Here is a 55,153-nt window from a genome sequence, read left to right on the forward strand (position 1 = left end):
GGACGCATGACGGGCGCAAGTTCCGGATACTGACCATCATCGATGAGGCCAGCAGGGAATGCCTGGCACTGGTCGTCGCGCGCCAGCTTCGACACGAAGACGTGCTGGCAGCGCTTGCCGACCTGTTCATCGCGAGGGGTCCGCCCGCGCATATCAGATCAGATAACGGCAGCGAGTTCATCGCTACCGCGGTTCAGAAATGGCTCGGGCAGGTTGGCGTGAAGACGCTGTACATCGTGCCGGGTTCGCCGTGGGAGAATGGCTACAACGAGAGCTTCAACGGCTCGCTGCGCGATGAGCTGCTCAACGGCGAGATCTTCTACAGCCTCGCTGAAGCAAGGGTACTGATCGAGGCGTGGCGCCGTCACTACAACACCGTCCGGCCGCACAGCAGCCTGGGCTATCGGCCGCCCGCACCACAAGCGGCGACACCGCCATTGCCGGCCTCCGGTTCCGCTTCGCTCCACCTACGACCGGCAATGGCGGCGGAGACGACAATGCACTAACTAATAACCCGGACCACCCGATGGGGGCTGCTCAGTCTCGAACGAAGCTATTCTTGAGGTATCGGCGAAGGATACGCTTTGGCTTCGAGACTTGCCAAGCGCGGATGCTGCACCAAAGGAACCGAGCGTATGACGATAACCATATATGGGATTCCGGCCTGCGACACGATGAAGAAGGCGCGCACCTGGCTCGACACGAACGGAATCGGCTACACCTTCCACGACTATAAGAAGGCCGGGATCGACCGCGCGACGCTGGAACAATGGGTCGAAGCACTCGGCTGGGAGGCGCTGCTCAATCGCAGCGGCACGACGTTCCGCAAGCTGCCCGATGCCGACAAGGTCGATCTCGACGCACCCCGCGCGATCGATCTAATGCTGGCCCAGCCGTCGATGATCCGCCGCCCGGTGCTGGTCGGCGACGGCTGGATCGAAACCGGGTTCAAGCCCGAACGCTATGCGGAGCGATTCGCCATCGCCGGGTAAGTGCGTTAACCATCACGCACAGGCATCATTGCGATGCCGTATCGAATCGCGGGTGGAGAGGATCAGCATGGCACCGACGTTCGTCCGGACTCCGCCGCCATGGTTCCGCATCGTCGCCATCCTGTTCCTGCTGTGGGGCGCAGCCGGCGTCTTCGCCTTCTACAGCCAGGTCACGATGGGACCTGCCGCCCTTGCCGCGATGGGCGAGGTTGACCGCCGCTTCTATGCCGCGCTGCCGCGCTGGTTCAACTGGATCTACGGCATCGCCACCTGGGGCGGGCTGCTCGGCAGCGTCGCGTTGTTGATCGGCCGGCGCTGGGCCGCGGGGCTTTATGCTGCATCGCTGCTCGCGGTCGCGATCCAGTTCGGCTGGGTCTTTACGGCGACCGACCTGATCGCGGCGAAGGGCGCGGCGGCGACGGTGCCGTTCCCGCTGGTGATCTTCGCCATCGCGCTATGGCAATTGGCCGTGGCCCGGCACGGCACGGCGCGCGGGTGGCTTCGCTGATCGCTTCGGGCTAGACCGCGCGGATGTCCACGACCTTCACCATCGACACCGCCACCAGCCGCGCGACGCCCACCCCGGCGCCGATGAAGCGGCTGACCATCCCCGCCATCCGCGCCGCCAAGGGCAAGACCCCGCTGGTGATGCTGACCGCCTATACCGTGCGCATGGCGCAGCTAATGGACGCGCAGTGCGACATGCTGCTGGTCGGCGACAGCCTGGGGCAGGTGATCTACGGCCTGCCATCGACTGTGCCCGTTACGCTCGACATGATGGCGGCGCACGGGAGCGCGGTGGTGCGCGGTTCCTATCATTCGCTGGTCGTCATCGACCTGCCGTTCGGCAGCTATGAGGCCAGCCCGCAACAAGCGTTCGAAAGCGCGGCGATGCTGCTCAAGGCGACCGGTGCCGCGGCGGTGAAGCTGGAGGGCGGCACGGCGATGGCGGAAACCGTCGCCTTCCTGTCGCAGCGGGGCATTCCCGTGATGGGCCATGTCGGCCTGACGCCGCAGGCGGTGAACCAGCTTGGCGGCTATGGCGCGCGCGGGCGCAGCGCAGCGGAGGCGGAAAAGATCGTCGCCGATGCGGTCGCGGTCGCCGAAGCCGGCGCCTTCGCCGTGGTGATCGAGGGCGTGGTCGAACCGATCGCGGTGGAGATCACCCGGCGCATCGCCTGTCCCACGATCGGCATCGGCGCGTCGGCCGCGTGCGACGGACAGGTGCTGGTGGCCGAGGACATGCTCGGCCTGTTCGAACGCACCCCGCGCTTCGTGAAGACGTTCGACGACATGGCCGGCCATATCGCGAAGGCGGTCACGACTTATGCCGACGAGGTGCGCACGCGGACCTTCCCCGGCCCAGCGCAACTCTACGCGCCGAAGGATTGAGACGAACCCCCAACCGCCACGTCACCCCGGACTTGATCCGGGGTCCCGCTTCTTCTTCTACCGTAGCAAGAAAGCGGGACCCCGGATCAAGTCCGGGGTGACGGAACGGGAACGTTGTTCATCCCCCGCACAGCCGCGCTTCCCCATGGTCCCGTGCCGGTAACCACCCCTACGACCAATCGCTTTCGTTTCCCTTGGGCGTCGGCTAAAGGAGCGCGCTTGATCTATCCCCTGGAGCTGTTCCCTTGGCGTTGACCCCGCAGAACAACGAAGCCTTCATCCGCGAAGTCGATGAAGAGCTGCGCCGTGAGCAGATGTCGAACATCGGCAAGCGCTACGGCCTGTGGATCATCGGCGCGGTCCTCCTCGCGCTCGTTGCGTTCGGCGGCTGGACCTGGTGGCAGCATCGCCAGAACACGCTGGCCGGCGAACAGGGCGAACAGCTCGCCACCGCGCTCGACGATATCGAACAGGGCCGCGTCGCGCAGGCGAACGCGATCGTCGGCAAGCTGACGACCTCCGACAAGGACGCCGTGCGCGCCACCGCCCTGCTGACCCAGGCCGACATGCTGCTGTCGAAGAACGATACCAAGGGCGCGGCCGCCGCCTTCGGCAAGGTCGCCGCCGACGAGACGCTGGCCCAGCCGTTCCGCGACATGGCGCTCGTCCGCCAGACCGCGGTCGAATATGATTCGTTGCAGCCGCAGCAGGTCATCGACCGGCTGCGCGGCCTCGCCGACAAGGGCAGCCCGTGGCTCGGCAGCGCGGGGGAGATGGTGGCCGTCGCCTATCTCCGCCAGAACAAGCTCAAGCAGGCCGGACAGACCTTTGCCCTGATCGCGCAGACCGATGGCGTGCCCGAAAGCCTGCGTGCGCGTGCCGTGCAGATGGCCGGGTCGCTCGGCGTCGATGCCGCGCCCGCCGCTCCCGCCGCCGCCGCGCAATAACCCCCTTCGATACCGGAACCCTTTCCCCATGAAGACGCATCTGAAACTCTCGGCAGCGGTTGCGGCGTTGGCGCTGCTGGGCGGTTGCGGCGCACTCAAGGGCAAGGGCCCGGCGCGCACGCCCGTCGTCGGACAGCGCGTGCCGATCCTCGCGTCCGAAAACCTCGCCACGGTCGATCCGGCGCTGGCGAACCTGCAGGTCGTGCTGCCGCTCGCCGAAACCAATGCCGACTGGTCGCAGCCCGGCGGCAACGCCTCGAAATCGATGAGTCATGTCGCATTGGGCGACACGTTGCGCCAGGTGTGGAGCGCGCGGATCGAGGGCGGCAATACCCGCACTCGGCTGGCCGCATCGCCGGTGGTCGTCGGTGGTCGCCTGTACGTGATCGACGTCGAAGGCGTGGTCACCGCGATGGATGCCGCGACCGGCGCGACCGTATGGACCGCGCGGACCGTACCCGGCGACGACAATCCGCGTGCCCGCTTCGGCGGCGGCGTGTCGGTGGAGGGTGAGCGTGCCTTCGCCACCGATGGTCTGGGCGATGTCGTCGCGTTCAACACCGCCGACGGCAAGGAAGTGTGGCGCGCCAAGCCCGGCGGCCCCTTACGCGGTGCCCCCTCGCTCGCCAACGGGCAGGTCTATGTCGTCAGCCAGGACAACCAGCTGTTCGCGCTGGACCAGAGCGACGGCAAGGTGGTGTGGACTCAGTCGGGCAGCATCGAATCGCAGGGCGTGTTCGGCGTCGCTGCGCCCGCTTCGGCCCAGGGCACGGTCGTCGCCGGCTTCTCGTCGGGCGAGCTGAACGCCTATCGCTACGAAAATGGCCGGTCGGTCTGGGGCGACAGCCTGTCGCGCACCTCCGCCTCGACCTCGGTGTCGGCGCTGGCCGATATCGACGCCGAACCGGTGATCGACAATGGTCGCGTCTATGCGGTCGGGCAGGGCGGTCGCATGGTCGCGCTCGAACTCGTGTCGGGCCAGCGGCTGTGGGAACAGAATCTCGCCGGCATCTCGACGCCGTGGGTCGCGGGCGAATGGATCTTCGTCGTGACCGACGACGCGCGCCTGCTGTGCATCTCGCGCGGCAGCGGCAAGCTGCGCTGGGTCCAGCAGCTGCCCGGCTTCCGCAACGAAAAGAAGCGCAAGAACCCGATCAGCTGGGTCGGCCCGATCCTGGCGGGCAACCGCCTGATCCTCGCCAATTCGGAAGGGCAGCTGGTATCGGCCTCGGTCGCCGACGGCTCGATCACATCGACGCAGGAAACCCGGTCGAAGGCGGGGTATAACCTGTCGCCGATCGTGGCGAACGGTATGCTGTACCTGCTCGACGATGCCGGGCAGCTTACCGCCTGGAAGTAACACCAACCACTCGTCATCCCCGCGCAGGCGGGGATCCATAGACGCAGCGCTCCTGATGGAAACGCTGCGTCGGCGTTTATGGGTTCCCGCCTGCGCGGGAACGACGAGAGGAGCCAACACCCTCGACCCGGCCTCCCTTACCCCCTACACTCGGCGGCAACCCCGCACCCCAGGAATCCCCATGCCCTTACCCGTCGTCGCCATCATCGGCCGTCCCAATGTCGGCAAGTCGACGCTGTTCAACCGCCTCGTCGGCAAGCGGCTGGCGCTGGTCGATGACCAGCCGGGCGTGACCCGCGACCGGCGGGAAGGGGAGGCGACCTTGCTCGGCCTCGACTTCACCATTGTCGACACCGCCGGGTTCGAGGATGAAGACGCCGCAACCCTGCCGGGGCGGATGCGGATGCAGACCCAGGCGGCGGTCGAGATGGCCGATGTCGCGCTGTTCATGATCGACGCCCGCGCCGGCATCACGCCGCTGGACGAGGAAATCGCCCGCTGGCTGCGCTCGTCGGGCGGCACCGTCGTGCTGGTCGCGAACAAGGCGGAGGGCCGCGCGGGCGAGAACGGCGTGCTCGAATCGCTGGCGCTGGGCTTTGGCGATCCGGTGCAGCTCTCGGCCGAACATGGTGAGGGCGTCGCCGACCTGTTCGAGGCGCTGCGCCCCTATATCGAGCGCGAGGACGAGCCGGAGCCGGAGGAAGAAGGCGAGTTCGACCCCGAAACCGCCGTCCTGAAGCTCGCCATCGTCGGCCGCCCCAACGCGGGCAAGTCGACGCTGATCAACCGTTTCCTTGGGCAGGACCGGCTCATCACCGGTCCCGAAGCGGGGATCACCCGCGATTCGATCGCGGTCGACTGGAACTGGACCGCCCCCGACGGTCGTGTCCGCCCCGTCCGGCTGATCGACACCGCCGGCATGCGCAAGAAGGCGCGGGTGCAGGAAAAGCTCGAAAAGCTCTCGGTCGCCGACGCGCTCCACGCGATCGACTTTGCCGAGGTCGTCGTGCTGCTTCTCGACGGCACGCGGGGCCTCGAACTGCAGGACATCAAGATCGCCGATCGCGTGCTGCAAGAGGGCCGCGCGCTGGTAATCGCGCTCAACAAATGGGACATCGCCGAACACGCATCGTCGCTGTTCAATGGCGTGAAGGGCGCGCTCGACGAAGGGCTGGCGCAGGCCAAGGGCGTGCCGCTGCTGACCGTATCGGCCGCCACCGGCAAGGGGCTGGACGTGCTGATGCAGGCGGCGTTCGAAACCCGCGAAGCCTGGGGCCGCCGCGTGTCGACGGGACAGCTTAACCGCTGGTTCGACCGCGCGCTGGAGGCCAACCCGCCGCCCGCGCCCGGCGGCAAGCGCATCAAGATGCGCTACATCACGCAGAACAAGACGCGTCCGCCCAGCTTCGTACTGTTCGGCACCCGCGTCGACCAGCTGCCCGAAAGCTACAAGCGTTATCTCATTAACGGCTTGCGCAAGGAATTCGGCTTCGGCGCAGTCCCCGTCCGCCTGAACCTCCGCGCCCCGAAAAACCCCTTCGACCACGCAAAGTGACCCGCATCGACGCCCGCGGCATGCGCTGCCCCTGGCCCGCCATCCGGCTGGCCCGGGCGCTGCGCGACGGGGCGCAGATGGTGGAGATCGCAGCCGACGACCCCCGCGCGGCCGGTGAATTGGCAAGTGCGGCAACGGCGGTCGGTGCGCGGCTGGACGTGGTGGGCGAGGGTGTGTTCCGGGTGGCGCGGTGATGACGGAGGACGCTTCCTACCAGCCCACGTCCGGCTTCCTGATCGACGTGTTGAACGAAGCGGTTCCACTATCCGGCAGCGAGTTTGGCGAGCACAATCTGCGGCGGGTCATCGACTATCTGACGGATGCAGAGGCGGTGAACCGGGATTGGGCCGCATTCATTTTGGGCAATGCCGACCTCGATACCCCGGCGATCCGCGATGCGCTGCTGGCGGCCGCTACGACGGATTGCTCGCCGCGCGTCAGGGCCGAGGCGTTGCGTGGGCTCGCCCAAATCGCTCCGGCGAAGGCGCTACCGCACGTCCGCCAGGCCTTGTCCGCCGAGATGGCTCTCGTCAACGTCTTCGAAGCGGCGGAAATCATCGCCGATCCGTCGCTGGTCGATGCACTACGACCATGGTCCGATCCGTCGGACGACCCGTACCTAGATGGACTGGTGGCGGCCGCGATTGCCGCATGTGAGCAAGGAAAGGGAACCTGACCCAAACGTCATCCCAGCGAAGGCTGGGATCTCCCCATTATAGCACGGCAGCAAGAGCCGCTTGAGGCCCCAGCCTTCGCTGGGGCGACGCATCTGGCTGGGTGACGCGGCGCACAGTCGCCACCCATCTCGCCTTTCCTACAACCGTCCGGACATGCCATGCTCCGCCTGGTTCTTTTACATCGCCGGAACATCGCGCCTCGCACATGGCGCAAACCGCACGACGCACCAACCATACACGAGTGTGAACTTAGTGAACTTTGGACCGCCTTACGGCTTCGCTTCCCAGGGTTTATCCCGCAAATTCAAATGGGTAATCCCCCGTGCCTTCAACCTTGGCCCCAGGAAGCGGTAGAAGAACCAGTCTTTCGCCGCGAACGGCGTGGCGTGGTACAGGAGCCGCTCGCCCAGCGTCCAGCGTACCCGCCGGCGGTCCGACCGGCGTGGCGAAGGTTTCGCCCAGAAATTATAGGGATAGACGACGCGGCCAAGCTTTGCGACCCGCTGCATGATCTCATGATCCAGCAGCACATAAGGCCAGAGTTTCTCCGAGAAACCGCCCGCCTGTACCAGCGCCGCCGTGCGGAACGCCTGTCCGTAACCACCGGTATGCGTCTGTTTCGACAGCAGTTTCGTCACGACCCCGGCATAGAGCGCCCGCCGCAGCCTTTGCCCTGATGCATCGACGCCCAGCGCCATCACCGCCACCGTTCGCGGATCGGCATCGAACGTGCGTTCCGCCTCGGCCAGGTAATGCGGCGGGTAATAGGTATCCGCATCGCCGAACGCGCAGAATTCGGTGGTGAGTTCGGCCATCGCCGTTTCCAGCGCATGGATCTTGCCCGGCCGCGCCTCCGACAGGTGCACGACCTCGATCCCCGGCGCGGTGAAGGCGCGGGCGATCGCGTCCGACCCGTCGGTCGATCCGTTGTCGACCAGCACCAGCCGGAACGGCACGCTCTGCGGCGCCAGTGCCGCCAGCGTGGCGGGCAGGAAGTCCGCCTCGTTGTAATAGGCGATCACGAACGTCCAGCGGCTCATGCGGCCAACTCCATCAATCGGCGACAGGCGGCTTCCGACGACCGGCGCCCGTGCGTCGCGACGACATGGGCGCGCGCCGCCGCCCCCATCGCCGCCAGCGCCGCCGGATCGGCGAGCAACGCGTCGACCTTGTCGCGATAGTCGTTATCCTTGACCAGCAGCCCGCAGCTGGGCGGGATCACGTCCGCCCCGATCCGGTCGTCGAACGCCGCGACCGACAGGCCGCACGCCATCGCTTCGGGGATCGCGCGCGGGAAATAGTCGCGCCGCCCGGCATGAAAGAACAGCCGCGCCTGTGCCAGCATCGCCGGCACCTCGCCGTTCGGCACATGGCCCAGCCAGTGCACCTGCGGAAAGCGCCGCTGCAACGCCGCCGCCTGCGGCCCGTCGCCGATCACCGCGACCCGGTGGCGGTCGCCCAGCGCCGCGATCTCGTCGAACTTCTTGTAGGGCGTCAGGCGGCTGGTCGCGATCACGTCGAACCGTTTGTCCGCCACCAGCGGTGCGAAGCGGTCGGTATCGATCGTCTTGGGCAGCCGCTGCATCCGCGCCTCCGGAATCGCCCTTCGCCAGAAGCGCCAGCCCGGCCGGGTCAGCTGCGCCTCCTGCACCGCCGACTCCGGAAACAGGAACGCGGCATGCGGCACGATCCGGCTCCACCAGTCGCCACCGATGATGACCGCGAAGCGCCGCCGGTCGGGCCGCAGCACCCGGTCGAACAGGTCGAACCCGGCGCCGCCATTGCTGCCGATCAGCACGAACAGCGTCGTTGGATCGATCCGCGCGGCGGCGACCATCGCGTCGCTGCGCTGGTCGCGGGTCCGGGCGTCGGGGTTGGACGGCGCGAACAGGCGGATGGGGTAGGGGGCGATGCCCGGCAGCGCGGACACGGTGTCCAGCGGCTCACGCGCCAGTCCCCACAGCTCGGTCTCGACGCCGAGTTCGGTCAGGATCCCGGGCATCCGCCGGTCGCGATTGTCCCAGCGCAGCCATTCACCCACATCGGCGACGCCGTGATGGGTGGGATAAGTCAGGACGAAGACGATCCGCATTCCCGCCCGGCTACCAGCGCGAAGCCGGTCGCGCCACCCGATTGTCGAGGTGCCCGACTGCGGCTAAGGCGCTGGCGATGAACTGGTCCGACGACGGCGCGCGGGTAAGCTGCGTGATGGTGACCGCGAACCGTGCCGCGCTGGCGCGGCGCGCGGTCGACTGTTTTCTGCGGCAACGCTGGGCGAACCGCGAACTGGTCGTCGTCGACGATGGCGATCAGGATTATACGCCGCTCTTCGCCGATATCCCTGCCGACCGGCTGATCTACGACCGGGTGACGAAGACGCCCGACACGACGCTGGGTCGGTTGCGCAACCGCACGCTGGACCTCGCGCGGGGCTCGATCGTCGCGCAATGGGACGATGACGACTGGTATCATCCCGACCGGCTGGTGCGGCAGGTCGCGGTGCTGGACGGCGGCAAGGACGCCTGCGTCCTGCGCGGCACGCTGATGCATCTCGATGCGCCCGAATGGTTCGACCATCCTTATGTCGGCACGCTGGAGCCGGGCGTACCGGGCAGCATCGTCCACCGCGCCGATCCGACCGCCCGCTACCCCGAAAAGCGGCGCGGCGAGGATACCGATTTCCTGCACCACTGGCCCATCGAGCACATCGGCATACTCGACGCGCCGGGCCTGTTCGTCCGCGCCTTCCACGGCGGCAACACGTGGGAGCGGACCCATTTCGAACGCCGGGTGCGCAACACGCCTGCCGCCGCGATCGAATATGCCCTGCGCCGCGTGCTGCCGGGCGGGGTATGGCGCCATTCGCGCTTCCGCCTCGATCCCGACACGCGCGCCGCGTTCGAGGCGTTCGTCGCCGATTCGCGCACCGCCGGGGTGTTCGCTTGACCCTGTCGGAACGTGCACAGCGGCTGCACGACTGGTCGCAGACGCCCACCGCCGCGTTGGTGGGCAAGGTCTTCCGCGCCCTGTTCTTCGTCGGCGTGCTGCTGTGGCTGGTGCTGAAGGTCCGCGCGATCGGCTGGGCCAGCGTCGCCGCCGCGCTCCCGCGCACGCCATGGTTCTACATCCTGTTCGTCGTGATGTTCATGGCATTGCCGGTGTCGGAGGTGTGGATCTTCCGCCTGCTGCTCGGCCGACCCTTGCCCGGCAGCCTGTCGGTCTTCGTGCGCAAGCGGGTCTTCAACTCGGCGTTCGTCGGCTATTCGGGCGAGGTCTATCTGTTCGTCTGGGCGCGGCAGCGGCTGGGGATCGCGTCGAAGACGCTGCTGCTGGCGATCAAGGACAATGCGATCCTCTCGGCGCTCGCCTCCGCCGCGATCACCTCGATCCTGCTGGTCATCTTCATGGGGACGGGCCGGGCGAAATGGATCGCCGACTGGCTCCATTCGGCAGGCGGCATGCTACTGGCCGCCCTGCTGGTCGCGGGGTTCCTGACGCCGCTGCTCCTGCGCCTGCGCAGCCAGATATTGTCGGTCAGCTGGCGGGTCGCCGCCGCCGTGCTCGGCATCCATGTCGCGCGCATCCTGGCCGTCGTGCTGTTGCAGGCGACGCAATGGGCGGTGGTGCTGCCCGCCGAACCCTGGGGCGTGTGGGTCACGTTCCTGACGGTACAGATGGTCATCAGCCGCCTGCCGATCGTGCCCAATCGCGACCTGCTGTTCCTGTCGGCCGCGCTGGAGATGAGCCATATCGTCGATGGCCCGCGCGCGGCGATGGCCGGGCTGCTGCTCGCCGGCGGCGCGCTGACGCAGGGAAGCAACCTGCTGTTCTTTCTGCTGACCAGTTTCCAGCGGCGCCGCGGCACGCTGCCCGTTGCCGAGGTCGATCCGCGGCTGGAGGCCGACATCGCCACGCCGGCGGTACCGCCGGCGGGCGAATAGGGGATCAGGCCGACGCAGACGCCCGCTGGCAGATGAAGCTCGACAGTTCCTGCCGCAGCGGCAGGCCGGTCGTCGGGCGCAGCGGCCCGTCATGCGCGACATTGGTTTCGACATGGGCCCGCGTGTCGGCCACGCCGACGACATGGAACAGGTCGCGCTCGCAATCCAGCTCGGTGCGGGCATAGACGAAGCGGTCGCCGCGCTGCTGGCGCAGGATCGCGATGATCGTGCCGGCGGCGGTGCGGCGCTGGCGCAGCACTTCGTAGCGCGACTGCGGGTCCGACGGGGTCGGGATCTCGACGCCTTCCAGTGGATAGCGTTCGATGCCGTTGCCCGCCACTTCCGTCTCGACCAGGTGGCGCAGGTCGACCGTGTTGTTCATCGTCGCCTGCGCTTCCGGCACGGACGAATTGCCACAGCCGGCCAGCAGCGCCCCGCCCAGCAGGGCGGCAGTCAATCGGATCATACGCAAAACCCTTGTTCCCGGAGAAAAACAGTCTCAGGAAATGTTGCTACGCAGCAATGTTCGAAGCGGAACGCTCAGCGCGAACGCAGCGCGCCCAGTGCCGTCATGAACGCGACGGCTCCCATGGCAAGGACGACGCCTCCGATATCTTCCCAGCCGAGCGCCAGCAGGCGGTCGAACCGGTCGGAATGCGGAAGGATCGCGCGGAAGGTTTCGAATGGAATAGTCATGGCGCGATGCAACATAAGCACTGAAAGCATCGTGAAAACCGCCAATTAGCCGAAATGGTCCGAGGACATCATATGTTACACGACCGCAAGCCAATGGTGCCGTTCGGGCAATGGAACTGACTTGCACGGCCCCCGCCCACGCCATACACCGTCATTCCGTTTATCGATAATGGGTGGGGTTTCATGTTCCGTACCGTTGCTGCCGTATTGCTCGCTTCCACTGCGCTCGCCGGGACGGCGCAGGCGCAGGCGCCCGCCCGTGCCGCGCCCCCGGTCAAGGCCGCGCCGCTGTCGGCGCTGGTCGCCCCGGTCAACATTCCCTACGAAAAGTTCACGCTGCCCAACGGCCTGACCGTCATCACCCATACCGATCGCAAGGCGCCGATCGTCGCGGTGTCGGTATGGTATGACGTGGGGTCGAAGCATGAGCCGGAGGGGAAGACCGGCTTCGCGCACCTGTTCGAACATCTGATGTTCAACGGGTCGGAAAATGCGCCGGGCGACTTCTTCGACCCGTTGCGCTCGATCGGTGCGACCGACCTGAACGGCACTACCAGCTACGACCGCACCAACTATTTCGAAACCGTGCCGAAGGCGGCGATCGACCGCGCGCTGTTCCTCGAATCGGACCGCATGGGCTATCTGCTCGGCGCGGTGACGCAGGGCGTGCTCGATGAACAGCGCGGCGTCGTGCAGAACGAAAAACGCCAGGGTGACAACCAGCCTTACGGCCTCGTCCGTTACAAGATGACCGAGGGCATCTTCCCGGTCGGCCATCCCTATCGCCATTCGGTGATCGGTTCGATGGCCGATCTCGACGCCGCCAGCCTCGAGGACGTGAAGAACTGGTTCCGCGGCCATTACGGCCCGAACAACGCGGTGCTGGTGCTGGCCGGCGACATCGACGCGAAGGAAGCGCGCCCGCTGGTCGAGAAATATTTCGGCAAGATCGCGCGTGGGCCGGAATCGGTCCTGCCGAAGATCGAGGTGCCGACCCTCGCCGCGCCGGTGCGCGAGGTGATGAAGGACAATGTCGCCGCGACGATGATCATGAAGGTCTGGCCGGTGCCGGGCCTGAACGATCCCGACGCCCCGGCGCTGGACGTCGCGATGAGCGCGTTCGGCGGCCTCGCCTCGTCGCGGCTCGACAATGAACTGGTGAAGAAGGAAAAGCTGGCGGTGCAGGTGTCCGCCGGCGTCCAGTCGCTGGCACAGGCCGGCATGCTGATCGTCCGTGCGATCGTGAAGCCGGGCGTCGATGAAAAGCTGGTCGAGGCGAAGCTGGACCAGATGATCGCCGATTATCTGCGCACCGGTCCGAGTGCCGACGAAGTGGCGCGCGTCGCCACGACGCAGGTGTCGAGCACCATCGGCGGGCTGGAATCGGTCGGCGGCTTCGGCGGCAAGGCGGTGACGCTGGCGTCGGGCGAGCTGTATTCGAACGATCCGGGCTTCTATAAAAAGGAGCTGAACGCGCTGGCGACGATGACGCCGGAGCGTGCCCGCGCCGCCGCGCAGAAGTGGATGTCGCGCCCGGCCTATACGCTGATCGTCGAGAAGGGCGAGCGCGAGGGCTATGAAGAGGCGAAGGCGGTCGCCGCCGCACCCGCCACCCCGGCCGCGCCCGAAACGCCGTTCAAGGGCACGCGCGGGGCGATGCCGGGCGTCGCCGACACCGGCACTGCGCTGCAATTCCCGAAGGTCACGCGCAGCCGCCTGTCGAACGGCATGGAGCTGGTCTATGCCCAGCGGACCGCCGTGCCGGTGACGCAGGTGTCGATGGTGTTCGATGCCGGCACCGCCGCCGATGTGGCCGGCAAGCTCGGCACCGCCGGCATGACGCTGTCGCTGATCGACGAAGGCACCATCACCCGCAATTCGATCGCGATGGCCGAGGCGAAGGAAAAGCTCGGCATGCAGATGAGCGGCGGCAATTCGGCCGATCAGACGACGATCGGCTTCGAAGCGCCCAGCGCCAATCTGAACAGCGCGACGATGCTGTTCGCCGACGTGCTGCGCAACCCGGCGTTCGACGCGAGCGAGCTGGAGCGCGTGCGCGGGCAGGTGCTGGCGCAGATCGGGCAGCAGCGCACCAACCCGCAGGGGCTGGCCGACATGACGCTGCCGCCGCTGCTCTACGGCGCGGACAGCCCCTATGCGAAGCTCGCGGCGGGCGTCGGCGATCCGGCGGCGGTCATGGCGATGAAGCGCGAGGATCTGGTGGCATGGCGCAATGCGTGGCTGCGTCCGGACAAGGCGAAGGTGTTCGTCGTTTCCGACCGTCCGCTGGCCGAGGTGCAGGCGGCACTCAACGCCTCGTTCGCCAACTGGCAGGCGACCGGTGCGGCGGGAACGAAGACCTTTCCGGCCCAGCGCGCCACCACGAGCCCCAAGATCGTGCTGGTCGACCGGCCGAACTCGCCGCAGTCGCTGATCGTCGCGGGTCAGATGACGCCGGTGCAGGCCAAGTCGGACACGCTGGCGGCGACCACCGCCAACACCGTGCTCGGCTCGGGCTTCCTCAGCCGCATCAACATGGACCTGCGCGAGGCGAAGCACTGGTCCTACGGCGCGCGCGGCGGGTTCCAGCTGATGCAGAACGCCGTGCCCTATGTCATCAACGCACCGGTGCAGGCGGACAAGACCGGCCCGGCGATCGCGTCGCTGCGCGAACAGATCAACGGCTTCCTTGGGACCAACGGCGTGACCCCGGTCGAATTCCGCCGCTCGATCGATGGCGAGACGCGGCAGCTGGCCGGCACCTACGAAACGTCGGGCGCGGTGCTGGGCGCGATGCGGGCCAACGACTTCCTCGGCCGCCCGGACGATTACCAGGCGACCCTGCCGCAAAAATATCGGGCGCTGACCACGGCCCAGCTTGACGCTGCGGCACGCGCGGCAATCGACCCCAATCGCTTCGTCTATGTGGTGGTCGGCGATGCGAAGGTCGTCCGTCCGCAGCTTGACGGGCTGGGCCTGCCGGTGGAGGTGGTGTCGGCAACGCCGCCGTCCGCCCCGGTCGCGGCGAAGTAAGGAGAGCGAACATGGCGAATGTCGATGGCAGCTGGAACACGATCACCAAGTCGCCGATGGGCGACCAGCAGGCGACGCTGACCGTCAAGAGCGACGGCGGCACCTTCACCGGCAGCTATTCCGGCGCGATGGGGTCGACCGAGATCACCGACGGCAAGGTCGATGGCGACAAGCTGTCGTGGAAGGTCGCGATCGTCGTGCCGATGCCGATGACGCTCGACTGCGAAGCGACCGTCGATGGCGACACGATTTCCGGCACGGTCGGGGCGGGCGCGTTCGGCAGCTTCCCGATGGCGGGCAACCGCGTCGGCTGAACGTCGGTGACGTGACAGAAACGGCCCGTCCGCAGGCGATGCGGGCGGGCCGTTTTGCATGTAGGAGCTGGGCTCTCCTCGCGCGAACCGTATCCCCGCGCAGGCGGGGATCCAGGGTAACGGAGCGCGACGATTGCGGCTCTGGACTCCCGCCTGCGCGGGGGTACGCGAAGCGGCGCGGACGCAGGCGACGGCCGTGTCCCTGGACCCCGCCTGCGCGGGGGTACGCGGTCTGCGAGGTTGGTCCTGACCTCAACCCCACCGTCACCCCGGATCAAGTCCGGGGTGACGGTAGCTCCCGAACCTACTCCGCCGGCTCCGCCTCGATCTCCGGCAACCCGGCCGTCCTGGGCTTCTCCCCCGGCTCGGGCGCATAACCGGTCAGCAACCGCGCGCCCCGGCCATAGGTGAACCACGACCACGCCCAGTGGACGTACACCGACACCCGGCTGCGAAAGTCCACCAGCAGCATCAGGTGGACCAGCGACCAGGCCAGCCAAGCGATAAAGCCCTTGAGCTTCAGCCCGGCAATCTCCGCCACCGCCCGCGACCGGCCGATCACCGCCATCGTGCCATAGTCGCGATAGCGGAACCGCTCCGGCGCCGACCGCCCGGCGACGCGCGCAGCGATCAGCTTGCCGACGAACTTCCCCTGCTGCTTGGCGACCGGCGCCAGGCCGGGCAGGGGGCCGTCGCCGGCATCGAAGCTCGCCACGTCGCCGATCGCGAAGATCGTCGGATGCCCCGGTATCGAACAATCGGGCATCACCTTCACCGCGCCGTTCTTCGCCGCATCCGCCGCCAGCCACTTGGCCGCCGGTCGCGCTTCGGTCCCTGCCGCCCATAGCACGGCGGCGGCATCGATCCGCTGGTCGCCGACGTTCAGCCCGCGTTCGTCGATCGCTTTCACCGCCTCGCCGGTCCGTACCTCGACGCCGAGCGACTCGAGCATCTCGCGCGCCGACTGCGACAGCGGCGGATCGAACGCGGTCAGGATGCGGTCGCCCATCTCGCACAACACGACCCGCGCCCGGCGCGGATCGATCGACGCGAAGTCGCGCGCCAGCGTCGTGCGCGCCAGCTCGGCGATCGTCCCGGCCAGCTCCACCCCGGTCGGCCCACCGCCGACCACCGCGAAGGTCAGCAGCCGCTGCCGCTCCGCCGGATCGTCGCATTGCTCTGCGCGCTCGAACGCACTCAGCAACGCCGCACGGATCGCCAGCGCATCGTCGATCGATTTCAGCACATAGGCATGCTCGCGCCACTGGTCGTTGCCGAAGAAGCTGTACGCCGCGCCGGTCGCCAGGATCAGGTAATCGAACGGCAACCGCCGCCCATCGGCCAGGCAAAGCTCGCGCGCAGCGGCATCGACCCCGCTCGCCTCCGCCATCAATATCCGCGTATTCCTGTTGCGACGCAGCAGCGCGCGATTGGCGGTGGCGATGTCCGCCGGGGACAGCGCGGCGCCCGCCACCTGATACAGCAAGGGCTGGAACAGGTGATGGTTGGTGCGGTCGATCAGCACGATGTCGGCGTCCGCCGTGCGTAGCGCCTGGGCCGCGGCGATGCCGCCGAAACCGGCGCCGACAATGATGATCCGGGGTCGCATACGCTGTTCGTCCTCCGATTCGCGTGTGGATCGTCCTTCCCAACCCATCGCGGCGCCAATCGTTGCGACCGGGCTGCCCCGCCGCCGCGCGACCCTTGCCACATTGTCACCATGGTCCGGGCGGGTCCGCCATGGTTCGTTCATGTAGGCGACAGATACCGTTGCCTTGGGGCAACAGTATCCGATTTCGTGACGCACATGTTGCAATGCGATGCAACACTTCCCCGGTTTTCGGGTTCAGAGGGGCCACGGATAAACCGGCGCGCGTTCGATGCCGGGACCGTAAACGCTGATGAGGTTTTGTATGCGTAAGCTTTTCACCGTCGCCGCAGCCGCGGCTGCCTTCGTCGCAGCCCCCGCCTTCGCGCAGGACATGTCGACCACGTCGCAGGACACGACGACCACCGAACCGGCCCCCGCCGTGACCGCGCCCGACGGCACCAGCGGCATCGGCTTCGAACCCTATGTCGCGATCATGGGCGGCTGGGAACAGTTCGATTCGGAGCGCACCGACGCCGGCATCCCGCTGGTCCCGCGCAACGACAAGCTGAACGGCGCGCTGGTTGAAGGCATTGTCGGCTTCAACGTGCCGCTGGGCCCGGTGTTCGTCGGTGCCGAAGGCAGCGTCTCGAAGGGCGTGTCGGGCGACATCGATTGGGATTACGGCGCAGCCGGCCGCTTCGGCGTCCGCGCGGGTGACTCTGGCCTGATCTACGGCAAGGTCGGCTATCGCTGGGTCAATTTCGACCGGTTCGGCAATGACAGCCGCGACTATCACGAAATGACCTATGGCGCCGGTTTCGAAGTCGGCCCGAAGGACATCGGCCTCGGCGGCATCACCGGCAACTCGGGCGTGCGCCTGCGTGGTGAAGTGTCGACCTTCGGTTCGGCCCACAGCTTCCGTCCGATGCTGGGTCTGACGACCCACTTCTAAGCATCGTGCCAGTTCGGGCGGGTCCGGCGTATCGGGACCCGCCCCGGTAAATGCGTATCGCGAAAGGCTCCGGGCGGGTTCGTCCGGGGCCTTTTGTTTTGGGCGGTTGCAACAATGATCCCCGCGGAGGCGGGGAAGCTTCTAGTACCCCATACAGAATGGGGCTATCCGCGCGTAAGGCGCGGAAAGACTGTCGTAACGGAAGCGCCGCCGGCTAGCCCTCCTGCGCTCTTAGCCGTTCCAACTTCTACCGAAGTTGCCGGGCTGGATTCTGCTGGCGTGTGCCTGGATTTCGTTAGGAAATCTGAAGTCCACCACCGATGCAAATCGATCAACGCACGCACAGTACGGTAGCGTCGTCGGGCGTTCCTATTGGTGTGGAAAGGGCCACAATCCAGCATGGCTCGACAATATGCGGCCGCAGCACGCTTGTCCGCCACTACCATATAAAACGTTACAAAAAAACGATTGTCGCCAGCGTGCTGGGGTAAACGACTGCGATGGATGCACTGGTTTGAAGGGATCAACAAGGGGGGCAGGGCGAAGGGGCTGGTCGAGATGCTAGGCACCTGATGGCGAAAGGCGGAAAGGCGCGTCGTCTACGGTAAGGGCATTGGTATGCACGAAAAGGCCGCCGGGCGTGAACCCGACGGCCTTTTCCCGTAGGACCGCTGTGCCGCGGTTATTCCTCGACCGTCACCCGCCCGTTGCGGACGATCATGCCGCGCTCGGCCATTTCCTTGCGGAAGTCATGCTTGGCGTCGGCGATTTCGCGGCGATATTCCGCCCAGGCGTCTTCGCGATCGGCGGCATCATCGGCGCGGGCCAGATCCTTGCGCAACTCGCGCTTCGCCTCCGAAATGTCGGTCTTGTAATCCAGATAATAGGGGTTGTAGTCCGAATAGACCGGGACCGTCCGGCGATCCTTAGCCAGCGAAGGCGTCGCGATGACCGCAGTAGCGGCGGCGGCGATCAACAAAGTCGTGCGGTTCATGGGGGTTCTCCCTTTTCCTGAACTTGCCGACGTACAACCCGTATTTGGTGAACGCGGTTCCTTCATCTGGCGTTCACCTTGGGCGCGCGGGGCCAGTACCCTTGCGAACTGATGTCGTGCTTCCGATGTTGTTCGCCATGGCGGGACGGGTAAAACGCAAGGCGGGACTGGCGGCGGCGGAGGCGCTTGCCGCCCGCACCGAAGCGCCGCTCGCCTGCGCACTCTGCGACCGACCGATCGGTAGCCAGGTCGAATGGCACCATCGCGTGCCCAAAAGCGAAGGCGGGCGCGAGACGGTGCCGGTCCACCCGATCTGCCACCGCACCATCCACGCCAGCGCCACCAACGCCGAACTCGCCGGCCCGCTCGCCGACATCGACGCGCTGCGGGCCGTCCCGGCGGTCGCGAAATTCGTGAAATGGGTCGCTGACAAACCCGCCGACTTCCGCGTGCCGGTCCGGCGGCGGCGGTAGGGAGCATTGTATCGGCCGAAGTTCGGGACTTACAGCTACTAGCGTTCGTCATCCCCGCGCAGGCGGGGATCCATATACGCAACGTTTGCGCCTCTAGCATGACCGCCGGCGGCTATGGATTCCCGCCTACGCGGGAATGACGGAGAGGGGGGCAGCACCTGCGGCTTCCCCCTGTCCTACACGTCCGCCCTTTGCCATCGTGCTGCCGGGTCGTCGCGACCCCGGCTCTTTGACAGGTAGAACCGCACCACGCGCAAATAGCGTACGAGTGTGAACTTAGTGAACTTTGGACGGCGGATACGGGCAGGGCGCATGCCGTCGAATGGCTCTGGGGAGCCCCGTCAGGGCACCGTGACGCCAAGGATCATGCGACAGCGCAAACAGCGTGGCGAGTGTGAACTTAGTGAACTTTGGGCGGCCGGCATGGGCAAAGCCCATGCCGTCGGACGGCGCTTTCGGCGCCGCCGGCCGGCCGCGCCTTGAGGCTCGGGGCAGCGTTCGCTGCCCCTTGCCCGGCGCGGCCCCGGCGCAGCTTACTCTGCCGCCACGCCCCCGAACATATCACCCATGCCGGTCGCTTCCTCATTCGCCGGCGCCGCGACCTTGGCCTTCTGGCGCTTGTCGAAGCCGTCCCAGACCTCGTTCCAATTGCCGCGCGTCGCCGCCTTCGAATACTCCGTCGCGCGCTGTTCGAAGAAGTTGGCGTGCTCGACACCGTTCAGCAGCGGTGCCAGCCACGGCAGGGGGTGTTCGTCGATCAGGTAGATCGGCTTCATGCCCAGCTGCCCCAGCCGCCAGTCGGCGATGTAGCGGATGTACTTCTTGATCTCCTTCGCGGTCATCCCGTGGACCGGCCCCATTTCAAAGGCGAGATCGATGAAATTATCCTCCAGCCGCACCGTCGTCTGGCACATGTCGGCAATGTCGTCGCGCACCGCACGCGTCATGCAGTCGCGTTCCTTGCAGAAGGCGTGGAACAGCTTGATGATGCCCTCGCAGTGCAGGCTCTCGTCGCGGACCGACCACGACACGATCTGCCCCATGCCCTTCATCTTGTTGAAGCGCGGGAAGTTCATCAGCATCGCGAACGACGCGAACAGCTGCAATCCTTCGGTAAAGCCGCCGAACATCGCCAGCGTCTTGGCAATGTCCTCGTCGGTATCGACCCCGAAATTCTGCAGATAGTCGTGCTTGTCCTTCATCTCGCTATATTCGAGGAAGGCGCCATATTCGCTCTCGGGCATGCCGATCGTGTCGAGCAGATGGCTGTACGCCGCGATGTGCACCGTCTCCATGTTGGAGAAGGCGGCGAGCATCATCTTGATCTCGGTCGGCTTGAAGATGCGGCCATATTTTTCGTGGTAGCAGTCCTGCACCTCGACGTCCGCCTGGGTGAAGAAGCGGAAGATCTGGGTCAGCAAGTTGCGCTCGTGCGGGGTCAGCTTCTGCGCCCAGTCGCGGCAATCCTCGCCCAGCGGCACCTCTTCGGGCATCCAGTGGATCTGCTGCTGGCGCTTCCAGAAATCGAACGCCCAGGGGTATTCGAACGGCTTGTACTGCTTGCGGGCTTCGGTGAGCGACATGGGGTTACTCCGGGGAAACTTGGGTTTGTCTTGAAATTCTGTGGTGCTCCCGCGCAGGCGGGAGCCTAGGGTCGCGAACGTCGTCGCTTGCGGCTCTGGACCCCCGCCTCCGCGGGGGTACGGTCGGGTCGGTTCATGGCGCGCTGCTCCACGACCATTGCGCGATGCCGAAGATCGTCAGGATGATGCCGAGCGCCAGCGCCATCATCCCCGTCATGCCATGGGCATAGCGGCTCTGCTGTGTCGCGCGCGACTTCAAACGCAACAGCAGCCACAGCCCGACCCCGCCCGATACCAGCGCGACCGACAACATGATGAGGACGTTCGCGGTCATGCGACCAACGGCGCGGACGTGCGTTTCACCGCCGCCCCCAACGGAGGAATATCATGGCCGATCTCAGCAACATCAAGGAACATGCCGAAGTCATCGGCGCCGACGGCGTCCATGTCGGCACGGTCGACCGCGTCGAAGGCGACCGGATCAAGCTGACCAAGAAGGACAGCGGTGCCGAGGTCGAAGGCGCCGAACCGAGCCATGCCGGCCACCACCATTATATCGACGGCGGCCTCGTCGCCGAGGTCGAGGGCGACACCGTCCGCCTGTCCGCCAACGCCGATGTCGCGGTGACCTTCGAAACCGAAGAGGACGGCAGCGCGATCTGATGCCGTGCGGCGCGCGGCCTGGCTGCGCGCCGCCACCCGTTCCGCCGGATGCCGACCGAACGCTCCGCATCCGGCGGCAACGCCGGGCGTCACGCCCCCAGCAGCCATGCCATCAACGCGCCGCCGATGCCGGCGATGCCGCCGAACCAGAGCGCATTCGTCTTGAACGGGCGATGCGCGCCGAACGGTTCGTTGATCGGGTCCTTGCCCCCGCTCGCCAGTATCTTGCGACGACGCGCCTCGAACGCCTCGACCTGCTTTGGCTGCGCGTACATCCATGCCAATACCGGGCCAAGGATTACGGCGAACACAAAGAACAGCAGGATCGGCATCGGTAGCTCCTCTTGGTCGATCGTGGTTCGGAAGGTCGGTGGCATCCTGTACCGCCACGCCGTCAGACGGGGCGGCTGTGCCGCCCCGCTGTCCGCCGTGGCGAGTGTTCGATTTGCTCACGCAAATCGAAGCCGCCCGCTTATTGACAGGCCAGGCACTCGTCATAATCCGTGCTCTCGCCCAGATCGAACTTGGCCAGCTCCGACGTATTGTCCGCCTCGACCCCGCCGGCGAACCCCGCGCGCTGCACCGACTTCGACCGCAGGTAATAGAGCGATTTGATGCCCAGCTCCCACGCACGATAGTGGAGCATCAGCAGGTCCCACTTCTCGACATCGGCGGGGATGAACAGGTTCAGCGACTGCGCCTGATCGATGAACGGTGCACGGTCGCCTGCCAGCTCGAGCAGCCAGCGCTGGTCGATCTCGAAGCTGGTCTTGTACGTGTCCTTCTCTTCTTGGCTGAGGAAGTCGAGATGCTGGACCGATCCGCCGCGCTCGAGGATCGAGTTCCACACCGCGTCGCTGTTCTTCGACTTCGCGATCAGCAGCTTTTCGAGATAGGGGTTCTTGACCGACCACGAACCCGACAGCGTCTTGTGGGTATAGATGTTGGCGGGGATCGGTTCGATGCACGCGCTCGTCCCGCCGCAGATGATGCTGATCGACGCGGTCGGCGCGATCGCCATCTTGCAGCTGAACCGCTCCATCACGCCCATGTCGGCCGCGTCGGGGCAGGGGCCACGCTCGTTGGCGAGGTGCATCGACGCCTCGTTCACCTGCGCATTGACGTGGCGGAAGATCTTCAGATTCCACGCCTTCGCCATCGCCCCTTCGAACGGCAGCCCGCGCGCCTGCAGGAACGAGTGGAAGCCCATCACGCCCAGCCCGACCGACCGCTCGCGGCTCGCCGAATAGCGCGCGCGGGCCATTTCGTCGGGCGCACGCTCGATATAGTCGGTCAGGACGTTATCGAGGAAGCGCATCACGTCCTCGATGAAGCGCTTGTCGCCGTTCCATTCGTCCCAGGTTTCGAGGTTCAGCGACGACAGGCAGCACACCGCGGTGCGGTCGTTGCCGAGGTGATCCTTGCCGGTCGGCAGCGTGATCTCGCTGCACAGGTTCGACGTGGAGACCTTCAGGCCCAGATCGCGGTGGTGCTTCGGCATCGTGTTGTTCACATGGTCGCTGAACACGATGTACGGCTCGCCGGTCGCCAGGCGGGTCTCGACCAGCTTCTGGAACAGCGAACGCGCATCGACCTTGCCACGGACCGACCCGTCCTTGGGGCTTTTCAGCTCCCATTCGGCACCGTCGCGCACCGCTTCCATGAACGCGTCGGGGATCAGCACGCCATGGTGCAGGTTCAGCGCCTTGCGGTTGAAGTCGCCGCTGGGCTTACGGATTTCGAGGAACTCCTCGATCTCCGGATGGCTGATGTCGAGATAGCAGGCCGCCGACCCACGCCGTAGCGACCCCTGCGAAATGGCGAGCGTCAGCGAATCCATCACGCGGACGAACGGGATGATGCCGCTGGTCTTGCCGTTCAGCCCGACCGGCTCACCGATGCCACGCACGCTGCCCCAATAGGTGCCGATGCCGCCGCCGCGCGACGCCAGCCACACATTCTCGTTCCACGTCTCGACAATGCCTTCCAGGCTGTCGGGGACCGAGTTCAGATAGCAGCTGATCGGCAGGCCGCGCCCGGTGCCGCCGTTCGACAGGACCGGCGTGGCGGGCATGAACCAAAGCTTCGAGATATAGTCGTACAGCCGCTGGGCATGCTCGGCATCATCGGCATAGGCCGACGCCACGCGCACGAACAGGTCCTGGTACGATTCGCCGGGCAGCAGGTAGCGGTCCTTCAGCGTATCCTTGCCGAAATCGGTCAGCAGCGCGTCGCGCGAATGATCGACCTCGACCGCGTGGAGCAGCGCGTCGACCGTGCGGCTGTTGCGCTCGGGGGCCGGGGCGGCGGGTGCCGGATCGGCGAATTGCAGTTCGTTCATCTGGGCGTCCTGACTATCCTGAAAGGTCATCGTCCCGCTTTCCTGTGTTCGGCCGGGGCGTCATGTCGCCCCCAAAAATCGGCTTGTCGCTGGTCCGAACGGCACCCGGCAACGCGAAAGTAGCGTCACCGGCTCCGGTCGACTGAATACCATGTGTAGCGGTTGTCCCGCCATGGGCACTACTAATTGTAGGAAATTGGCGGACGCGCAAGCGGCTAAATTTTTACGGTCGGCGCGGAACCGGGGCTTGGCCGAACGCCGTCATGCCGCGACGCGCGGACCTCTGCCGCTTCCCCGAAATGCAAGTGGCAAATGGGGCATGCACGCTATTTTTTCGATGCGACATGGCGTGCAAAGCCGGACCGCTGGTGATGCCGGGGATGACGCCGTGCCACGAGTCGGCTGGACGCTCCGGGCCATGTCACCGAAGAGGGCGCGGCGCCATCAGCCACCGGCGGGTCCGCTCCCCCAAGCGGTGCGGTCAACCAGGCAAGCGGAGCCGTCTCGCCACGCGCGCCTGCCAAGCCAGCAGCAGCGGCACGACGATCAGCTCGATGCACAGCCCGACCGCATGGCCCGTCGATGGCGGGCCAAGGATGACGAGCGACCAGAGCCGTGCCAGCCCACCCAGCACGACCATCATCCCCAACAGCCGGAACCGTGCCGTCTTGCGCTCGATGCCGGGCACGCAGCTGGCGAAGGCGATCCCCATGCCGAGGAACAGGCCGGACAGGTATCGGAAATGGCTATCCAGATCGGTGGCGGGTGCCGGTTGCAGCCATGCGGCACCAAGCAGGATGCCGGTCAGCGACGCGCCGAACGGCACGATGCATACCAGCGCGACCGCCGCCTGCAACAGCGTGCGCTCACGCGCCGGCGTCACGTCCGCTCGCGCTCCAGCAGTTCGGCGCGCACCCGGATCGCATGGACCGACAGGCGCACTTCGAACAGGAACCACACCAGTCCGCCGATCAGCAGCACCATCGACAGGACGAAACTGATCGCCACCGCCTTGCCGAGGCCGAGGTCGAGCAGTTCGGCGATGAACAGCATCGCGACCACGGTACAGTTGGCGACCGCCGACAGCACGACCAGGAACACCGCATTGTTGATGATGCGGATCCGCCGGTCGAGCAGGCGCAGTTCGAACACGTGGCGGGCATGTTCGGGGCCGGTCGAGCTAGGATGCAGCTTTTCGAGGTCGCGCGCCCGGTCGACGATCCGCGCCAGGCGCCCGACCATGACGTTCAGGATCGCGCCGATCCCGGCGAGCAGGAAGACCGGCGCGATGGCGGTCTGGATCGTCTTGGCGACGGTCGACAGGACGGGTTCGAATTCCACCGGGGCGGTATGCCTCGCCCCTCCGATGGCGGCAAGGCCGCGAGATCCGCACTATGGTCCAAAATGCGCGCAGGTTACGGCTACCGGATCGTAAGAGGTTCGTGGCATTGCCCTTTCCATGCTGTTGCCCGCCACCGCCAATGCCCCGAACACCCGCGTCGCCGACGGTATCGCCGAAGCGGTCGACACGGTCGCCGCCCAGGCCGCCGAAACCCACCGCTTCCTGCGCCGGCAATGGTATGTCGCGGCAGTCGAAAGCTATGGCGGCGATGCCCGCACGCTGGTGGTCGAACGCGACGGCCGCCCGGTCATCGCGCTGCCGCTGGTCGGGCTGGGCCCGAAGCCGGTCGGACTGGGACAGGTTCCGGGCTGCTACTGGCCGTTTCGCAGCGGCCCGGTCGCGGCCGATGCGGACGCCGCCGACTTCGCCGCGCTGCTGGACGGGGCACGGCGGGCGACGCGCGGCTTCCGGCTCGGCCCGGTCTATGACGACGATCCCCTGCTCGCCGGATTGCAGGATGCCGCCGCGGCGAAGGGCTGGCGCGCCCTGCCGCGCTTCATCGCCGACAGCTATCTGCTCGACATGGCGGCACAGCAGGCGGACGGTGCGTGGCCACGCAATTCGACGCTGCGCAAGAACCGGTTCAACGAAAAGCATCTGGCGTCGCACGGCACGCCGGACTGGTCCTTCATCTCCGGCGCGGACTGGACGCTCGACGCCTTCGATGCCCTCGCCGCCGTCGAAGATGCGAGCTGGATCGCGACGCGCACCGATGGCCGGGATGCGAAGTTCACCACCGGTGGGCATGGCCGGTTCTGGCGGCGGCTGGTCGCCGATCCGGTCTTGGCCGACATGCTCTGGGCGGCGCTGCTGCGCATCGACGGCGAACCCGTGGCATTCTCGTTCGACCTCAATGCCGGCACGCTGAAATATGCGATCGCCAACAGCTATGACACCCGCGTCGCCAAGCACTCGCCCGGACGGCTGCTCTATTACCGCAACCTCGTCCGCGCGCTGGCCGACGGCATCACCCGGGTGGACTGGGGCGCGGGCGACAGCGGGTACAAGCGGACCATCGGTGCCGATCGCGGCCCGGCGATCCGCGACTGGCTCTTCCTGCCCCCCGGCCTGCCGGCACTGCTCGGGCGGCTGTTCGCCCGGCGCTGGGCGGGCAGCGGGCACCGGACAGTCGCCGATGCGGAGGGCGAGGGCGACGGTTGACGCCGCCGTCCGTCCGGCATCGCATGGGGCCGCTCCGCATCGACCCCCGCTGCGATCCTGAGTAGCATTGCGCATGACCGGCGAATCAGGACCATCCGACGCCATCACGCCCCGGCCGCACGCCGGGGCGGTCCCCGCCGTTCGACCGCTCCATGCGCTGCGGATGGTTCCGCGCATCCTCGGCTATGGCCTGCTGATCTACTTCCTCGCGGTCGTGATGCTGTGCGGCGGGCAATGGTTCGGCGGCACCGAACTGATGTGGGTGGCGAATCCGATCGCGGTCGCGATATTGATCCGCTATTCCCGGCGGCATTGGCCTTTGCTGCTGGCCGTCACCGGCGTGGCGCTGGTGACTGCCAATGCGTGCCATTATTCCGACACGGCCTCGATCATGGGCTATGGCGCGATCGACCTGATCGGTATCACCGCCGTCGCATCGGCGATACGCGTGGCCCATCCCGATCCGCGCCTGTTGCGCGGTTATGTCACCATCGTCCTGATCGCGCTGGCCGGCGCGGTCCTGGTCACAGCGCTGTTCGTGCATTTCCGGCTGCTCCTGTCCGGCGCCGTCGAGACCCGCGACGTGATCCGCTGGTTCGCGGCCAATGCCATGGGGCTGATCGTGCTGCTGCCCGCGCTCAAGGCGACGCGACAGGGGCTGTCGGAGGAGATCGGCATCCTGTCGTTGCCGATCGTGCTGGTAATGGCGGTCACCATCGGGCTCGCCGGGCTGTTGTTCACCGTCAACACCTATCCGGTGCTGTTCCTGCTGCTGCCCTGTGGTGTGTTCGCGGCGCTGCTGTATCGCTTTGCCGGCGCGGCGGCATCGACCATCGCGATCAGCAGTATCGCGATCGTCTGCACGTTGCAGGGGGTCGGGCCGATCGCCCGGCTGCTGGTGCCCGCACCGGACCGCATCCTCTATCTTCAGCTCTTCATCGCCGCGTTTACCCTGACCGCCTTTCCCGTCGCCGCGCTGGTGTACGAACAATGGCTCGCGCTCACCGAAATCCGCGAGAATGAACGGCATCTGCGGCTGCTGGCCGATCATTCGACCGACCTGATCATCCGCCTGGGGCCGGATGGCCTGCGCCGTTACGCGTCGTCGGGGTCGCAACAGCTGCTCGGCTACCCGCCCGATCAACTGCTGGGGCAGAGCCCGTTCCAGCTGATCCACCCGGACGACCGCGACCGGGTGCAGCGGGCGCTGGAGGGACTGAAACCGGCCGGGCCCAGCGTCGTCGTCCGCTATCGCATGCTGCATCGCGACGGCCATTATCTGTGGCTGGAAGGCGCGTTCCGGATGGTCGGCGACGATCCCGCGCGTGCCGAGGTGATCGGCTCGATCCGCGACATTGCCGAGCGCCGCGCGGCCGAGGGCGGGGCCGTCACCTCGTTCGATGAGCTGGAGGAACAGCAGCGCTTGCTCGCGATGGCGGAAAGTGCCGCCGGGATCGGCCATTGGCGGCTGAACCTCGCCGACTGGCGCCTGTTCTGGTCGCCCGAGGTCTTTCGCATCCACGGGCTGGACGGGCCGCCGGAGCCCGGCATCGCCAGCGCGATCCACCATTATCATCCCGACGACCGGGTGAAGGTACGCAGCCGCATCGGCATGGCGATCGGGCAGGGCGGTTCGTTCGAATTCGATGCCCGCATCGTCCGGGCGGACGGGGAGATTCGCTGGGTCCGGTCGCGTGGCCAAGCCGAAACCGCGCCGGGTGCGGGGATCGTCGGGCTGTTCGGCGTGTTCCAGGACATTACCGAACATGTCGCGGCGATCACCGACCTGCGCGCCGCGCGCGAGGAGGCGGAGCGGGCGCTGGCCGCGAAGGAAACCTTCACCGCTACGATCAGCCATGAAATCCGGACGCCGCTGACCTCGATCCTCGCCGCGGTCCAGCTGCTGCGCGACACGCCGGATCGCACCGAACGGATGCGGCATCTCGATTCGCTGGAAACCGCCGGACGCTCGCTGTCGGCGATCGTCGACGACGTGCTGACCTTCTCCAAGCTGGAGGGCGGGCATGGCAGTCCGGAGGCGATCGCCTTCGAACCCCGTCAGCTGTTGCAGACCGTCGCCGAACTCTTCGCGGCCGAAGCGCGCCGACATGCCCTCTCGATCGAGCTGGACGCTGCCCCCGGCCGGGTGATCGGCGATCCGGCGCGATTGCAGCGGGTGTTGACCAATCTGGTCGGCAATGCCGTGAAGTTCACGCGCACCGGAACGATCGCCATTTCCGCCACGCGCGAGGGCGGGGACCGCTGGCGGTTCCAGGTCACCGATACCGGGGTCGGCATCCGCGGCGACCGCCTCGACGCGATCTTCGAACCGTTCGTACAGGCCGATGCGTCGACGACGCGCAGCTATGGCGGCACCGGGCTCGGCCTCAGCATCAGCCGGATGCTGGTCGAATCGATGCAGGGCGCGATTCAGGTCGCCAGCGCGCCGGGCGCCGGATCACGCTTCTGGTTCGACATTCCGCTGCCCCCGGCAACGGCGACGACGGACGATGCGGACCGCGCGTCGATCGACGGCGGCGCGTCGTCGGTGCCGGCGGCCACCAATGCGATGACGGTGCTGGTCGTCGAGGACAATGACATCAACCGCTATCTGCTGGCCGAAATCGTCCGGCGACTGGGGCACCATGTCGTCTCGGTCGAAAACGGCGCGCGCGCGGTCGAATATGTCACCGCGCCGGTCGGCAATCCGGTGGACCTGGTGCTGATGGACGTGCAGATGCCGGTAATGGACGGGCTGGCCGCGACGCGTGCGATGCGGGCATGGGGCGGGGCGGGGGCCACCGTCCCGATCCATGCGATCACCGCCGACCTGTCGACCGAACGCCGCGCCGACATTGCGCAGGCGGGCATGAACGGCGTGCTGACCAAGCCGGTCGACATGGCGCAGCTCAGCACCTTGCTCAATCACCGGGCCGCCGCGCCCGGCCGACCGTCGGCCGGGACACCCGATGCCCGCCCGATCGATCCGCAGCGTATCCGCGCGCTGACCGACGTGCTGGGCGCGGAACAGCGCAACACGTTGCTGTCGTTGCTGATCGAGGATGCCCGCCGCGTACCGGACCGGTTGCGCACGTTGCTCGCCCATGGCCGCAACAACCTTGCCCGGCGGGAGGCGCATGCCTTTCAGGGGGCAGCGGCCAGCATGGGGGCGGCGCCGCTGATCGCCGCGCTGGCGGAGATCGAGAAGATCGACGACGATGCTACGGTCGATCCGCGGCTGATGGAACGGATCGACGATTGCGCGCGCGACGTGATCAACGCCGCCCGCGCCGCCATGGAGGAGGCGGCCTGAACGGATCAGTTCTCCGCGTCGAACGCCTGTAGCGCCAGTACCGCCTGCGTCCGGTTGCTGACGCCCAGTTTGCGAAAGATCGCCGACAGGTGCGATTTCACCGTCGGTTCGGCCAGTTGCAGGTCATAGGCGATCTGCTTGTTCTGATGCCCGTTCACGATCGCGCGGAGCACGCGAAGCTGCGCGATCGAAAGGGTGCCGACACGTTCGGCCAGGTCGACGCGGTGGTCGCTGAGCGACGTCTCCGCAATGCCCTCCGGCAGCCAGCTCTGCCCGTCCAGCAACGCGCGGATCGCGCCGACCATCTGGTCGATCGACGAGGATTTCGGAATGAAACCCTTCGCACCCAGCGCCTGTGCCTGGGCGACGACGGCCGGCTCCTCGCGACCGGAAACGATGGCGATGGTCGCCGCCGGCCGGATCGCGCGCAACACCGCCAGACCGGCGAACCCCTGTACGTCGGGCAGCATCAGGTCGAGCAGGATCAGGTCGTAATCGGTCCGCCGAACCTGTTCCTCGGCTTCCGCCAGGGTCGTCACGCAGTCCTTGGTGATCCCCGGATCGACCGCCCGCGCCGCCATTCCCAACGCCGTCGCGCACATCGGATGATCGTCTGCGACCAGAATATGCGGCATTTACAATCCCTTGTCCGGGTGCTGGTCGACCAGCGATGGGCGTGACCCTACACTATTGCAACAGCCCCTAACAACGGCTTGCCGTAACGGCCGTACGCCGAATGCATTAGTTCGCAACCGGACGTCCTGCAAAATCTTCACGAAGTACCTGTTCGATCGGGCGATCGATGCCCCGCGTCAGTGCTGCCGGGACGGTCACCGCAAATCCCCGATCGACCAATCCGTCGATCGCCCAGCGCACGCAATAGTCCGCCGCAACGCCGACGACGATCGCCTGCCCGACGCCTTGGTCGCGCAGATCGGCGAAGAATGTGTCGCGCGGGACGGGAGGCAGTTCGTTCCTCGGATCGTGCAGCATCAGCCCGTCTTCGGCCCACATGTCGAACACGCCCTTTTCCAGCGTCCGGCAGGGGATCGTCGCCGGCACCGCCAGCGGGTCGAGCAGGTTGCGCCACCCCGGTGTGCCCTTGACGCAGTGGATCGGGAACAGCTTCGCTTCCGGACTGTCGGGATAGGTTTCCGCATAATGCGTGTCGAAGGTGAAGATGATCGCCGCCGTATCCGCTTCGGTTCGTTGCGCAAGCCATCGGGCCAGCGGTGCGACGATCGCCTCTGCGCCGGGGACGGGCAGGGCGCCATCGGGCAGCATGAAATCGGCCTGGGTATCGACCACGATGATCAGATCACGCATCGGAACGGTCCTCCTGCCGCTTTACATATTCGCTAATCGGATATATGTAAAGCGGATGGAAGACGCGGGGTTCCTCGATCGCTATGATCCGGCGGACTATGATCGGCCATCGGTAGCGGTCGACTGCGTTGCGCTCGGGATGATCGACGGCACGTTGGGCGTCCTGCTGGCCCGGCGGGATCGTCCGCCCTTCGCCGGCGACTGGGCGCTTCCCGGGGGTTTCGTCGGCATCGACGAATCGCTGGAGGCGGCGGCCGGGCGGGTGCTGCACGACAAGGCCGGCTTGTCCGGCGGTTCGCCCGAACAGGTCCATTGCTTCGGCGCGGTCGATCGCGATCCCCGGATGCGGATCATCAGCATCGCCTACCGTGTCCTGCTCGATCCCGCGCGGATGGCGGCAGTGCGGCTTCGCGACGATCAATGCTGGGCGCCGCTCGATCCGGCGGGGCGGCGGGACGTGCGGCTGGCGTTCGACCATGATCGCATCGTCGCGCTGACGCTGGATCGGTTGCGGGCCACGATCGACGACGCCGCCTTTGCCCTGCTGCCCGAACGCTTCACCCTGCGCGAGTTGCAGGCGGTCCACGAAGCGGTGCTCGGCCGCCCCCTCAACAAGCCCGCCTTCCGCCGCCGCATGCTGGAACGCGGCGTGCTCCACCCGACCGGAACGTTCGAAACGGGACGGGCCTTCCGCCCCGCCGAGTTGTATATCCACATCCCAAAAGGCCCCCCATGGTAATGACCGACATCGCGACCCGGGTATGGAACCATGGCTGGCGGCTCGACCCGGTCGTGCGCAGCCTGCTCGACACCGATTTCTACAAGCTGCTGATGGTGCAGATGATCCGCGAGGTGCATCCGGACGTCCGCGCGACCTTTGCCGTGATCAATCGCAGCAAGTCGGTGCGGTTGGCCGAGGTCATCGACGAAGGCGAACTCCGCGCGCAGCTGGACCATGCCCGTACGGTCGGTTTTTCCAAGCAGGAACTGATCTGGCTGGCGGGTAACAGCTTCTACGGCGTCGAGCGGATGTTCGCGCCGGGTTTCATCGACTGGCTCAGCCGGTTTCGGCTGCCCGACTATGAGCTGTCGGTGCGCGATGGCCAGTATGAACTGCATTTCGACGGTCCCTGGGCCGAAACGTCGCTGTGGGAGATTCCGGCGCTTGCCATCCTGAACGAACTCCGCGCGCGGGCGGCGCTGCGCGACCATGGCCGGTTCGCGCTGGACGTGACCTATGCCCGGGCGAAGGCGCGATTGTGGGACAAGGTCGAGCGGCTGCGCACGCTGCCCGATCTGGTCCTGTCGGACTTCGGCACCCGCCGGCGCCACGGCTTCCTGTGGCAGCGCTGGTGCGTCGAGGCGTTGCAGGAGGGGCTGGGCAGCCGGTTCGTCGGCACCTCCAACGTGCTGCTGGCGATGCAGGCGGGGGTCGAGGCGATCGGCACCAATGCGCACGAACTGCCGATGGTGGAGGCGGCGCTGTCCGACGACGATGCGGGGATCGCCGCCGCGCCCTACCGTGTGCTGGAGGAATGGCGACGGCATTATGGCGGCAACCTGCTGATCGCCTTGCCCGATGCGTTCGGGACGACCGCGTTCCTGCGCAACGCGCCACACTGGCTGGCGGACTGGACCGGCTTCCGCCCCGACAGCATGCCACCGATCGAGGGGGGCGAACAGATATTGCGCTGGTGGCAGGAACAGGGCGTCGATCCCCGGTCCAAGCTGCTGATCTTTTCCGACGGGATGGACGTCGACAGCATCCTGAAGACCTATCAACATTTTCACGGACGCGTGCGCATGAGCTTCGGCTGGGGCACCAACCTCACCAACGATTTCCGCGGCTGCGACCCGTTGGGGGGCGAGGGGCTGGAGCCGATCTCGCTGGTATGCAAGGTCATCAGCGCCAATGGGCGTCCGGCGGTCAAGCTGTCGGACAATCCGGCCAAGGCGACCGGCGATCCGTCAGATATCGCCCGTTACCTCCGCATCTTTGGCGAGGGCGGCCGGGTGGCGAGCCCCGTCGCGGTATAGCGGGGGGAACGTCCCGCGCGTCCCGGGCATTGAGGGAACGAGGAGAGCGACGATGCCCGATCCCAAGACCCCGACCGATGGCGATGCCAACCTGTCGGTCGATCACCAGCGCGACGGCGACGCCCGCCGCCCGAGCGACACGCTGGACCGCGAGCAACCGCACACGCCCGCCGAAGACGACCCGCCGCGCAAGTCGGCGCTGACCTGAGCGGCGTCAGACCCGGACGTAGCGGAAATACCAGACTTCGTGGCCCTGCCGCCGGGCTTTGCGTTCGTAGCGGGTTTCCGGCCAGTCGGCGGGGCGGGTCAGGAAGTCGGCGGCGGTTTGTGCCTGCCACACGAAGTCGCGGCGCTGGTCCATGATCATCATCGCCCAGCGGCAATAGGTCGGGTCGTCGGTGCCGAGGCGGAACTCGCCGCCCGGCCGCAGCTTGCGTGCGATCAGGTCCATGGGCCCATGGTTCATCATGCGGCGCTTGGCATGGCGCGCCTTGGGCCAGGGATCGGGGTGGAGCAGATAGACGCGCTCGAGGCTGCCATCCGGGAAGCGTTCGATCACCTCCAGCGCGTCGCCCATGTGCAGGCGGACATTGGCGAGTTCGTCGTCGCGGATATGGTTCAGCGCGCCGACCACTCCGTTCAGGAACGGTTCGCAGCCGACAAAGCCGTGATGCGGGCGGGCACCGGCCTGTCCGGCGAGATGTTCGCCCGCGCCGAAGCCGATCTCCACCTCGACCGGGCGGTCGTCGCCGAACAGCACATGCGAATCGAGCGGTCCGGTATCGGGGACGGAGACCTGCGGCAGCAGTTCCTCGACCAGCGCGGCCTGGCCCTGGCGCAGCTTGTGGCCCTGACGACGGCCATAGAGGCGGCGAATGGTGGTGGGATCGTTCATCGCGGCGCTCCTACCCGCCCGGGCGGCGTGTCGACAAGGAGCTTCCGCGCGGGCCGGGGGTTGGAGGGCCATGGGCAAGAAGAAGAAAGCCAAGCGCGGGGCGAAGCAACTGGTCGATGCCGATATCGACCTCGGCCATGGCGTGGCCGCCGAGCTGCGGCATCATCCGGTGGTCAAGGTCGCCGGCACGCTGAGCGAGGTGGCCGACCAGCCGCCGATGGTCGCGATCAACCTGACCACCATCGCCGCCGGGCTGATCGCGCAGGACGCCCGGCTGACGCGGACGGGCATACGGATGCTGATGGCGCATGGGCTGGCGACGCTGGCCAAATCGGCGATCAAGCATAATGTCGACCGGGCGCGACCCAAATTGTTCGCCAGTCGCGAGGCACATCGGCCGAAGCCCGGCGACCATGACGAAGGCCCGCACAATTCCTTTCCGTCCGGCCATACCGCCGGGGCGGTCGCGGTGGCGCGGGCGGTGGCGCGGGAATATCCGCAGGCGGCGGTGCCGGTCCATGCCGCCGCTGCAACCATCGCCGCGATCCAGGTGCCGCGGGGCACGCATTTCCCGATCGATGTGGTGGCCGGGGCGGTCATCGGCTGGGCGGCGGAGGCGATCGTCGCGCGGGTGATGCCGGAGGCTGGAAGTTGACGAAGGTTGCGGGGCGTCGAATTTTTGTCAGCCTATATTTTGTTTTCTTACAGTGGGTTGGTCGTAACTTTCTGCGCCGAAGTTGGCACTTCGCTCCCGGCGTGACGCGAGAAGCGGGACCCCGGATCAAGTCCGGGGTGACGTAGGGGAGCCGACGATGTCAAAGGGCATCGGCGAGCATGGCAGCGCCGTCCGGTGTAGGAAAGCGCTTCGCCCTATTTGAACACGTCGGGGTTCACCGCGACGTCGCGCTTCTTGCCCCAGGTCGTCGTCCTCGCAAGGAAGGGCCGGTCGAGCACGCCGATCAGCGTTTCGGGCGAAGGCAGGCCGGTCATCGGCGTGTGGGTCGCGACCGATCCGGGTTCATAGCCGGCGACCGACCATTGGCGGACCTGCTTGCCCTCCGCCTGTCCCAGTTCGCGCGCGATCACATCGGGTTGGACCGCAATGCCGCGTCCGCTGTCGCTGATCGCGAGCAGATAGCCCTCCGGTTCGGCATTTTCGCGATAGGCCGCGCCGAACGGGGCGGGGGCCGGATCGCGGCACCAGAGCGGCGCTGTGGCGGGCGGCGTGCCCTTGCCGTCCGCCGCCGCCGCGATCAGGCCGCCGGTGAGCGCGGCGGATTGAATCGCCTTGGGATCGGTCACCGCGGTTGCGGCGGCATCGAAGACGAGCGGGGTGGCGCACGCCGCGACGGGCGCGGCGGCGGGCGCGGCGGGGATCGTCCGCGGCCATGCGAGCGCGCCGAGGATCGCCGGGATGCGCGCCGCGACCGCCGCACCGTCCATCTTGCTGGAACTGTAGCGCACCTTCACCAGCCATTCGCCGACCGGCAGGATGGCAAGCGCGGTGCCGCGATAGGGCGGCTTGTTCAACGTCCAGCCGGCCATCAGGCCGCTGGCGGTCGACTGGCCCGGCGGCGTGAAGGCGGTGGGCACGACCGGCGCGACGTTGCCGAACAATTCGCGGCGCTGTTCGACCGAGGCGCGGGCGCGGTCGAACCACACCGGCACGCTGCCGGTGAGCGAGCGATAGACATAGACGGTAATCATGTCCTCGCCATTTTCATATTTGGCGAACACGTCGAGTTCCTGATCGCCGAATTGCCGGACGCCGACGCGGGCGATGCCGTCCAGCTGGGCGGGGGTCGTGATGCCGCTATGCTTGAAGCGATAGGGCTTGCCCGGCTTCGCGCTGATCGCCGTGCCGCTTTGTTGCGCGGCGACCGGTGTCGCGACCATCATCCCCGCTGCCAGCGCAGCCATCCATATCCGCATGTCATCCCCTCTTGAGCGGCCGTTCGTCGGGCCGTCTGTCGTGGGCGAACCTTTCCTACTTTTGGGTGGGATGTCGAGGCGGTTGTGGCGTTGGAGCGGCTTTCGCGCCGGCGCGCGCGGGGATGGAGAAGCGGGACCCCGGGTCAAGCCCGGGGTGACGGGTAGGTGGTTGCGAACTAGGCGGCGGGCTTCGGTGCTCGTCCCGCCTTGGTGGCGGGTGAGGGGATGAGCACGGCCGGAGCGCCGGGCTTGAGCGCAAACATGCGATTACCGCTGAGTGGCGTGATGACGAACAGCCGCCGTTGATACGCCTCCACGACGAAGCTGTGCGCTTCGTTGGGGAGCGGCGCGGTGAGGGTGGATACGACGCCACCGACGACGCGCTGCTTCGCGGAGGGCGGGGGCAGCGTCATGCAGCCCTTTGAGAAGGCATAGGGCGCGCCGGCACGGCCGTCGGGTGCGACATCGACGCGGTAATGGCCGCCGATCGGCATGTCGTCGGCCTTGGTCTGGGCGGACAGGAAATAGACTGCGGTCACGTCGCTGGCGGTGGCGGGTGGAACGACCACGGTGTTGAAGGCCGGGCCGCAGGGGCGCAGGGCGGCGGCGCCCATCGCCTTGGCCGCGCTGTCGCGGGCGGCGATCAGGCTGAGCTGCGACGGGGACAGGGCCGCCGCGTCGGCCGGGACGAGCTTCGCATCGGCGAGCTTTCCGCCGACCAGGCGCGCGGTGTAGAGCGCGCGGGGCGGTTGCGACCGGTCGTGGAAGGTCAGGATCGGTGCGGTCGCCGGCCCCTCGACGATCCAGCCGCCGAGCTTCTGCCGCCAGTCGGGCAGGCGCCGTTGCACATCGTCGGTGCCGAGCCATGCGACCCGATCATAGGCGGCGAGCAGGCGGCCGCGTTCGGTAGTGCGGTCCAGCGCCGCGCGTTCCTCCGCCGACAGGGTTTGGGCGGGCGCGGTCTGCGCCACGGCCGGCGCGGCCAGGATCATCGCCAAGAGTGCCGTCGCGGTTCGCATCCTGTCCTCCCATGCGGCGGTCATGAAAAAGGGAGGCCCGCCGTCGCCGGCGAACCTCCCCCTTTTTTCGAACCGTGTCGACCGGAAATCAGGCGGCGAGCGCGGCCTTCAGGTCGTCGACCAGATCGGTTTTTTCCCACGGGAACAGGTCGCCTTCGGGCTTGCGGCCGAAATGGCCGTAAGCGGCGGTCGGGCGATAGATCGGCTTGTTGAGGCCGAGATGCGTGCGGATGCCGCGCGGGGTCAGGCCGCCCAGCTTCTCGATGCCGGCGATCGCGGTTTCGATCGCGTCGTCGGCGACGGTGCCGGTGCCGTGCGTGTCGACATAGAGCGACAGCGGCTTCGACACGCCGATCGCATAGGCGAGCTGGATCGTGCAGCGCTTGGCGAGGCCGGCGGCGACGATGTTCTTCGCGAGGTAGCGGGTGATGTAGGCCGCCGAACGGTCGACCTTGGTCGGGTCCTTGCCGCTGAACGCGCCGCCGCCGTGCGGGGCGGCGCCGCCATAGGTGTCGACGATGATCTTGCGGCCGGTCAGGCCCGCATCACCGTCCGGGCCGCCGATTTCGAAGCTGCCGGTCGGGTTGATGTGGTATTCGGTCGCGTCCGACAGCAGGTCGGCGGGCAGCACGTCGGCGACGACCGACTTCACGTAATTGTGCAGCTCGGCTTCCTTGTCGCCATTGTCGTAGCCGGCGGCATGCTGGGTCGAGACGACGATCGCGGTCGCGGCGACCGGCTTGCCGTTTTCGAAGCGCAGCGTGACCTGGCTCTTGGCATCGGGTTCGAGGAACGGCGCGGCGCCCGAATGGCGGTCGGCGGCCATCTTCGCCAGAATCTTGTGGCTGTAATCCAGCGTCGCCGGCATGAGGTCGGGCGTTTCGTCGCAGGCGAAGCCGAACATGATGCCCTGGTCGCCGGCGCCCTCGTCCTTGTTGCCCGATGCGTCGACGCCCTGCGCGATATCCGCCGACTGCGCATGCAGGTTGTTTTCGAAGCGGAAGGTTTCCCAGTGGAAGCCCGACTGTTCATAGCCGATCTTCTTCACGGTTTCGCGCACGGTGCGCTCGATCTCGGCTTCGGCACCCTCGGCCCACTGGTCGTTTTCGAACACGCCCTTGCAGCGGATTTCGCCGGCGAGGACGACGAGCTGGGTCGTGGTCAGCGTTTCGCAGGCGATGCGCGCTTCGGGGTCCTTCGACAGGAACAGGTCGACGATCGAGTCGGAAATCTGGTCCGCGACCTTGTCGGGATGGCCTTCGGAAACCGATTCCGAGGTGAAGAGATAATTGGAACGCATGGACTTCCTCTAGGCTAGAGGGAAAGCGCGCGGCCGTTGCCATGCCGCATATAAAGCTTTCCTTATGTCGGTGCCCTAGCGCGCGCGGCGGCGGATGGCAATCGCGAGGCCGCACAGCAAAACTATCGCCAGCAGCGCCATCCAGTTGCCGACCCGTGCGAACAGCGTGGGGGCGCGGGGGGCGGGCAGCGGCACTTCGATCGCGTCGGCGCGGCCCGCCGGGATGGTCGCGACCAGCGCGCCGCTGGCGTCGATCACCGCCGAGATGCCGGTGGGGGTGGCGCGCAGGATCGGCAGCCCTTCCTCGGTCGCGCGCAGGCGGGCTTGGGCGAGGTGCTGTGGCGGGCCCCAGGTGCCGAACCAGGCGTCGTTCGACGGATTGAACAGGAAGGCGGGACGATGGGCGCGGTCGACGACTTGGCCTGAAAAGATGATCTCGTAGCAGATCTGCATGCCGACCTGGCCGAAGCCGGGCAGGGTGAGGGTGGCGGGGCCGGGGCCGGGGGCGAAGTCGATGTCGCCCATGACGAGGCGCGAGAGCCCCAGCGGCTGCAGGATCGAGCGCATGGGGAGATACTCGCCGCCCGGCACCAGATGCGCCTTGTCGTAGCGACCGGCGATTCGGGTGTCGGGGGTGAGGGCGAACACCGAATTGCCCGCGCCGGTCAGCTGGCCGCGCGGGCCGAAGTTCAGTGCGGTACCGCCGACCAGCGCGACGTCGCGCGGGCCGAGGATGCTGGCGATGCGGGCGCGCAGCAGGGCGGGGGGCGCTTCGTACCATTCGGGCGGGTAGCCGTCCTCGAGATAATAGTTCACCGTGCCTTCGGGCCAGACGATCAGGCGCGGGGCGCGGCCGGGGGTGCCGGAGAGCTCGATCTGCCTTTCGAGCAGGCGCTGGTCGTAGCCGGGGCTGCGGACCGCTTCCTGCGGGAAGTTCGGCTGGACGACGCGGACGCGCGGGGCATCGGGGGTGGCGGCGATCCGGGCGGGGGTATCGCCCCGCCACAGGAACCAGCCCATCAGCAGCGCGAATACCGCCAGCACGCCGGTACGTCGGACGCGTGTCGGGGCGAGCAGGATCGTACCGCTGAGCAACACGGTCAGGCCCGACAGGGTGTAGGTACCGGTGATCGTCGCCAGCCCCCGCAGCGGGGTCGGGACCCAGATCACGCCGATCGGGTTCCACGCATAGCCGGTGAAGACGATGGCGCGCGCATATTCGGTCGCGATCCATGCCGCTGCGGCGATGGCGACATAGGCGAGGTCGGGGCGCCCGCTGCGCCGGCCCAGCTTCCACGCGATGCCGCCCGCCAGCATCGGGTAGATGGCGAGGTAGAGCGCGAGGCCGACGACCGCGACATAGCCGAGGGCCGGCGGCATCCGGTCCTGGAAGTCGAAGGCGTGCTGGATCCAGTTGTTGCCGATGGTGAAATGGGCGACGCCGAACAGCCAGGAGCGCCACAGCGCCGCCTTCAGCGTCGGCGCCTGATGGACGACCCACAGCCACAGCGCCAGCGCGGCGAGCGTGACCGGCCACCATTGGAGCGGCGCGAAACCAAGGGCCGAGGTCAGGCCGGCGAGCAGGGCGAGGAGAGCGGGCACGCGGGTGCATATCCGGCTTGCGGGGGGTGGGTGCAAGGGGGCGGTTCCATCGTGTTCCGTTTGGTTCGAGCCTGTCGAGAATGGGGTGCCCGGAACGCGGTGTTCTCGACGGACGCTTCTCGACAGGCTCGAAGCTGCTCGAACCGAACGGGATCGGGGTGGGGGCGGCAGAACTCAGCCTCGTTCGGTTCGAGCCTGTTGGGACCGGACTGCCCCGAACGGGGCGTTCTCGACAGACGCTTCTCGACAGGCTCGAAGCTGCTCGAACCGAACGGGATCGGGATGGGGGGCGCCAGAACTCAGCCTCGTTCAGTTCGAGCCTGTTGGGACCGGACTTCCCCGAGCGCGGCGTTCTCGATGGACGCTTCTCGACAGGCTCGAAGCTGCTCGAACCGAACGGGATCGGGGTGGGGGGGCGCCAGAACTCAGCCCCGTTCGGTTCGAGCTTGTCGAGAACCACGCGCCATCGGCGGGCTTAGCTGCTATCCCGAGCCCATGACTGCCTATGCCTGGCTCGCCATCGCGATCGTCGCCGAAGTGATCGCCACCTCGACCATGCGTGCGACGCAGGGGTTTACCCGGATCGGGCCGTCGCTGGTGACGGTCGCGGGCTATGCGGTGGCGTTCTACTGCCTGTCGCTGGCGCTCCGGACCATGCCGACGGGGATCGCCTATGCGATCTGGTCGGGGGTCGGGATCGTGCTGGTCGCGGGCATCGCCTGGGGCTGGCAGGGGCAGCGGCTGGACGTCCCGGCGATGCTCGGCATGGCGCTCATCATCGCGGGCGTGATCGTGATGAACCTGTTTTCCAAGAGCGTCGCGCACTAAATAAGGCGCGAAGAGGAGTTTCCATGAACCAACCGGTCGAAGTCGATATCCCCCACAAACTGGGTCGTGCGGGCGTGCGGCAGCGGATCGATGGCGGCATCGACAAGCTGGCGAACATGATCCCCGGCGGCGTGATGCACGACAAGCGCTGGGACGGCGACACGCTGCACTTCACGGTCAGCGGGATGGGGCAGACGGTCAAGGCACGTTGCGAGATGCACGACGCCCATGTCCATGCGGTGCTCGACCTGCCGCCGATGCTGGCCATGTTCGCGAACAAGATCAAGGAGAAGCTGGGCCGCGACGGGCCGGCGTTGTTGAAGTAGGTCCCTAACGCCACCGACGTCACCCCAGCCTGCGCTGGGGTGACGCCTGGGGAGAAGGGCGGCGTGCGGATCAGCGCGTCGCCAGCGGCTGGCTGACCCGCCAGATCACGTTGCCGACATCGTCGGCGACCAGCATCGCGCCGGTGCGGTCGGCGATGACGCCCACCGGGCGGCCGAACGCCTGCTTGCCATCGGCCGAGAGGAAGCCGGTGAGCAGATCGACCGGCTTCGCATCCTTCGCGGGGAAACCGCCATCGGCGGCGAAGGGCACGTACACGACCTTGTAGCCCGAGGGAGGCACGCGGTTCCACGATCCGTGCAGGCCGATCGCCGCGCCATTGGCGAAACGGTCGCCCAATCGCATGTCACCGGTAAAGGCGAGGCCGAGCGGCGCGACATGGGCGCCGAGCGCATAGTCGGGGCGGGCGACATACTGGCGCAGGTCGGGGCGCTGCGGCTGGACGCGGTCGTCGATATAACCGCCCCAATAATGCCACGGCCAACCATAGTTGCCGCCGAACTCCACCTTGGTCAGGTAATCGGGCGGCATGTCGGAGCCGAGCATGTCGCGTTCGTTGACGACCGCCCACAAATCCTTCGTCCGCGGTTCGAACGCCATGCCGTTCGCGTTGCGCAAGCCGGTGGCGTAGATGCGAAAGCTCTTCTTTTCCGGATCGACCTGCCAGATGGCGGCGCGGTTCTTTTCGATCTCCAGCCCGTTTTCGGCGATGTTGGAGGCCGAGCCGACGCTGACGTACAGCGACTCGCCATCGGGATCGGCGACGACGTTGCGCGCCCAGTGATTGCCGCCGCCGGGCAGGTCGACGATTTTTTCCGCATCCGCGGTGATCCGGGTCTGCCCGACGCGGAAGGGATAGCGGACCAGCGCGTCGGTGTTGGCGACGTACAGCCAGTCGCCGACCACCGCCATGCCGAAGGGCGAGTTCAGCCCGCTGAGCAATGTCGAGCGCCCCTCCGCCACGCCGTCGCCATTCGCGTCACGCAGCAGGGTGATGCGGTTGGCGGACGGGGCGCCGGCGCCGGCCTGTTTCATGAACAGGCGCATGAAGAAGCCGGTGATGCCGCCGCCCTCGCGCGGGGGGCTGTTGGTTTCGGCGACCAGCACATCGCCATTGGCGAGGCGGTAGAGCCAGCGCGGATGGTCGAGGCCCTTGGCGAACGCCTGGACCTGCAGGCCCGCCGGGGCGGTCGGGGTCTGGCCGTCCTGCCACCCGGTCGGTTCGGCGACGCGGACGGTGGGGATCGTCTGCTTGCGGACCTGCGACAGCTGCGGCACGCGGCCGGCGACGGCGTTTTCGCTCAGCTGTGCCCGGTCGGGGCGGGTGAGATAGAAGACCAGCCCGGCGACAAGGACCAGCAGGACGATTCCGAAACGGACGGCATGTTTGCGCATGGAGCGTGGATACAAGCGCGCCCCCGCGCGGCAAAGCGAAAAGGGCCGCCGATGCCAAGGGAGCAGCATCGGCGGCCCGTCGGATGCAGTAGGGAGGGCGCGACCATCGTCAGCGCCGCGTCCCGCGGCTCCATCCGATTCGTTATGCGGGGGATGTCCCCGCCTTAGGCCATGGTTTCAGCTGTAACCAGTGGCTTGTTACGTCAGGAACCGTACCCAAAGAATACGACCGTATCATGGCACCGGAACGCGTAGTTTCGCGCGATGTGATCGATTGCGGCGATCAGGCCGAAAGCGCCCGCGTCGTTGGCCCCGACGGCGAAAAAGCGGACCCCGGGTCAAGCCCGGGGTGACGGAAGGGGGGAAGGTCGGCGCAGGATGCGCGGCGGGCTATTCCTCGACCGCCGGCAACGGGGGGTGGAGGCGCAGGCGCAGGACGCGGCGGGTGTCGGCGGCGATGATCTCGATCCGCCATCCCGAGGGATGGTCGAGGCAGGTGCCCTGTTTCGGCACTTCGCCGGCGAGCACGAAGGCGAGGCCGCCCAGCGTCTCGACATCTTCCTCGACCTCGCCCAGGCGCGGGTCGATCAGTTCGGCGGCGTCTTCCAGCTCCGCCCGCGCATCGGCCTCCCACGCACCGCCGTCCAGCGGCACGAACAGGTCGGTCGGCGCCTCGTCATGCTCGTCCTCGATCGCGCCGACGATCTCCTCGACCAGATCCTCGATCGTGATGAGGCCGTCCGTGCCCGAATATTCGTCGAGCACGATGGCGAGATGGGTGCGGCTGGCCTGCATCTGCGCCAGCAGGTCGAGCGTGCCCATCGACTGCGGCACATAGAGCGGCTGCCGCAGCAGGCTGATCGCGGTCGGGGGAGGCTCCTCGCCCTTGGCAAGGATCGCGAACACGTCCTTTACGTGCACCATGCCGACGATGGTATCGAGCTTTTCGCGATAGACTGGCAGGCGGCTGTGTCCCGCTTCGGCGAACAGCTTCACGACATCGGCGAAGGGCGTGTTCTCCTCCAGCGCGACGATATCGGCGCGCGGCACGCCCATGTCGCCGGCATCGCGTTCGCCGAAATGCAGGATGTTGCGCAGCATCTTGCGCTCGATCGGCGACAGGTCGCCCGCGACCGGTGCATCGTTTTCGTCCTCATGCGCCGCGATCACTTCCTCGATCCGTTCGCGCAGCGTCTCGCTGGCGTCGGTGCCGAAGATCAGCGAGCGCAGCCCCCGCCATATGCCCCCTTCGGAGCTGCTACTGTCGCCGGGCGCGGTGCTGGTCGAAACGTCGGCCATGATGGTCGTGTCAGTCCTCTGTAACGGGATAGGGGTCGTGCAGGCCGAGTTCGGCGAGCGTGGAACGCTCGATCGCCTCCATGGCTTCCGCCTCGGCATCATTTTGATGGTCATGGCCTAGCAAATGCAGGCAGCCATGGACAATCAGATGCGTGGCATGATCGGCGACGGAAATGCCGCGTTCCTCCGCTTCGCCCACGCAGACGCCGTGGGCGAGCACGATATCGCCCAGCAGCACCTCGCCATCGTCGCTGTTCTGCGTGACGGTCGACAGCAGGTCGGGCTGGATCATCGGAAAGGACAGGACGTTGGTCGGCTTGTCCTTTTGCCGGTACTGCCGGTTGAGCGTGTGGACCTCGTCATCCGACGTCAGGCGGACCGCGATCTCGATCAACGCGGGATCGGTCAGCCATGCACCCTGCGGCGTCCGGCCAATGGCGGCGGTGGCGGCGCGGGTGGCGAGTGCCTCCCAGGCGATGTCCTGCGGCCAGTCGGCCTCTGCCTGCACGGCAATGTCGATCATCTCAGGTCGGTCCTTGCGAAATCGTCGCCCTTGTAGAGCAATTCGGCGTTGTTGGTACGGGCGCAGGCATAGGCGAAGCAATCGCCCATGTTGAGCTTCGCTTCGTGGCGACCCTTGCCGTAGCGATCATACGCGTCTAGCGCGGCCTTTGACTCTTCGGTGCCGATGTCAACTCGCCGTAATGCCGCCGCCGCGGCCGTGTCGCGTACCTCCTGACGCGCGCGCTCGATGGGGTAGCGATAGGACCGGCAGAGCGCCAGAACGGTTTCCCATTCGGTCATTGCGGACCAAATCGGATCGGCGTCATGCATTACCCGATCCATCATCGATCCGCCCTCCGGTTCGCCAGCGATCATCGCCACTAGTGCTGACGCATCAACGAACAGGGTCAACGACGTCTTCCTCTCCGGACAGCCAGTCGTAAAACGCCTTGTCCGCTTTCAGTCCGGTCGGAGGCGGAAGAGGATTTTTCTTGCGATATTCCCGCATCCATTCGTGCAGGTTCTGGCGGCGTGTCGCCTTGTCGAGATCATCCTCGACCCGGCGGATGGCATCGCGCACGGCCTGCGTTTTACTAGTACCAAGACGCTTGGCCACGCGCGCTACGGCTGCCGCGGTTTCAGGGTCCTTGATATACAGCGACGCCATGGCATCCTCCGAACGGTATATCCCGCAACCTAATGCGGGATATACTCCGCATCAAGCATCCTTGCCCTCATAGGCTTCGACGATGCGCCCGACGATCGGGTGGCGGACGACGTCGCCGGCGCCGAAGCGGGCGAAGGCGATGCCCTCGATCCCTTCCAGCCGGCGGGTGGCGTCGGCGAGGCCCGATGCCTGGACGCCGCCGGGCAGGTCGGTCTGGTTGGGATCGCCGCATACCACCATGCGGCTGTTCTGGCCGAAGCGGGTCAGGAACATCTTCATCTGCGCGGGCGTCGTATTCTGCGCTTCGTCGAGAATGACGAAGGCGTCGGCCAGCGTCCGGCCGCGCATGAAGGCGATCGGCGCGATTTCGATCTCGCCCGACAGGATGCGGCGTTCGACCTGTTCGGCGGGCAGGCAGTCGTTCAGCGCGTCGTAGAGCGGGCGGAGATAGGGGTCGACCTTTTCCTTCATGTCGCCCGGCAGGAAGCCCAGTTTCTCGCCCGCCTCGACCGCCGGGCGCGACAGGATCAGGCGCTGGACGCTGCCGGTGATGAGCTGGGCCACGGCCTGCGCGACGGCGATATAGGTCTTGCCGGTGCCCGCCGGCCCGAGAGCAAAGATGATGTCGTTGGACAGCAGCTGGTGCATGTAGCTGGCCTGCGCGACGGTGCGCGGCACGATCGTCTTCTTGCGCGTGCGGATCATGATCGACGGTGCGCCCTGGCCGCTTTCGGCGCGGAAGATGCCGTCGAGCGCGGGCTGCGACGACATGGCGATCACCGCATCGATCAGGCCGGGATCGACCTCTTCGCCGCGCAGGATGCGGCGGTGGAGTTCGTTCAGTACCTCACGCGCATGGGCCACGGCCTCGGCCGATCCCTCGATCCCGACCCGATCGCCGCGCGCGGTGATATAGACGCCCAGCCGTTCCTCCAGCGCCAGCAAATTGGCGTCGAATTCGCCGAACAGGCGGGAGAGGAGCTGCGGCTTGTCGAAGCTGATTTCGGCGCGGGCGCGCTGACCGGCTTGGGCGGGGACGGGCTTGCGGCTCATGCGATCCTTTCGCGAAAAGGCCGGCACGCAGGATGCGCCCGGCCAGGGAGAGCAGGAAGGTGGCGGAACTCGCGCATCGAGCCATCAACGCGCGAAGGCGGATCATTGGCCCAGAGACGGCGCGGTGCGACTGCATCGGCGCCAATGTGGCAGAGCGCGCGGCGGCGGGACAGCGATAAATGACGGGGGGAGCGCGGTTCGCCGCACATCCCCCCGACGGGCGTCAACCCAGCGTCGCCATGTCGATGACGAAGCGATATTTGACGTCGCTCTTCGCCATGCGGTCGAAGCCGGTTTCGATCTCCGCCATGTCGATGATCTCGATATCGGCGGTCAGGCCATGCTTGTTGCAGAAATCGAGCATCTCCTGCGTCTCGGCGATGCCGCCGATCAGCGAACCGGCGAGCGAGCGACGACCGAAGACGAGGTTGCCGACCGAGGGCGAGGGGTGCGGCGTTTCCGGTACGCCGACCAGGGTCATCGTGCCGTCGCGCTTGAGCAGGGCGAGGAACTGGTCGAGGTCGTGGGATGCGGCGACGGTGTTCAGGATGAAGTCGAAGCTGCCGGCATGCGCGCCCATCGCATCGGCGTCCTTCGACACGATCAGGTCCTTGGCACCCAGTCGGATCGCATCGTCGCGCTTGTTGGGCGAGGTGGAGAAGACATAGACCTCGGCGCCCATCGCCGCCGCGATCTTGACGCCCATATGGCCGAGACCGCCCAGGCCGACGATGCCGACCTTCTGCCCCGGACCGACGCCCCAATGCTTGAGCGGCGAATAGGTGGTGATGCCGGCGCACAGCAGTGGCGCGACGGCGGCGAGGTCGGCCTCGTCATGACGGATCTTCAGCACGAAGTCCTGGTCGACGACGATATGGTCGGAATAGCCGCCGAAGGTGTGGCCGCCCATGACCGGATCGGGACCGTTATAGGTTCCGACGAAGCCGGTGCCGGTGCAATATTGCTCCTCGCCGTCATGGCAGGACGGGCATTCGCCGCAACTGTCGACCATGCAGCCGACGCCGACCGTGTCGCCGACGACGAACCTGGTCACGTCGCTGCCGACGGCGGTCACCGTGCCGACGATCTCATGCCCCGGAACGCAGGGGTAGAGCGTGCCGGGCCATTCGCTGCGCGCGGTATGGAGGTCGCTGTGGCAGACGCCGCAATAGCGGATGTCGATCGCGACGTCGTTCGGCTGCGGATCGCGGCGTTCGAACGAGAAGGGGGCGAGCTTGCTGTCGGCCGACTGGGCGGCATAGCCCTTGGCAGGGGTCGTCATGATGCTGGTGTTTCCGTGAATGAGAGCATTCCGCCGCGTGCAATGCCGGCCCGGCGAATTGATTGCCGATATAGTATATCAAGTTGCTGATTTAAGTGGCGAAGCGTTCAGCCGACGCGACGTTCGCCATGTTCGAGCATCGCGGGGATCACCAGATCCTCTTCATCCGCCAGATGGCGCAGCAGCAGCCGGGTCAAGAGCGCGGCATGGTCGGCATGGGTGTCGACCACGCGAGCGTCGCGGTTCGGTTCGCTCAGGCTGGCGAGCAGGCCGCGCGCGCTGCCGAGCGTGGTTTCGAGCGCGTCGTGGATCGCGTGGTGATCGGCCTCCAGCAGGTCGAAACCGCGTTGCATGCGCGGGTCGAGCGCGCGGAACTTCGGGAAATAGACCGCATCCTCGATCCGGTGATGCCCGTCGAGGTGCCCCAGAAACTGGTTGAGCGCGGGCACGAAGCGGTGCGGAAACGCCTGGGCGTCGAGGCGGCCTTCGCGGAAATCGGCGATGATCCCCTCGACTGCGCCGCCTTCGGTCCGCAGCGACTGATGCACGTGCAGCCAGAAGTCGCACAGCTGCCCGAAATTGACGTGTTTCGCCCAGTCGCCGCGGGGATAGGCGGCGCGGAGATAGGCGATGTCGTCGGTGATGCCGTCGCGCGTCGCCAGCGCGTGGGCGTCGCTCACGCCGCCGCCCGCATCCGTTCGACGGCGGACAGCGACACCGGACCGGCGGCGACGATCTCCACCTCGACCATATCGCCGATGCGGGCGTCGGTGTCGAAATGGACCGATTGCAGCCAGGGCGACTTGCCGAGCATCTGTCCGGCGTGGCGGCCGGCGCGTTCGACCAGCACGGTGCAGGTGCGGCCGACCGCCGCGTCGTTGAACGCCTTCTGGTCGCGCAGCAGCGACGCCTGCAAGCGCTGCAGACGGTCGTCCATCACCTCCATCGGAACCTCGCCCGCCATGTCGGCGGCGGGGGTGCCGGGGCGGGGCGAGTATTTGAAACTGTACGCCTGCGCATAGCCGACCGCATCGACGAGGCGCAGCGTTTCCTGAAACTCCGCTTCGGTTTCGCCGGGGAAACCGACGATGAAGTCGCCCGATAGCGCGATGTCGGGCCGGGCGGCGCGGACACGGTCGAGCAGGCGCAGATAGCTGTCGGCGGTGTGGCTGCGGTTCATCGCCTTGAGCACCCGGTCGCTGCCCGCCTGTACCGGCAGGTGCAGGAACGGCATCAGTTTCTCGACGTCGCGGTGCGCGTCGATCAGGCCCTGCGTCATGTCGTTGGGATGGCTGGTGGTGTAGCGAATCCGCTCCAGCGCGGGCAGGCGGTCCAGCTCGCGGATCAGCGCGTCGAGGCCGCGACCATCGGTATCGGTCCAGGCGTTGACGTTCTGCCCCAGCAGCGTGATCTCGCGTGCGCCGCCATCGACCAGCGCCTTCGCCTCATCGATGATCCGGGCGAAGGAGCGGCTGATTTCTGCCCCCCGTGTGTAAGGCACGACGCAATAGGTGCAGAATTTGTCGCAGCCTTCCTGCACCGTCAGGAACGCCGACGGGCCGCTGCGGCGGCGGGCAGGCAAATGGCCGAATTTAGATTCGGCCGGCATGTCGGTGTCGAGCGCGGGCTTGCCCGCCGCCGCGTCCGCCACCAGCTTCGGCAGGTTGTGATAGGCCTGCGGGCCGACCACCACATCGACCTTCGCGCGGCGGACGATCTCCGCCCCTTCTGCCTGCGCGACGCAGCCGGCGATGGCGATCATCGGGTCGGACCCGTGTTTGCGCAGGCGACCAATGTCCGAATAGACCTTTTCGGTCGCCTTTTCGCGGATGTGGCAGGTGTTGAGCACGACCAGATCGGCGGCATTGGCGTCGTCGGTCGCGGTCATGCCCTCAGCCGCCATCAGCTCGGCCATGCGTTCGCCGTCATAGACGTTCATCTGGCAGCCGAACGATTTGACGTGGAAGGTTTTCGGGGTGGTCATCGGCGGGCCTTTACCGGATTTGGCGCGCGGTCGGAAGGGTTGCGCGTTTTGGTCGGTCGAAGAAGATTGGTTCACGCGAAGGCGCGAAGGCGCGAAGGCGCGAAGAGAAGAAGGAGTTAGATTTCGCGCAGAGGCGCGGAGGCGCAGAGAGGTTGCGCTTGCCGCGACAGCGGCACTCTATCTCCTGCGAGGCAGGAACGAGGCTTCGCCAGACAGACTGCAAGCGTCCGCTCCACAACCCCTCCGCGCCTCCGCGCGAACCAATTCTTCTTTGTGCCTTCGCGCCGTCGCGTGAAAACGGAAGAAGCGGGACCCCGGATCAAGTCCGGGGTGACGGGTGGATCAGGCGCGCTCCGCCATCACCTCGGCGATCAGGTCCTTGCGGCTGAGCTTGCCGATCATCGTCTTGGGCAGGGTCAGGCGGACGACGACTTCGTCCACCCGCTCATGCTTGCCGAGCTGCGGGTTGAGCCATGCCTTCAGCGCCTCGCCGGTCACCTCGGCATCCTCGGCCAACGTTACATAGGCGTGGGGGCTTTCGCCGCGATAGTCGTTGGGCAGGCCGACGACCAACGCCTCGCGGATCGCGGGGTGGTGGTAGAGGACGCGTTCGATCTCGCTCGGGAACACCTTGAACCCGCCGACCGCGATCATGTCCTTCAGCCGGTCGACGATGCGGATGAAGCCGTCTTCGTCGATCGTCCCGACATCGCCGGTGCGCAGCCATTTGGTGCCGTCGGCGTCGATGCAGAAGGTCGTGTCGTCGGCATCGGGGCGGTGCCAGTAGCCGCACATGATCTGCGGCCCCGCGACGACGATTTCACCCGGTTCACCATCCGGCGCAGCGCGCGTCGCGTCTTCCTTGTCGACCAGCCGCACGCGGGTATGGGCGATCGGCTGTCCGATGCTGCCCGCCTGTTGCGGCCCGGCATAGGGGTTGCAGGACACCACGCCCGAACTTTCGGACAAGCCATAACCTTCGACGAGCGTCGCCCTGGTCGCGGCTTCGAAGCGTTCCTTGAGTTCCGGTGGCATCGGCGCGCCGCCGGAAATACAGAAGCGCAGCGAGGAGAAATCGGTCTGCGGCAGGCGCGGATGGTCGAGCAGCGCGCGGTACATGGTCGGCACGCCCGGCAACGCGGTGGCGCGGGTGCGGGCGATCGCCGCCAGGACCTGGCCGGCGTCGAAGCGGGGGAGCATGACGATCTCGCCTCCGGTAACAACTGTCCGGTTGAGCACACAGGTGTTGGCGAAGACGTGGAACATCGGGAGCGCGCCGATGATGCGTTCGCCGGGCGTCGGGCCGTCGGGGTCGAGCCATGCGACCTGCCGCGCATTGGCCGACAGATTGGCATGGCTGAGCATCGCGCCCTTGGGACTGCCGGTCGTGCCGCCGGTGTACTGGATGAGCGCGAGATCGCGTTCCGGGTCGATGGTCGGCGTACCGCAGCCGCCGTCATTGGCGATCAGCGCGGAAAAGGCGGTAACTCGGCGGTCGTCGGGGCGCGGCGTCACTTCCTGCGACCGGAACCAGCGGTAGAAGAGCGACTTCGCCGGCGGCAGGGCGCCCGCGACCGACCCGACGATCAGCCGTTCGAGCGAGCTGGTCTCCAGCACCTTCAGCGCGGTCGGCAGCAGCGCGGACGCCGACAGGGTGAATAGCAGCTTCGTGCCCGAATCCTCGACCTGCGCCGCCAGCTCCTGCGCGGTGTAGAGCGGCGAGAAGTTCACGACGGTCGCGCCGAGTTTCAGGATGCCGTAATAGGCCGCGACATAATGCGGTACGTTGGGCAGGAACAGGCCGATGCGGTCGCCCGGACCATAGCCCATCGCCGCCAGACCGCAGGCGACGCGGTCGGCGCCGTTCTTCGTTTCGGCATAGCTGTAATGGCGGCCGAGAAAGTCGATCAGCGGAGCATCGCCGCGCTTTGCCGCCGATTCCTCGAACAGGGTCACCATCGACATGGGCGGGAGCGGCGTGTCCCAGGCGACGGGGTGGGCATAGCGGTCGAGGACGGGTGCGGCGCTGCTCATTTACATAGGTGTAAGCAAGCGTTGCGGAGGGTGCAAGCCAAGTTGCGTTACAAGTAATTGCTGTCAGGCAGCCAATGCCCGCCCGGCGCGGTCGCGGCCGGCAGCCTTGGCCTGGAACAATGCCTTGTCGGCCATGCGGTAGAGCCGCTTCCAGTCGTTTTCGTCGCCCAGCGGCCCGTGGCAGATGCCGATGCTGCTGGTGATGCGCAGGTCGAACGGCAGGCGTACCGCGCGCACGCTGGCGAGAATCACGTCGACATCGGGCAGCATCGATTCCTCGCCCAGCAGCGCGAATTCCTCGCCGCCCATGCGCGCGACCAGTACGCCGGGCAGGGCATGATAGCGCAGGGTACGGGCGAACAGGCGCAGCACCTCGTCGCCGCCGTCATGGCCGATCGTGTCGTTGACCTGTTTGAAATGGTCGATGTCGAACAGCATCAGCGTGCGGGGTCCATCGGACGGCACGGCGCGGGCGAGGAAGGCGCGGCGGTTGAGCAGCCCGGTCAGCGGATCGGTATCGGCCAGCTCGCGGCTGATCGCTTCCTGGCGGATCGCCTCGTCGCGTTCGTGGCTGAGCATCCGCATGCGGTATGCGATGGCGACGCCCGCCAGCAGCGTTTCGGCGGTCATCGCGACGATGGTCGAATTGTCGATCCAGAAGTTCCACGGCAGCGCGCCCAGATTGTAGAGGGCACGCATGACCAGCATCGCCAGCGGCGCGACCCAGCTGAGCGCGAACAGCGACAGATAGGCGCTGCGCCGCCGCCCCGCGCGGACCATGGCGAGCAGCACCACCACCGGTGACGCCAGCATCATCACCGAGAATATGCGGTCGAGGATCGGCATCAGCGGGGCGCCGATCGCCATCAGCACGACCGCCAGGCCGCAAAAGGCGAGTATGACGATCCGCATCGCGCGCAGCGGCCAGCCATCGAGCACCCGCGCTTCGAAGAAACAGGCGCAGAAGGTCAGCGCGGCGGCCATGCCGCCACACAGCATGACATAGCTGAACAGGATGCGCCGGTTGTTCGACATGTCCGGCAACAGCCACGCCATCGCCCCCGACGAACTGAGTGCATAGAGCAGGAGACAGGCGAGCAGGCCGCAATAGGCGAGCTGAAAATCGTGGCGCAGCACGCGCCAGAGCGCGAAATTGTAGACCAGCAGCCCCAATGCCAGCCCGGCAAAGGCCGAATAGAGCGCGGCGAGCAGCGTGTCGGAGCGGATGCTCTGCGCATCGGTCGCCAGCCGCGGGCCGAGCACGATGCCGCGCATGTTGGAGGCGCCGTCGATCCGCCACAACAGGCGGGTGAACGGTGCGCCGGCAGGTACGAAGCGATGCTCGACCACCGCGCCCAGCCGCAGCCGCTGGCCGATGCCGAATTCGTCGGCGAACTGCCCGACGATCCGGCCATCGGCGGCCTGGGCATAGAGCGTCATCTGGCGCTGCCACATACTGACCTGCCGCACGCGGATCGGCGCATCGGCGTCGGCAGGACGCGGCAGCGGTGCCGACAATATCCAGAAATCGCCCGCGCCAAGCGACAGTTGCGGCGTGGTGCAGTCGAACCGTCCCGCTTGCGCGAACATCGCCTGTGGCGTGTCGCCGGGCTGTACCCGGCTGACGCAAACGGGGATGGTATGGCCGATATTGCCGATCGTGCCGGCCTGCGCGTGGGCGTCACCGGCGCAGGCGAATCCGATCGCCAACAGCAGCGCAATCCACAGCGGGCGAACCGACCAGAACATTGTTTCGGCTATGCATTCGCCGCGCCAACAAATGGTTAACCCGGCCTTCGGTTCGTCGCGTCGGCCGCCCCGGACCATCGATCAGCGATGGGCGACGACCGCTATCGCCAGGCCGGCGGTCGCGGCCTGCTGAACGACCGACTGCGTGGTCGCCACCCCGGCACCGGGGGGCAGCATCACCCGTGCACTCGCCTTGCCGTTGCCGACCGGTTGCGGAAAGGTGGTAGCCCGGCTGGGGATCTGGGCACCCTGTTGCCGGACAAAGGCCGCCACCGCCTCGCTGGGGCCGGTCACCTGCAGTTCGGCGCCGCCCTTGGCCGGGCCGAAGCCGCAGCCCGCCAGCAGCATCGTCGCCGCGATCGTCGCGTAAAGTCGCATCCTACCCCCATGTCGCTCCGCCGCGTGGTCGCGGTCGTCTACGGGGGGCAAGCTGACATGGGACGGCGCGCGGCGCAATGGCCGCGCGTCAAGGGGATCAGCCGAGCGCTTCGTCGAGCAGGCGGGCGAGGCGCAGGCCGCCCTTCTTCACCTGATCCTGCGCGATCGGCACCAGCCGGGCGATAGTGGCATCGTCCAGTTTCACCCGCGCGTCGCTCTTGGGCGCGCAGGCGTCGCCGCCGAACGCGGGGGCATACGCATAGTCGCGGCTGACTTCCCAGCTGTCGCGGCTCCAGTCCTCGACGGTGCCGGCCTGGATGGGGGCACGTTCGGCAGCGGTGTAGCTGCGCAGGATCGAGGGCGGCGTGGAGATGGCGCGTTCGGCCAGCGGCCCGTCCCAGATCGAATGGAGGTTGAAGCGTTCCGGACCATAGACGCCGTAATCCGCCTTCACCCGGTTCCCGCCCAGGTCGCCGCGATCGCCGGCGTGGAGCGGCATGTGGAGATCGCCGACGAAATGGACGAGGAAGGCGAGCGCCATCACCTTTTCGCGCATCGGGACCTTTGCGTCCTTCAGCAGCTTCACGTTGCGTTCGATCTGCGCCGACACGCAATTGCCGTCCTTGCACGCCGATTTCAGGTCGAACGGCTTGCACACATCGATATTCTGGTAATGCCACGAATAGGCATAGCTGAAGCGTTCGCCGAGCGGCTTGACGCAATCGGCCCAGACGCTCGCTTCCTCGATGGTGCGCGCCGGACAGGTCGGTGTCTCCAGCAGCGCCTGATGCCGCAGGATGCGTTCGATCGCGGCGCGGGTTCCCGGGCGAACGTTCAGCCGCGCGATCGTCGCCACGCTCTCATGCCCGAATTCCCAATAGGCATAGGCCGGCGAGGTGGCGAACAGGCAGGCGAGCGCGAGGAGCAGGCGGCGAATCATGCCGCCCGGATTACTCGCTTCGCCCGCCGCCGCAAGCGCGCAGGATTATGCGCGACATGTTTCATAGAGTTCGAGCGGCAGGCCGTCGGGATCGGCGAAGAAGGTGAAACGCTGTCCGGTATGCTCGTCGACGCGGACGGGTTCGCAGGCGATGCCGTGGCGTGCGAGGCGCGCGACCTCCGCCTCGATATCGGCGACGGTGAAGGCGAGGTGGCGAAGGCCCATCGCTTCCGGAAATGATGGGCGCGGCGGGGCGGCGGGGAAGGTGAACAGTTCGATCTGGACGGTGCCGAGAGTCAGGTCGCATTTCCACGAACGGCGCTCGGCACGCCACACTTCGCGGACGATCGTGAAGCCCAGCGCCTCGACGTAAAAGGCCTTCGACCGGTCATAGTCCGAGGCGATGATCGCGACATGGTGCAGGCCGGTAAGGCCGCTCATCCTTCGTCGCCATAGACGGCGACCGTGCGCGCGCCGCCCTGGGTCACGCGGCCGCGGAACATGCCGGGGGTGGTCAGGCTCCACGTCGCATCGCCGGCCGGGCCGACGACGATGACGCCGCCGGTGCCGCCCATCGCCTTCGTCTCGGCCAGCACCGTGTCGGCCGCTTGGCCGATCGATTCGCCGGCGAAGCGGATGCGCGCGGCGATCTCGTGGCCGACGCCGACGCGAATGAAGAACTCGCCGGAGCCGGTGGCGGACATGGCGCAGGCGCGGTCGTCGGCATAGGTGCCAGCGCCAATCAGCGGGGAATCGCCGATCCGGCCCCAGCGCTTGCCGGTCACACCGCCGGTCGAGGTCGCGGCGGCGACATGGCCCTCCGCATCCACCGCGACCGCGCCGACCGTGCCGTATTTCATGTCGACATCGAACCAGCCGTCGGGATTGGCCTTCATCGCGTCCAGTTGCGCGCGGCGTTCCGGCGTCATGAACCAGTCGGGATCGGCGGGTTCGACGCCCTGTTCGGCGGCGAAGGTGTCGGCGCCCTTGCCGGCCAGCAGGACGTGCGGGCTGTGGTCCTTCACCGCGCGGGCGAGGGTGACGGGGTGGCGGCTTCGGGTCACGCCGGCGACGGCGCCGGCCGACCGGTCGCGGCCGTCCATGATCGCCGCGTCCAGCTCGATCGTGCCGTCGAAGGTGAAGACCGCGCCGCGGCCGGAATTGAAGGTCGGATCATCCTCCAGCACGCGCACCGCGGCCTCGA

The 55,153-nt window shown here is 66.9% G+C and carries 57 protein-coding genes and 1 pseudogene (1 of these 58 cut by a window edge); 24 read left to right on the forward strand and 34 right to left on the reverse strand.

Annotated features, from left to right (window positions below):
• The 9 genes and pseudogenes from CA237_RS04965 to CA237_RS05005 form a co-directional block, all read left to right on the forward strand.
• Positions 1-506 (forward strand): annotated as a pseudogene (locus tag CA237_RS04965) (IS3-like element ISGbe1 family transposase); the annotation flags it as partial.
• Positions 507-635: 129 nt separating this feature from the next.
• Positions 636-992: an arsenate reductase gene (locus CA237_RS04970; RefSeq protein WP_066689501.1), complete on the forward strand. Its 357-nt coding sequence runs from the start codon at positions 636-638 to the stop codon at positions 990-992.
• A gap of 67 nt (positions 993-1,059) precedes the next feature.
• Complete coding sequence (locus CA237_RS04975) at positions 1,060-1,500, forward strand: hypothetical protein (protein ID WP_066689500.1); 441 nt, start codon at positions 1,060-1,062, stop codon at positions 1,498-1,500.
• Positions 1,501-1,523: 23 nt separating this feature from the next.
• Entirely contained in the window at positions 1,524-2,384 is an 861-nt protein-coding gene (gene panB / locus CA237_RS04980; protein ID WP_126013191.1) for a 3-methyl-2-oxobutanoate hydroxymethyltransferase, read from the forward strand.
• Between the two features lie 245 nt (positions 2,385-2,629).
• Positions 2,630-3,331 (forward strand): tetratricopeptide repeat protein, encoded by a 702-nt coding sequence (locus CA237_RS04985; RefSeq protein WP_066689498.1) that lies wholly within the window; start codon positions 2,630-2,632, stop codon positions 3,329-3,331.
• Between the two features lie 28 nt (positions 3,332-3,359).
• Entirely contained in the window at positions 3,360-4,691 is a 1,332-nt protein-coding gene (locus CA237_RS04990; protein ID WP_066689497.1) for a PQQ-like beta-propeller repeat protein, read from the forward strand.
• 181 nt (positions 4,692-4,872) lie between these two features.
• Positions 4,873-6,246 carry a ribosome biogenesis GTPase Der gene (der, locus tag CA237_RS04995; protein WP_066689496.1) on the forward strand — a complete coding sequence of 458 codons (1,374 nt, stop codon included), beginning with the start codon at positions 4,873-4,875 and terminating at the stop codon, positions 6,244-6,246.
• Positions 6,243-6,440 carry a sulfurtransferase TusA family protein gene (locus CA237_RS05000; RefSeq protein WP_066689495.1) on the forward strand — a complete coding sequence of 66 codons (198 nt, stop codon included), beginning with the start codon at positions 6,243-6,245 and terminating at the stop codon, positions 6,438-6,440. Before der ends, CA237_RS05000 begins: the two co-directional genes overlap by 4 nt.
• A complete protein-coding gene (locus tag CA237_RS05005) occupies positions 6,440-6,922 on the forward strand; it encodes a HEAT repeat domain-containing protein (protein WP_066689494.1) in 483 nt (160 codons plus the stop codon). The genes CA237_RS05000 and CA237_RS05005 overlap by 1 nt, the downstream gene beginning before the upstream one ends.
• Positions 6,923-7,192: 270 nt before the next feature.
• Here the strand turns inward: CA237_RS05005 and CA237_RS05010 are convergent, their stop codons facing one another.
• Together CA237_RS05010 and CA237_RS05015 are read right to left on the reverse strand one after the other, a co-directional pair.
• The gene (locus CA237_RS05010) at positions 7,193-7,963 is read right to left on the reverse strand and encodes a glycosyltransferase family A protein (protein WP_066689493.1); all 771 of its coding nucleotides are present in this window, start codon (positions 7,961-7,963) and stop codon (positions 7,193-7,195) included.
• Positions 7,960-9,015: a glycosyltransferase gene (locus CA237_RS05015; protein WP_066689492.1), complete on the reverse strand. Its 1,056-nt coding sequence runs from the start codon at positions 9,013-9,015 to the stop codon at positions 7,960-7,962. Before CA237_RS05015 ends, CA237_RS05010 begins: the two co-directional genes overlap by 4 nt.
• 77 nt (positions 9,016-9,092) lie before the next feature.
• Here CA237_RS05015 and CA237_RS05020 point away from each other — a divergent pair, with 77 nt between their 5' ends.
• Together CA237_RS05020 and CA237_RS05025 are read left to right on the forward strand one after the other, a co-directional pair.
• Positions 9,093-9,869 carry a glycosyltransferase family 2 protein gene (locus tag CA237_RS05020; RefSeq protein WP_066689491.1) on the forward strand — a complete coding sequence of 259 codons (777 nt, stop codon included), beginning with the start codon at positions 9,093-9,095 and terminating at the stop codon, positions 9,867-9,869.
• Positions 9,866-10,864, forward strand: coding sequence for a hypothetical protein (locus CA237_RS05025; RefSeq protein WP_066689490.1), 999 nt, complete (start codon positions 9,866-9,868; stop codon positions 10,862-10,864). The genes CA237_RS05020 and CA237_RS05025 overlap by 4 nt, the downstream gene beginning before the upstream one ends.
• Positions 10,865-10,868: 4 nt before the next feature.
• On the opposite strand, the gene CA237_RS05030 is transcribed toward CA237_RS05025, so the two are convergent.
• Positions 10,869-11,330, reverse strand: a complete 462-nt coding sequence (locus CA237_RS05030; RefSeq protein ID WP_066689489.1) for a hypothetical protein — start codon at positions 11,328-11,330, stop codon at positions 10,869-10,871.
• A gap of 74 nt (positions 11,331-11,404) precedes the next feature.
• Positions 11,405-11,560: a hypothetical protein gene (locus tag CA237_RS19590; RefSeq protein ID WP_157092699.1), complete on the reverse strand. Its 156-nt coding sequence runs from the start codon at positions 11,558-11,560 to the stop codon at positions 11,405-11,407.
• Positions 11,561-11,743: 183 nt separating this feature from the next.
• Between CA237_RS19590 and CA237_RS05035 the strand changes: the two genes are divergently transcribed.
• Positions 11,744-14,593 carry a pitrilysin family protein gene (locus CA237_RS05035; protein ID WP_066689488.1) on the forward strand — a complete coding sequence of 950 codons (2,850 nt, stop codon included), beginning with the start codon at positions 11,744-11,746 and terminating at the stop codon, positions 14,591-14,593.
• A gap of 11 nt (positions 14,594-14,604) precedes the next feature.
• Positions 14,605-14,907 (forward strand): hypothetical protein, encoded by a 303-nt coding sequence (locus CA237_RS05040; protein WP_066689487.1) that lies wholly within the window; start codon positions 14,605-14,607, stop codon positions 14,905-14,907.
• A gap of 304 nt (positions 14,908-15,211) precedes the next feature.
• On the opposite strand, the gene CA237_RS05045 is transcribed toward CA237_RS05040, so the two are convergent.
• Positions 15,212-16,516, reverse strand: a complete 1,305-nt coding sequence (locus tag CA237_RS05045) for an NAD(P)/FAD-dependent oxidoreductase (RefSeq protein WP_066689486.1) — start codon at positions 16,514-16,516, stop codon at positions 15,212-15,214.
• Positions 16,517-16,820: 304 nt separating this feature from the next.
• Here CA237_RS05045 and CA237_RS05050 point away from each other — a divergent pair, with 304 nt between their 5' ends.
• Positions 16,821-17,450, forward strand: a complete 630-nt coding sequence (locus tag CA237_RS05050; protein WP_066689485.1) for an opacity protein — start codon at positions 16,821-16,823, stop codon at positions 17,448-17,450.
• A 682-nt stretch (positions 17,451-18,132) separates the two neighbouring features.
• Here the strand turns inward: CA237_RS05050 and CA237_RS05055 are convergent.
• Positions 18,133-18,444, reverse strand: coding sequence for a hypothetical protein (locus CA237_RS05055; RefSeq protein ID WP_066689484.1), 312 nt, complete (start codon positions 18,442-18,444; stop codon positions 18,133-18,135).
• 125 nt (positions 18,445-18,569) lie between these two features.
• Between CA237_RS05055 and CA237_RS05060 the strand changes: the two genes are divergently transcribed.
• Positions 18,570-18,917 carry an HNH endonuclease gene (locus CA237_RS05060; RefSeq protein ID WP_241215437.1) on the forward strand — a complete coding sequence of 116 codons (348 nt, stop codon included), beginning with the start codon at positions 18,570-18,572 and terminating at the stop codon, positions 18,915-18,917.
• A 533-nt stretch (positions 18,918-19,450) separates the two neighbouring features.
• On the opposite strand, the gene CA237_RS05065 is transcribed toward CA237_RS05060, so the two are convergent.
• A complete protein-coding gene (locus tag CA237_RS05065) occupies positions 19,451-20,500 on the reverse strand; it encodes a ribonucleotide-diphosphate reductase subunit beta (RefSeq protein WP_066689483.1) in 1,050 nt (349 codons plus the stop codon).
• Positions 20,501-20,633: 133 nt separating this feature from the next.
• A complete protein-coding gene (locus CA237_RS05070) occupies positions 20,634-20,834 on the reverse strand; it encodes a hypothetical protein (protein ID WP_066689482.1) in 201 nt (66 codons plus the stop codon).
• A 53-nt stretch (positions 20,835-20,887) separates the two neighbouring features.
• On the opposite strand from CA237_RS05070, the gene CA237_RS05075 reads away from it, so the two are divergent.
• Positions 20,888-21,163: a DUF2171 domain-containing protein gene (locus tag CA237_RS05075; protein WP_066689481.1), complete on the forward strand. Its 276-nt coding sequence runs from the start codon at positions 20,888-20,890 to the stop codon at positions 21,161-21,163.
• A gap of 89 nt (positions 21,164-21,252) precedes the next feature.
• On the opposite strand, the gene CA237_RS05080 is transcribed toward CA237_RS05075, so the two are convergent.
• The 4 genes from CA237_RS05080 to CA237_RS05095 all read right to left on the reverse strand — a co-directional run bounded on the left by CA237_RS05080 (position 21,253) and on the right by CA237_RS05095 (position 24,845).
• Positions 21,253-21,495: a hypothetical protein gene (locus CA237_RS05080; RefSeq protein WP_066689480.1), complete on the reverse strand. Its 243-nt coding sequence runs from the start codon at positions 21,493-21,495 to the stop codon at positions 21,253-21,255.
• 140 nt (positions 21,496-21,635) lie between these two features.
• A complete protein-coding gene (locus CA237_RS05085) occupies positions 21,636-23,534 on the reverse strand; it encodes a ribonucleoside-diphosphate reductase subunit alpha (protein WP_066689479.1) in 1,899 nt (632 codons plus the stop codon).
• A gap of 451 nt (positions 23,535-23,985) precedes the next feature.
• Positions 23,986-24,387, reverse strand: coding sequence for a DUF4345 domain-containing protein (locus tag CA237_RS05090; RefSeq protein WP_066689478.1), 402 nt, complete (start codon positions 24,385-24,387; stop codon positions 23,986-23,988).
• Entirely contained in the window at positions 24,384-24,845 is a 462-nt protein-coding gene (locus CA237_RS05095; RefSeq protein WP_066689477.1) for a DUF2721 domain-containing protein, read from the reverse strand. Before CA237_RS05095 ends, CA237_RS05090 begins: the two co-directional genes overlap by 4 nt.
• Positions 24,846-24,963: 118 nt before the next feature.
• On the opposite strand from CA237_RS05095, the gene CA237_RS05100 reads away from it, so the two are divergent.
• Both CA237_RS05100 and CA237_RS05105 read left to right on the forward strand, forming a co-directional pair.
• Positions 24,964-26,067, forward strand: a complete 1,104-nt coding sequence (locus CA237_RS05100) for a GNAT family N-acetyltransferase (protein WP_066689476.1) — start codon at positions 24,964-24,966, stop codon at positions 26,065-26,067.
• A 73-nt stretch (positions 26,068-26,140) separates the two neighbouring features.
• Positions 26,141-29,380 (forward strand): ATP-binding protein, encoded by a 3,240-nt coding sequence (locus tag CA237_RS05105; protein ID WP_126013194.1) that lies wholly within the window; start codon positions 26,141-26,143, stop codon positions 29,378-29,380.
• Between the two features lie 5 nt (positions 29,381-29,385).
• Here the strand turns inward: CA237_RS05105 and CA237_RS05110 are convergent, their stop codons facing one another.
• Complete coding sequence (locus tag CA237_RS05110) at positions 29,386-30,015, reverse strand: response regulator transcription factor (protein ID WP_066689474.1); 630 nt, start codon at positions 30,013-30,015, stop codon at positions 29,386-29,388.
• A 106-nt stretch (positions 30,016-30,121) separates the two neighbouring features.
• Positions 30,122-30,706 carry an isochorismatase family protein gene (locus tag CA237_RS05115; RefSeq protein ID WP_066689473.1) on the reverse strand — a complete coding sequence of 195 codons (585 nt, stop codon included), beginning with the start codon at positions 30,704-30,706 and terminating at the stop codon, positions 30,122-30,124.
• A gap of 55 nt (positions 30,707-30,761) precedes the next feature.
• Between CA237_RS05115 and CA237_RS05120 the strand changes: the two genes are divergently transcribed.
• The 3 genes from CA237_RS05120 to CA237_RS19595 are packed head-to-tail and all read left to right on the forward strand — an operon-like array spanning position 30,762 to position 32,951.
• Positions 30,762-31,445, forward strand: coding sequence for an NUDIX hydrolase (locus CA237_RS05120; RefSeq protein ID WP_066689472.1), 684 nt, complete (start codon positions 30,762-30,764; stop codon positions 31,443-31,445).
• On the forward strand, positions 31,439-32,743 hold the full coding sequence (gene pncB / locus CA237_RS05125) for a nicotinate phosphoribosyltransferase (protein WP_066689471.1): 1,305 nt from the start codon (positions 31,439-31,441) through the stop codon (positions 32,741-32,743). Before CA237_RS05120 ends, pncB begins: the two co-directional genes overlap by 7 nt.
• Before the next feature lie 52 nt (positions 32,744-32,795).
• A complete protein-coding gene (locus tag CA237_RS19595) occupies positions 32,796-32,951 on the forward strand; it encodes a hypothetical protein (RefSeq protein ID WP_164523833.1) in 156 nt (51 codons plus the stop codon).
• Positions 32,952-32,957: 6 nt separating this feature from the next.
• Here the strand turns inward: CA237_RS19595 and trmB are convergent, their stop codons facing one another.
• Positions 32,958-33,638: a tRNA (guanosine(46)-N7)-methyltransferase TrmB gene (gene trmB, locus CA237_RS05130; protein ID WP_066689470.1), complete on the reverse strand. Its 681-nt coding sequence runs from the start codon at positions 33,636-33,638 to the stop codon at positions 32,958-32,960.
• A gap of 70 nt (positions 33,639-33,708) precedes the next feature.
• Between trmB and CA237_RS05135 the strand changes: the two genes are divergently transcribed.
• Positions 33,709-34,293 carry a phosphatase PAP2 family protein gene (locus CA237_RS05135; RefSeq protein ID WP_164523834.1) on the forward strand — a complete coding sequence of 195 codons (585 nt, stop codon included), beginning with the start codon at positions 33,709-33,711 and terminating at the stop codon, positions 34,291-34,293.
• A 215-nt stretch (positions 34,294-34,508) separates the two neighbouring features.
• Here CA237_RS05135 and CA237_RS05140 read toward each other — a convergent pair whose 3' ends face one another.
• The 4 genes from CA237_RS05140 to lnt all read right to left on the reverse strand — a co-directional run bounded on the left by CA237_RS05140 (position 34,509) and on the right by lnt (position 39,491).
• Positions 34,509-35,570 carry a hypothetical protein gene (locus CA237_RS05140; protein WP_126013200.1) on the reverse strand — a complete coding sequence of 354 codons (1,062 nt, stop codon included), beginning with the start codon at positions 35,568-35,570 and terminating at the stop codon, positions 34,509-34,511.
• 176 nt (positions 35,571-35,746) lie between these two features.
• A complete protein-coding gene (locus tag CA237_RS05145; RefSeq protein WP_126013203.1) occupies positions 35,747-36,589 on the reverse strand; it encodes a hypothetical protein in 843 nt (280 codons plus the stop codon).
• An 88-nt stretch (positions 36,590-36,677) separates the two neighbouring features.
• Positions 36,678-37,889, reverse strand: a complete 1,212-nt coding sequence (gene metK / locus CA237_RS05150; RefSeq protein WP_126013206.1) for a methionine adenosyltransferase — start codon at positions 37,887-37,889, stop codon at positions 36,678-36,680.
• Positions 37,890-37,964: 75 nt separating this feature from the next.
• On the reverse strand, positions 37,965-39,491 hold the full coding sequence (lnt, locus tag CA237_RS05155; RefSeq protein WP_241215438.1) for an apolipoprotein N-acyltransferase: 1,527 nt from the start codon (positions 39,489-39,491) through the stop codon (positions 37,965-37,967).
• Between the two features lie 495 nt (positions 39,492-39,986).
• Here lnt and CA237_RS05160 point away from each other — a divergent pair, with 495 nt between their 5' ends.
• Complete coding sequence (locus CA237_RS05160; protein ID WP_066689464.1) at positions 39,987-40,319, forward strand: SMR family transporter; 333 nt, start codon at positions 39,987-39,989, stop codon at positions 40,317-40,319.
• Positions 40,320-40,342: 23 nt separating this feature from the next.
• Complete coding sequence (locus CA237_RS05165) at positions 40,343-40,645, forward strand: polyhydroxyalkanoic acid system family protein (RefSeq protein ID WP_066689463.1); 303 nt, start codon at positions 40,343-40,345, stop codon at positions 40,643-40,645.
• Between the two features lie 70 nt (positions 40,646-40,715).
• Here the strand turns inward: CA237_RS05165 and CA237_RS05170 are convergent, their stop codons facing one another.
• The 15 genes from CA237_RS05170 to CA237_RS05240 form a co-directional block, all read right to left on the reverse strand.
• The gene (locus CA237_RS05170; RefSeq protein ID WP_066689462.1) at positions 40,716-42,059 is read right to left on the reverse strand and encodes a sorbosone dehydrogenase family protein; all 1,344 of its coding nucleotides are present in this window, start codon (positions 42,057-42,059) and stop codon (positions 40,716-40,718) included.
• Positions 42,060-42,449: 390 nt separating this feature from the next.
• Complete coding sequence (locus tag CA237_RS05175) at positions 42,450-43,358, reverse strand: hemolysin family protein (RefSeq protein WP_066689461.1); 909 nt, start codon at positions 43,356-43,358, stop codon at positions 42,450-42,452.
• A 10-nt stretch (positions 43,359-43,368) separates the two neighbouring features.
• A complete protein-coding gene (gene ybeY / locus CA237_RS05180) occupies positions 43,369-43,881 on the reverse strand; it encodes an rRNA maturation RNase YbeY (protein WP_066689460.1) in 513 nt (170 codons plus the stop codon).
• The gene (locus CA237_RS05185) at positions 43,878-44,273 is read right to left on the reverse strand and encodes a type II toxin-antitoxin system VapC family toxin (RefSeq protein WP_066689459.1); all 396 of its coding nucleotides are present in this window, start codon (positions 44,271-44,273) and stop codon (positions 43,878-43,880) included. The genes ybeY and CA237_RS05185 overlap by 4 nt, the downstream gene beginning before the upstream one ends.
• Entirely contained in the window at positions 44,257-44,529 is a 273-nt protein-coding gene (locus CA237_RS05190) for a type II toxin-antitoxin system VapB family antitoxin (protein ID WP_066689458.1), read from the reverse strand. The genes CA237_RS05185 and CA237_RS05190 overlap by 17 nt, the downstream gene beginning before the upstream one ends.
• 51 nt (positions 44,530-44,580) lie before the next feature.
• Complete coding sequence (locus CA237_RS05195; protein WP_066689457.1) at positions 44,581-45,582, reverse strand: PhoH family protein; 1,002 nt, start codon at positions 45,580-45,582, stop codon at positions 44,581-44,583.
• Positions 45,583-45,805: 223 nt separating this feature from the next.
• Positions 45,806-46,864 carry an NAD(P)-dependent alcohol dehydrogenase gene (locus CA237_RS05200; protein WP_066689456.1) on the reverse strand — a complete coding sequence of 353 codons (1,059 nt, stop codon included), beginning with the start codon at positions 46,862-46,864 and terminating at the stop codon, positions 45,806-45,808.
• Positions 46,865-46,971: 107 nt separating this feature from the next.
• Positions 46,972-47,544, reverse strand: a complete 573-nt coding sequence (locus tag CA237_RS05205) for a hemerythrin domain-containing protein (RefSeq protein WP_066689455.1) — start codon at positions 47,542-47,544, stop codon at positions 46,972-46,974.
• Entirely contained in the window at positions 47,541-48,848 is a 1,308-nt protein-coding gene (gene miaB, locus CA237_RS05210; RefSeq protein ID WP_126013210.1) for a tRNA (N6-isopentenyl adenosine(37)-C2)-methylthiotransferase MiaB, read from the reverse strand. The genes CA237_RS05205 and miaB overlap by 4 nt, the downstream gene beginning before the upstream one ends.
• Positions 48,849-49,190: 342 nt before the next feature.
• Positions 49,191-50,882 carry a long-chain fatty acid--CoA ligase gene (locus CA237_RS05215; protein WP_164523835.1) on the reverse strand — a complete coding sequence of 564 codons (1,692 nt, stop codon included), beginning with the start codon at positions 50,880-50,882 and terminating at the stop codon, positions 49,191-49,193.
• 63 nt (positions 50,883-50,945) lie between these two features.
• A complete protein-coding gene (locus CA237_RS05220; RefSeq protein ID WP_164523836.1) occupies positions 50,946-52,631 on the reverse strand; it encodes a diguanylate cyclase in 1,686 nt (561 codons plus the stop codon).
• Between the two features lie 81 nt (positions 52,632-52,712).
• The gene (locus CA237_RS05225; RefSeq protein ID WP_066689452.1) at positions 52,713-53,009 is read right to left on the reverse strand and encodes a hypothetical protein; all 297 of its coding nucleotides are present in this window, start codon (positions 53,007-53,009) and stop codon (positions 52,713-52,715) included.
• Between the two features lie 97 nt (positions 53,010-53,106).
• Positions 53,107-53,949 carry a S1/P1 nuclease gene (locus CA237_RS05230; protein ID WP_066689451.1) on the reverse strand — a complete coding sequence of 281 codons (843 nt, stop codon included), beginning with the start codon at positions 53,947-53,949 and terminating at the stop codon, positions 53,107-53,109.
• Between the two features lie 45 nt (positions 53,950-53,994).
• Positions 53,995-54,390, reverse strand: coding sequence for a VOC family protein (locus tag CA237_RS05235; protein ID WP_066689450.1), 396 nt, complete (start codon positions 54,388-54,390; stop codon positions 53,995-53,997).
• Positions 54,387-55,153, reverse strand: partial view of an isoaspartyl peptidase/L-asparaginase gene (locus CA237_RS05240; RefSeq protein WP_066689509.1) — the 3' portion only. 178 nt of this gene lie beyond the right edge of the window; the window shows 767 of its 945 coding nt (coding positions 179-945); its start codon lies off the right edge, out of view; it ends in the stop codon at positions 54,387-54,389. The genes CA237_RS05235 and CA237_RS05240 overlap by 4 nt, the downstream gene beginning before the upstream one ends.

Origin of the sequence: Sphingomonas sp. ABOLH (genome assembly GCF_003951715.1) — a bacterium.
Lineage (GTDB): Bacteria > Pseudomonadota > Alphaproteobacteria > Sphingomonadales > Sphingomonadaceae > Sphingomonas > Sphingomonas hankookensis_A.

Excerpts from the sequence above, each read along its gene's own strand:
- CA237_RS04970 (WP_066689501.1), top strand. The coding sequence starts at position 636 with ATGACGATAACCATATATGGGATTCCGGCCTGCGACACGATGAAGAAG.
- CA237_RS04975 (WP_066689500.1), top strand. The coding sequence starts at position 1,060 with ATGGCACCGACGTTCGTCCGGACTCCGCCGCCATGGTTCCGCATCGTC.
- panB (WP_126013191.1), top strand. The coding sequence starts at position 1,524 with ATGTCCACGACCTTCACCATCGACACCGCCACCAGCCGCGCGACGCCC.
- CA237_RS04990 (WP_066689497.1), top strand. The coding sequence starts at position 3,360 with ATGAAGACGCATCTGAAACTCTCGGCAGCGGTTGCGGCGTTGGCGCTG.
- der (WP_066689496.1), top strand. The coding sequence starts at position 4,873 with ATGCCCTTACCCGTCGTCGCCATCATCGGCCGTCCCAATGTCGGCAAG.
- CA237_RS05005 (WP_066689494.1), top strand. The coding sequence starts at position 6,440 with ATGACGGAGGACGCTTCCTACCAGCCCACGTCCGGCTTCCTGATCGAC.
- CA237_RS05010 (WP_066689493.1), bottom strand. The coding sequence starts at position 7,963 with ATGAGCCGCTGGACGTTCGTGATCGCCTATTACAACGAGGCGGACTTC.
- CA237_RS05015 (WP_066689492.1), bottom strand. The coding sequence starts at position 9,015 with ATGCGGATCGTCTTCGTCCTGACTTATCCCACCCATCACGGCGTCGCC.
- CA237_RS05020 (WP_066689491.1), top strand. The coding sequence starts at position 9,093 with ATGAACTGGTCCGACGACGGCGCGCGGGTAAGCTGCGTGATGGTGACC.
- CA237_RS05030 (WP_066689489.1), bottom strand. The coding sequence starts at position 11,330 with ATGATCCGATTGACTGCCGCCCTGCTGGGCGGGGCGCTGCTGGCCGGC.
- CA237_RS19590 (WP_157092699.1), bottom strand. The coding sequence starts at position 11,560 with ATGACTATTCCATTCGAAACCTTCCGCGCGATCCTTCCGCATTCCGAC.
- CA237_RS05035 (WP_066689488.1), top strand. The coding sequence starts at position 11,744 with ATGTTCCGTACCGTTGCTGCCGTATTGCTCGCTTCCACTGCGCTCGCC.
- CA237_RS05040 (WP_066689487.1), top strand. The coding sequence starts at position 14,605 with ATGGCGAATGTCGATGGCAGCTGGAACACGATCACCAAGTCGCCGATG.
- CA237_RS05045 (WP_066689486.1), bottom strand. The coding sequence starts at position 16,516 with ATGCGACCCCGGATCATCATTGTCGGCGCCGGTTTCGGCGGCATCGCC.
- CA237_RS05050 (WP_066689485.1), top strand. The coding sequence starts at position 16,821 with ATGCGTAAGCTTTTCACCGTCGCCGCAGCCGCGGCTGCCTTCGTCGCA.
- CA237_RS05055 (WP_066689484.1), bottom strand. The coding sequence starts at position 18,444 with ATGAACCGCACGACTTTGTTGATCGCCGCCGCCGCTACTGCGGTCATC.
- CA237_RS05060 (WP_241215437.1), top strand. The coding sequence starts at position 18,570 with ATGTTGTTCGCCATGGCGGGACGGGTAAAACGCAAGGCGGGACTGGCG.
- CA237_RS05065 (WP_066689483.1), bottom strand. The coding sequence starts at position 20,500 with ATGTCGCTCACCGAAGCCCGCAAGCAGTACAAGCCGTTCGAATACCCC.
- CA237_RS05070 (WP_066689482.1), bottom strand. The coding sequence starts at position 20,834 with ATGACCGCGAACGTCCTCATCATGTTGTCGGTCGCGCTGGTATCGGGC.
- CA237_RS05075 (WP_066689481.1), top strand. The coding sequence starts at position 20,888 with ATGGCCGATCTCAGCAACATCAAGGAACATGCCGAAGTCATCGGCGCC.
- CA237_RS05080 (WP_066689480.1), bottom strand. The coding sequence starts at position 21,495 with ATGCCGATCCTGCTGTTCTTTGTGTTCGCCGTAATCCTTGGCCCGGTA.
- CA237_RS05085 (WP_066689479.1), bottom strand. The coding sequence starts at position 23,534 with ATGACCTTTCAGGATAGTCAGGACGCCCAGATGAACGAACTGCAATTC.
- CA237_RS05100 (WP_066689476.1), top strand. The coding sequence starts at position 24,964 with ATGCTGTTGCCCGCCACCGCCAATGCCCCGAACACCCGCGTCGCCGAC.
- CA237_RS05105 (WP_126013194.1), top strand. The coding sequence starts at position 26,141 with ATGACCGGCGAATCAGGACCATCCGACGCCATCACGCCCCGGCCGCAC.
- CA237_RS05110 (WP_066689474.1), bottom strand. The coding sequence starts at position 30,015 with ATGCCGCATATTCTGGTCGCAGACGATCATCCGATGTGCGCGACGGCG.
- CA237_RS05115 (WP_066689473.1), bottom strand. The coding sequence starts at position 30,706 with ATGCGTGATCTGATCATCGTGGTCGATACCCAGGCCGATTTCATGCTG.
- CA237_RS05120 (WP_066689472.1), top strand. The coding sequence starts at position 30,762 with ATGGAAGACGCGGGGTTCCTCGATCGCTATGATCCGGCGGACTATGAT.
- pncB (WP_066689471.1), top strand. The coding sequence starts at position 31,439 with ATGGTAATGACCGACATCGCGACCCGGGTATGGAACCATGGCTGGCGG.
- CA237_RS19595 (WP_164523833.1), top strand. The coding sequence starts at position 32,796 with ATGCCCGATCCCAAGACCCCGACCGATGGCGATGCCAACCTGTCGGTC.
- trmB (WP_066689470.1), bottom strand. The coding sequence starts at position 33,638 with ATGAACGATCCCACCACCATTCGCCGCCTCTATGGCCGTCGTCAGGGC.
- CA237_RS05135 (WP_164523834.1), top strand. The coding sequence starts at position 33,709 with ATGGGCAAGAAGAAGAAAGCCAAGCGCGGGGCGAAGCAACTGGTCGAT.
- CA237_RS05140 (WP_126013200.1), bottom strand. The coding sequence starts at position 35,570 with ATGCGGATATGGATGGCTGCGCTGGCAGCGGGGATGATGGTCGCGACA.
- CA237_RS05145 (WP_126013203.1), bottom strand. The coding sequence starts at position 36,589 with ATGCGAACCGCGACGGCACTCTTGGCGATGATCCTGGCCGCGCCGGCC.
- metK (WP_126013206.1), bottom strand. The coding sequence starts at position 37,889 with ATGCGTTCCAATTATCTCTTCACCTCGGAATCGGTTTCCGAAGGCCAT.
- CA237_RS05160 (WP_066689464.1), top strand. The coding sequence starts at position 39,987 with ATGACTGCCTATGCCTGGCTCGCCATCGCGATCGTCGCCGAAGTGATC.
- CA237_RS05165 (WP_066689463.1), top strand. The coding sequence starts at position 40,343 with ATGAACCAACCGGTCGAAGTCGATATCCCCCACAAACTGGGTCGTGCG.
- CA237_RS05170 (WP_066689462.1), bottom strand. The coding sequence starts at position 42,059 with ATGCGCAAACATGCCGTCCGTTTCGGAATCGTCCTGCTGGTCCTTGTC.
- CA237_RS05175 (WP_066689461.1), bottom strand. The coding sequence starts at position 43,358 with ATGGCCGACGTTTCGACCAGCACCGCGCCCGGCGACAGTAGCAGCTCC.
- ybeY (WP_066689460.1), bottom strand. The coding sequence starts at position 43,881 with ATGATCGACATTGCCGTGCAGGCAGAGGCCGACTGGCCGCAGGACATC.
- CA237_RS05190 (WP_066689458.1), bottom strand. The coding sequence starts at position 44,529 with ATGGCGTCGCTGTATATCAAGGACCCTGAAACCGCGGCAGCCGTAGCG.
- CA237_RS05195 (WP_066689457.1), bottom strand. The coding sequence starts at position 45,582 with ATGAGCCGCAAGCCCGTCCCCGCCCAAGCCGGTCAGCGCGCCCGCGCC.
- CA237_RS05200 (WP_066689456.1), bottom strand. The coding sequence starts at position 46,864 with ATGACGACCCCTGCCAAGGGCTATGCCGCCCAGTCGGCCGACAGCAAG.
- miaB (WP_126013210.1), bottom strand. The coding sequence starts at position 48,848 with ATGACCACCCCGAAAACCTTCCACGTCAAATCGTTCGGCTGCCAGATG.
- CA237_RS05215 (WP_164523835.1), bottom strand. The coding sequence starts at position 50,882 with ATGAGCAGCGCCGCACCCGTCCTCGACCGCTATGCCCACCCCGTCGCC.
- CA237_RS05220 (WP_164523836.1), bottom strand. The coding sequence starts at position 52,631 with ATGTTCTGGTCGGTTCGCCCGCTGTGGATTGCGCTGCTGTTGGCGATC.
- CA237_RS05225 (WP_066689452.1), bottom strand. The coding sequence starts at position 53,009 with ATGCGACTTTACGCGACGATCGCGGCGACGATGCTGCTGGCGGGCTGC.
- CA237_RS05230 (WP_066689451.1), bottom strand. The coding sequence starts at position 53,949 with ATGATTCGCCGCCTGCTCCTCGCGCTCGCCTGCCTGTTCGCCACCTCG.
- CA237_RS05235 (WP_066689450.1), bottom strand. The coding sequence starts at position 54,390 with ATGAGCGGCCTTACCGGCCTGCACCATGTCGCGATCATCGCCTCGGAC.